The organism is Sphingomonas sp. (genome assembly GCF_045810705.1).
In the GTDB taxonomy this organism is placed as follows: Bacteria; Pseudomonadota; Alphaproteobacteria; order Sphingomonadales; family Sphingomonadaceae; genus Sphingomicrobium.
This window is the reverse complement of record NZ_JBJMVI010000019.1, coordinates 222,059-277,665: the sequence shown is the minus strand read 5'-3', so window position 1 is coordinate 277,665 and position 55,607 is coordinate 222,059. Positions and strand designations below refer to the sequence as shown.

Sequence of the window (55,607 nt, the reverse complement as noted above, 5' to 3'; positions counted from 1 at the left end):
TCGCCCACCGTCGTCGCGGCAGCGACGCGCAGGCGCCCCTCGCCGTCCTTGGTCGCGAACGGCGCCGCGACCGACTTTTCGATGTCCTTGACCGTGACCAGCCCGACCAGGTGATCGCCCTCGTCGACGACCAGGAGCTTCTCGATCCGCCGTTCATGCAGGATCCGGCGTGCAACCTCCTCGCTGGTTCCCAGCCCGACGGTGGCAAGGTTGTCCCGAGTCATAAGCTCGCTGACGGGCTGGCGCGGGTTCTCGGCGAACCGAACGTCGCGGTTGGTGAGGATGCCGCAAAGCTTGCCCGAACGGTCGACGATCGGAACGCCGCTGATGCGGTGCGACTTCATCAGCTCCAGGGCCTCCGCCAGCGTCTGGTCGGGGCGCATGGTGATCGGATTGACCACCATGCCGCTCTCGAAGCGCTTGACCTGCCGCACGGCCGCCGCCTGCTCCTCGACGCTAAGGTTGCGGTGGAGGACACCAATCCCCCCGAGCTGCGCCAGCGCGATCGCCATGTCCGCCTCGGTCACCGTGTCCATCGCCGAGGACAGGATCGGAATGTGCAGCGGGATTTCGCGGGTGAGAAAGGTGCGCGTGTCCGCCTGGCTTGGCAGCACAGTCGACTCAAGCGGCTGCAGCAGGACGTCGTCGAACGTCAGTCCGAGCGGGATGTCAGCGGCGTCGGTGAGGTGGGCCATATCGGCCCATGACAGGCGAGCGCCGATTCGCCAAGGGTACGCACTATTTGGGTGGGCGCTCCGTGCCTTCTTTGCCGGCGCCGAGCTTGACGTCCTTTTGCGTGGGCACCGTCTTGCGCGTGGCCTTCCGCTCGGCCGCCGTCTTGGGCCGTCCATCGATACGCATCTGTTCGAAATCGAGGATGAACGTGCCGAATTGCGATACGGCGTCCATGCCGATCTTCGCCGCATCCCGCGGGTCGGCAGCCAACCAAACGGCCTCAAGTCGAATGGGAACAGCGCCCAGCTGAAATGCGACGTCACGTAATTCGCGTCGCTTGAGCTCGACCACCCCGCCCGCGCCGCCGACGCGGCTAATCCGTTCTCTGGCCGATGTAATGATCTCGGGGTCGAGGAGCGCCGTTCCCGCAGTGCGCCAATCGGTCGTGTTGGCGCCGGTATCAAGAAAGGCGCCCATGACACCTCGGGGTGTTCGGACCGGAACTCCCACACCTTCCTCCTGCCAATAGATGTGCGGCGCAGCGCTGCGTGCACTCGGCGCGGCATCGCCCAATGCGAGAGCACGGCCTCCGTCCACCCAGGCCATGCGTCCGAACGCCACGAACAACTGCAACCCGAGAACGCCGTCGATCTGGTGGACGTTGCCAGGTCTCAACTGCGAGTCCGGAAGGATCAGGACCGGGACATTCTCAACGAACGCAGAGCCGATCTGCAGCCGATCGATCATCCCCACCTTGCCGGTGACGTCGGACGTCGTGGTCCCGACGCGAATTGCCTTTCCGACCGGCCGAGCGGCCATGCGCGCGGCAAGGCTCTGCGTGATCACAGTAATTTCGGCTCCCGAATCCACGAACCAGCTCGAGGTAATGCCGTTGACGATGACGTCGGCACTTTGCGATCCAAACGCGTTCCAGGTCAGCGGAACCCTTGCGGAGCCGATCGCACGAATCGGCGGCTCGTCGGCGAAGGCCGTCGCGATGCCTCCTTCATCGTCTCCACTTTTGGCCTTCTTAAGGCTCGACAATTCCGTGCAAACGCGCGCCCGAATCCTGTTCCAGGTGAGGAAGCCGTAATCTCGGCAAAGCTGCTCATAGCCCTGCGTACGCCGGTCGACCGCCAGGTCCGGATGCGTCGCGAGCCAATCCTCAAGGGCGCGATCGGCCCCTGGCTCGCCAAACGCCGCTGCCTGCAGGTGCTGGCTGAACTCATCGGTCGGCGTAGCATAAGGGTTCCAGCCAGCCGCCGCCGGCTGACTGCAAAGTGCCACCGCACACGCCAGACGATGCAATTGACTCATCGTTCGCCCTTATTCGCCCTCACCAATATCCGTTCCGCGGCTTCGATGTGCATGCGCTCGATCATCTCGTTGCCGTAGCGCTCGGCGCCGCCGTGGAAGGCCTCGACGAGCGCTTTGGCCCGTTCGACCTCGGAGGCACTCGGGGCAAAGGCGCGGTGGCAGGGCTCGATCTGGTTCGGGTGAATCAGACTCTTGCCGTCGAAGCCGAGCCGGCGCCCGTCCTCGGCCTCGGCAAGGAAACCGTCGGGATCGTCGAGCCCGTTGAACACGCCATCGAACGCGGCGACGCCGGCCGCGCGGGCGGCGAGAACGATCATCTGCAGCGAAGCTGAGATCGGCTCGCGCGTCGCGCCGAGCGGCAGGCGGAGATCTGCGCGCAGGTCGTTCGTTCCGGCGATCAGTCCGGCACAGGCCTGGGCGATGTCGGCAGCGGCGAGCACGCCCGCGGCGGTCTCGATCATCGCCAGCACCGGCTTTCCAACGGTCCGCGCGACGTCGCTCACGAGATGCGCCGAAATCGCGCGAGGTACCACGACCACATCGGCGCTGGACCCAGCCACGGCATCGAGATCGAGGGAATGCCACTCACTGCCTGCGCCGTTGATCCTGATGACCAGCGGCATCGGCCACGGGGTCTCAGCCGCCGCGACGGCGGCGTCACGCGCCTCGGCCTTGTCCTCGCGCTTCACCGCATCCTCGAGGTCGAGCACCACCAGGTCCGCCCCGGCCTCGCGCGCCTTGGCGATCGCCCGCGGGTTCGAGGCCGGCAGGAACAGGATCGAGCGCACCGCGAACAGGTCGACCGATCCGTCGCTTTTTGCTTCCGCTACGATCATGGCCGTCGCATCATGCCCCGAACAAGGGACATCGGGGAAGATATATGCTGACTTATTTCATGATCGCGGTCGCGGTGCTTGCGTTCCTGTTCGTCATGATGGGCGTCAAGATCGTCCGCCAAGGCTATCGCTATACGATCGAGCATTTCGGTCGCTTCGTTCGCGTGGCCGAACCGGGATTCAATTTCGTGATGCCGTTCGTCACGCGCGTCGGCCGCAAGATCAATATGATGGAGCAGGTCGTCGACATTCCAGGACAGGAGATCATCACCAAGGACAATGCGATGGTCGCCGTCGACGGCGTTGTCTTCTTCCAGGTGATCGACGCCGCCAAGGCCGCTTATGAAGTGAGCGACCTCTACAGCGCGCTCATGGCGCTCTCGACCACCAATTTGCGCACGGTGATGGGGTCGATGGACCTCGACGAGACTCTGTCCAAGCGCGACGAGATCAACGCTCGCCTGCTGGCCGTGGTCGACCACGCGACCGAGCCGTGGGGCGTGAAGATCACCCGCGTTGAGCTCAAGGACATTCGCCCGCCGCAGGACATCGTCAACGCCATGACCCGGCAGATGAAGGCCGAGCGCGAAAAGCGCGCGTCGATCCTCGAATCCGAAGGTATGCGACAGTCCGAGATTCTGCGCGCCGAGGGCGAAAAGCAGGCGCGAATCCTTCAGGCCGAGGGGCAGAAGGAGGCCGCGTTTCGCGACGCCGAAGCACGCGAACGCTCCGCCATGGCCGAAGCCAATGCGACCAAGTCGGTCAGCGACGCGATCGAGGGCGGCAGCAGCCAGGCGATCAATTACTTCATCGCCCAGAAATATGTCGAGGCGCTCGGCAAGTTCGCGACCTCGCCCAACGCCAAGACCATATTGTTCCCGGTCGAGGCGACGCAGTTGATGGGCACGCTCGGGGGGATTGGGGAACTCGCCCGGGACGCGTTCGGCGATGGCGCCGGCAGGACCGTGGCGACACCGCGCGTCCAGGCCGTGCCGACGGTCCCTGCCAGCAAGAAATGAACGGCATCGAACCTGCCTGGCTGTGGCTGATCGGCGGCGTGGTGCTGCTGATCGCCGAGGTCATCGCGCCCGGCTTCTTCCTGATGTTCATCGGCGGTGCGGCGATCGCCACCGGGTTGATCTCGGCGATTGTGCCCTTGGGGCTTCCGCTGCAGCTGGCGCTATTTGCGATTCTCGCCGTGGCCTCGGCCCGCATCGGTGGCCGGCGCGCTTACGCGCGCCGGTATGATTATAGCCCCGACCCTTATCTCAACGACCGCGCCGGACGGCTGCTCGGAAAAGTCGTCGTCGTGGTCGAGGCGGTCGATTCGGACGGCGGGCGGGTACGGGTCGGCGATAGCCAATGGTCCGCCCGTGGCGGACCTGCCGCAATCGGCGAGCGGGTACGGGTCGTCGATATCGAGGGCAATTGCCTGAAGGTCGAACCGGAGCACAAGCTGCCGCCGCCCTGAGACCTCAGCCCGCTCGCTCCCGCACCGCTTCGATCTGCGGGCGATCGAACGCATGATCGGCATAAGGGCCATTCGCGTCCACCCAATGCAGGAACAGGTGCGCGGACCAGCTGTTCGGGTTGGGCTCGAGCCGGCCGTGCCGGTAATTGACGCCGCGATACATCAACGCGTCCCCGGCACTCATCGGCAGCGCCGAATATTCCTCGTCGCCGAAGTCCTGGTCGATCGCTGCGAGCGGCTGATCGAGCCGGCGCTTCTCCATGCTCAACGCCCAGGGGATGTTGTCGCCGAGCTCGACGGTTAGCGACAGACTATGCTCGCATGCCGGGCGGTCGGAATGCACGCGGCATATGTCGCCCTGCTGGTAGATTCGGAAATAGGCGTAGGACGGCATCAACTCGCAGCCTGCAACCTGCGTCACGCGCGGCGTGAGCGCCCAGTGAAATGTCGCCATCGGCGGATATTCGAGGCTGTAGACCTCAATCGCTGGCTTGGTCAGCAGGTCGTTGCCACGGACGAAGGCGCGCGTTCCGGAAAGGTTGAGGTCCTGCTGAAGGCGGCTGCGGAACATGGCCAGGACCAGCGGCGGAAACAGACGCTTCAACAGGGCGTAGCCATTGCTGACGTAGGACTCACGTTCCTGCTCGACATCCTCCGACATTATCGCGTTCGGCTCCGCCATCCGTTCGTCAGACCTCCGTCCGTCGATTGGTAAGCGTGCAGCCAGCGCCAGGCAATTGACCTTCGCCGCATCGCGTGGAAGCGAGGAAGCACCACATGCACGGGAGCCTGAGCTTGCCGCAACCGATGTTCACCCGCCGCCAATCGCTCGGCGCTCTTACCGCCACCGCGGCGATCCCGCTGCTCGCCCGGGTCTCGCCCGCAATCGCCGCGCCGGCAAGCGAAGCGCAGGCCAAGGCGCTGCTCGACTCGATTGGCGAAAATCTCCTGCGCAATCAGCCGGCCGGCGCCACGTCGCTAGGTATCGATGTCGGAGCGCGCGCCGGCTATCGCTATCGCCTCGAGGACCGTTCCGCCGCCGGGCAGGCGCGCCTCGCGGCCACGGTGAGGAGCGACCTCGCCCGTGCGCAAGCGCTCGATACCAGCGCCCTCTCGTTCACAGCCAGGACCAGCGTCGAAGTGGTCAAGAGCGCCTATCGCACCGCGCTCGAGGGATTCGCGCAGCCCTATGGCGACGTTGCCGTCGGCGGCTGGCGCAACAGCCCGTACGTCGTGATCCAGAATGTCGGCGCGTATATCGACACGCCACAGTTCCTCGACACCGACCATCCGGTCGAGAACCGCTCCGACGCCGAGGCGTATCTCAGCCGATTGGCGCAATATCCCCGCCAGCTCGATGGCGAACTCGGACGGATGCGGGCCGCGCGCGCCAAGGGCCTCGTTCCTCCCAGCTTCCTCATCGACAAAGCGGTGAGCCAGCTCAGCATCGCGCTCAAGAACACGCAAGCCGGCGGCACGATCGTCAACTCGTTGGTCCGTCGCACCAAGAAAAAAGGCATCTCCGGTGACTGGGACGCCCGCGCCCGCAAGATCGCCGTCGGCGAGGTCGCGCCCGCGCTGCAGCGGCAGATCGCCGAACTCAAGGCCGAGCATGCCAAAGCGACCGACATCCCCGGCATGTGGTCGCGTCCCCACGGCGAGGAATATTATCGCTGGGCGCTGAAGGCTTCGACGACAACCAGCCTAAGGCCCGATGAGGTTCACGCGATGGGCCTGGAGCAGCTGGCCGAGCTCCAGGGCCGGATGGACCCCATCCTGAAGTCGCTCGGCTACACGAAAGGTACGGTCGGCGAGCGCATGCAGGCGCTCGCCAAGGACCCGAGGTACAAGTTTGCCGAAGGCGACAAAGGCCGCGAAGAGATCAAGGCCTATATCGGTGAGCGGATTGCGCTGGTGCGCGCACAGCTGCCGCGGGCGTTCAACACGCTCGTTCCCGGACACCTCGAAGTGAAACGCATGTCGCCCGAACAGGAGCCCGGTGCGCCGGCGGCTTATGGCGGCGCGGGTTCGATCGACGGCAAGATCCCGGGCAAGTTCTGGATCAACCTTCGCAGCACCGACCTGCACAGCAAGTACAGCCTGCCCGACCTTGCCGCGCACGAAGCCATCCCCGGGCACGTGTGGCAGGGCGAATATGCCAACAAGCTGCCGCTGATCCGCACCCTGCTCGCGTTCAACGCCTATTCGGAAGGCTGGGCGCTCTACGCCGAGCAGCTGGTCGACGAACTCGGAGTCTATGACGCCTTCCCGGCGGGCCGCCTGGGCTATTTGCAGTCGATCGCCTTCCGCTGTTGCCGCCTAGTGGTCGACACCGGACTGCACGCGAAGCGCTGGACCCGGCAGCAGGGCGTCGATTTCTTCGTCCAGCGCAACGGATCCAACCCGCTGGAAGTGGCGAGCGAGGTTGACCGCTATTGCAGCTGGCCGGGTCAGGCGTGCGGCTACAAGGTCGGTCATTCGACCATCAACCGACTGCGCGATCGTGCCAAGGCGGAGCTTGGGCCGAAGTATGACCTGCGTGCCTTCGACGATGCCGTGGTGCTGGGCGGGAACGTGCCGATGGACGTGCTGGCGATGAACGTCGGCGATTACATCGCGCGGACCAAGCGGGCTTAAGGCAGCGCCGCGAGGTCCGGCGGCACGAAACTGCGCCGCGCCTCGACCGACAGGAGCCGCTCGCGCGAGTAAAAGCGCAGCGGCCAGTCGCGGCGGCCCATCGGTGACAGCAACAGTTCGTTGACGAGCTCGTGCAGCGGCTCCCGCCTGTCCGCTTCGCCGAGGAAAAGGCGGACACCATGCAGGAACACGCGGGTGATCGTCTCGTGATACCCCTCGCTGTCGCTGTTCACCCCGCCGACGCTCTCGTTGTAATGGCGGATGAGGTCGGGCAGATCGCTGTCCACGTCGATGTCGGGCCGGCGGAGCAGCAACCAGGTGGTCGTCGCGAGATGGGCTTCGTGGGTCCATTCCTCCTTGGGCAGGGTGCGCGCAAGGAATCGCTCGCCGAGATGCTCGATTTCGGCGTCGCTGGAAAAAAGTCTAGGTCGGGTGTCGCTCATCGATCGGGTCCTGGATGCGGGCCCGATCAGCGACCGGGCGTTATGCGGTGGTGGCTTGGGCGGCGCTGGGTTGCGCTTGCGCTTGCGTGGCCTTGGGTGCCGCTTGCCGAACGCCCTCGTCGACCTGGTCCGCGAACTGCGCGAAATTCTCGACGAACAAGTCGACGAGCTTCGCCGCCATCCGGTCATAGTCCGCCGGACTGGCCCAGGTGCCGCGCGGGTCGAGGATCGAGGTGTCGACGCCTGGCACCGAGACCGGCACTTCGAAGCCGAAATTCGGATCCTTGCGGAACTCGACATTATTGAGGCTGCCGTCGAGCGCGGCGTTGAGCAAAGCGCGCGTTTCCTTGATCGGCATGCGCTTTCCGACACCGTACTTGCCGCCGGTCCAGCCGGTGTTGACCAGCCAGCAGTCGACCTCAGCCTCGGCAATCCGCTTCTTCAGGAGATTGCCGTAGATCGACGGGTGGCGCGGCATGAACGGCGCGCCGAAGCAGGTCGAGAAGGTCGCTTCGGGCTCGGTCACGCCGATCTCGGTGCCGGCGACCTTGGCGGTATAGCCCGACAGGAAATGGTACATCGCCTGGTCGGGAGTCAGCCTGGCGATCGGCGGCAGCACGCCGAACGCGTCGGCGGTCAGCATCACCACGTTCTTGGGCAGCGGACCCATGTTCGCTTCCGACGAATTCGGGATGAAGTCGATCGGATAGGCGCCACGGCTGTTCTCGGCGAGGCTCGCATCGTCGAGGTCGAGCTCGCGCGTTTCAATGTCGATCACGACATTCTCGAGCACCGTCCCGAAGCGTTTGGTCGTCGCGAAGATCTCGGGCTCGGCCTCGGCCGACAAGCGGATCATCTTGGCATAGCAGCCGCCTTCGAAATTGAAGACGGCAGTGTCCGACCAGCCATGCTCGTCGTCGCCGATCAGAGTCCGATTCGGGTCGGCCGAAAGCGTCGTCTTGCCGGTCCCCGACAAGCCGAAGAATATCGCCGTGTCGCCCTTGGGCCCGATGTTGGCCGAGCAGTGCATCGGCATGATGCCCTGCGGCGGCAGGATGAAATTGAGCAGGCCGAACACCGACTTCTTCATCTCGCCGGCATAAGACGTGCCGCCGATAAGGATCACCTTCTTCTCGAAATTGACCGCGATCACGGTCTCGCTGCGGCAGCCGTGACGCTCGGGGTCGGCGCGGAAGCTCGGCAGGTCGATGATCAGATATTCGGGGTCGAACCCGGGCAGCTCGTCCGCCTCCGGGCGCACGAGCAGCGTGCGGATGAACAGGTTGTGCCAAGCGAGCTCATTGACCACCCGCACCCGCACGCGATGCTCGGGCTGAGAACCGCCATAGAGGTCGGCCATGTACAGCTGGTCCTTGTCGGCGAGCGCGAGGAGGAAATCGTCGTACAGTCGGTCGAAGGCGGCCGGGTCCATCGGCTTGTTGGTCTTGCCCCACCAGACAGTGCTTTCGGTCGCCGAGTTCCTGACGATGAACTTGTCCTGCGCGCTGCGGCCCGTGTGACGGCCAGTGCGCACGACCAGCGGCCCGTCCTTGGCCAGCAGGCCCTCACCGCGGCGCACGGCATGTTCGACCAGCGGCGCGGTCCTGAGGTTCCAGAAGAGCTCGGCGGACGTGGCGATGCCCTGTGCGTCAAGGCCGCTGTGCGGCACCCGGTTACTCACTCGAAAACTTCCCTCTTTGAATGACCGAACGGCGGCGGCCGGGTCGGGCCTGCCGCCGTCAACATCTGTGTGCGGGGTGCCTATAACCCCGAAGAACTTGCCCGGTCAAAGCGGTGCACCCTTCCTTGTCTCACACCGGCACGCTGGCTAAGCGCTGGCTGCAGCCCGCCTGGGGCACCTGGAGCGAGCGGATGAGCCAAGTGATCGCGCTGGTCGACGACGACCGCAACATCCTCACCTCCGTGTCGATCGCGCTTCAGCAGGAAGGCTTCGTCACCCGCGTCTATGCCGACCCGCAGGTCGCGCTGAAGGCGCTCGCCGACAATCCGCCGGACCTCGGCGTGTTCGACATCAAGATGCCCGGCATGGACGGAATGGAGCTGCTCCGCCGCGTGCGCGGATTCAGCTCGATGCCCGTGATTTTCCTCACTTCCAAGGACGACGAAGTCGACGAGGCGCTGGGCCTCGCCATGGGCGCCGACGATTATATCGCCAAACCGTTTTCGCAACGGCTGCTGATCGCGCGGATCGGCGCGATCCTCAGGCGCCAGGAGCTCGAACGCGGGGAAGCCGCGGCTGACGAGAGCGAGCTCGAAACTCCGCGGCTCGAGCGGGGCCGGCTGGTCATGGACCCGGCAAGGCACAAGGTGCTGTGGGACGGACAGCTCGTCAGCCTGACGGTGACCGAGTTCCTGATCCTCGAAACCCTCGCCCAGCGCCCCGGGGTTGTAAAAACCCGCAACCAGTTGCTCGACATCGCCTATAACGATGACGTTTATGTCGACGACCGCACCATCGACAGCCACATCAAGCGCATCCGGCGCAAGTTCCGCGCCGTCGACCAGGGATTCGATTCCATCGAGACCCTCTATGGCGTCGGGTACCGTTTCGACGAGCAGTGAGGAGGCCGATCTCCGGCTGAAATGGTCGGGCCGGTTCAGCCTCAAGTACCGCATCCTCGCGCTCAACCTGCTGACGGTGCTGCTGGTGGCGCTCAGCACCATCTACCTCGACACGTTTCGCAACCGCTTGAGCGAAGAGCGGGTGCGCCAGACGCGGATAGAAGCGGCGGCCACGGCGAGCGCGCTCGGCGCGGCCGGCGCCGAGCGTCGCAACGCGATCCTCGCCGCTGTCTCGCGGTCGACGGCCAGCCGCTTTCGCCTCTATGCCAGCGACGGACGGCTGCTGGCCGACAGTTGGCGCCTGACCGGTCCGACCTACCGCCTCGCGGACCCTAACAAGCAGAACTGGACCTTCCACGTCGCGCGTGCCCTTGACCGCGGTTTCAACGTGGTCGTGGGCGCCCGCCGTCTTGATCCCTTCGTCGAGCCGTCGGATGACCGCCTCCAGTCGTGGCCGGAAGCCGTGACGGCACGAGAAACCGGGCACGCGGTGTCGAACATCCGCAATGCGCCGGACCTGACGCCGGTCATTTCGGCCGCGGTTCCGACCGCCGGCAACGTGCTGCTCGTGACGACCAATGACCCTGCGTTCACCCGGACCGTGCGCGACCAGCGAGGCTTCATCCTTGCGGCGATGGCGGTGCTGATCCTCATCTCGGTCCTGCTCTCCTCGTTCCTCGCCCGGACGATCGTCCGGCCGTTGCGCCGGCTCGCGCTTGCTGCCCACCGAGTCCGGCTTGGCCGTGCGCGCGAGGTCAACGTTCCGCGCCTGCCCTCGCGCACCGACGAAATCGGGATGCTCGCGCGCGCCGTCTCAGACATGAGCCAGTCGCTGCGTCAGCGAATCGATTCGATCGAAGCCTTCGCTGCCGATGTCAGCCACGAACTCAAGAACCCGCTCGCCTCCCTCCGTTCGGCGGTCGATGGATTCGAGCGGATCGAAGATCCCGAGCTTCGCGCGAAGCTGGCCGCGGTCATTCGCGACGACATCGCGAGAATGGACCGGCTGATTGGCGACATCAGCGAAGCCGCGCGGACCGATGCCGAGCTTGCCCGCGCCCACTTCCGCGCCGTCGACCTCGGCGCGCTGATCGAGCAGCTTGTCCACAGTTGGGAAGCGCGCCGCGAGACCGGCAATGCACGCATCGCCTTCGCCCGGCCGCGCAAGGACAGCGCGGTGGTCATGGGCAAGCCCGACCGGCTTGCCCGTGCGCTCAACGCGATCATCGATAACGCCGTGAGCTTTTCGCCGCCCGCGGGCCTGATCGAGATCGCCGTGGCTCGAGTCGGCGACGACGTGCTCATCCGGATCGACGACGAAGGCCCGGGGGTCCCCGCCCAGGCGCGAGAGGCGATTTTTAACCGCTTCCATTCAGTCCGTCCGGACACCGAGAATTTCGGACGCCACTCCGGCCTCGGCCTTGCCATCGCCCAGGCAATCGTGAATGGCCACGACGGGGAGATTGACGTGCAGGACCGCGACGACGCTCCATCGGGTGCGCGCTTCACCATCCGCCTTCCGGCAGCTGACCGCGAATGAACCAGATGACCCCCGAGCGCGGCCCGCGGCTTAGCGCCGAGACCCTCCACGCCAGCACCGTCGCGCTCGATGGACGCGCGGTGCTGATCAGCGGGCCGTCCGGTTCGGGCAAATCCGACCTCGCCCTGCGCCTGCTCGATCGCGGGTTCAGCCTGGTCAGTGACGATCAGACGATCGTGAAAAAGGACGGAAGCAGCCTCGTCGCGTCGGCGCCTCCAACCATCGCCGGCAAGCTTGAAGTCCGCGGAATCGGTATCGTCGAAGTTGAGCGGACGGAAAATATGCCGGTCGCGCTGATCGTCGAGCTGACCAGCGACATCGAGCGCTTGCCCGACGACAGCGGCGAGCGGCCGATCCTCGGAGTCAGGGTGCCGTTGATCACCATCGACGCCATGACGGCGTCGGCCCCGTCCAAAGTCGCGCTGGCCCTCGACCGAATGGGCCTTCGCTTCCGGTGAGCGGGAAGCGGCGCCTGCCGCGCCTGCTGCTCGTCACGGGCATGTCCGGGGCGGGCAAGTCGACCGTCCTCGATGCGCTCGAGGATATGGGCTGGGACACCGCTGACAATCTGCCCGCCGATTTGCTGAAGGATTTCGTCCATGGCGGCGCGCAGTGCCGGACCGCGAGCGTCGCCGTCGGCATGGACGTGCGCAGCCGTGGCTTCGATCCGGCAACGCTTGGCGACCTGATCCACTCGATCGAGGGCGTGGAGCCGGAGCTGGTGTACCTCGATTGTTCGGGCGCCGAGCTCATCCGACGGTTCGATGAGACCCGCCGCCTTCATCCCCTCGCCCCCGACCGACCGGCCGAGGATGGGATCGCGTCGGAACGCAAGCTGACATGGCCGCTGCGCGCTGCGGCCGACAGCGTGATCGACACGACCGACCTGTCGCCGGCCGAGCTGCGGGACGAGCTCAGGCTGCGCTTTGGCGGCGATGCCGACCAGCCGGTGCTGACCCTTGCATCCTTCGCCTTCGCCCGCGGCATTTCGCGGACCGCCGACCTGGTGTTCGACCTCCGCTTCATTCCCAACCCGCATTGGGTGGACGAGCTTCGGCCGCTGACCGGCATCGACCAGCCGGTGCGCGACTATCTAGCGAACGACCCGTCCTGGGGTGAGACGCTGGACCGCATCGAATCGCTTCTCATCGACTGGATTCCCCGCTACTGGGCCGCGGGCAAAAGTTACGTGACCGTTGCATTCGGATGTACAGGAGGGCGGCACCGCTCGGTCGCCGCGGCAGTCGAAATGGCGGAACGGTTGCGTGGTGCCGGATTTACCCCGAATGTGCGTCACCGTGATCTCGCCTCAACGCCGAGGGACACGATCGAGCGGCATCCCGGGCGCGCTCCGGAGATCGAGGACGAGTTGAATCGATGATTGGACTAGTGCTGGTGACCCACGGCCGGCTTGCGGCCGAGTTCGTCACCGCGATGGAACATGTAGTTGGCCCGCAGGAAGCGATCGAAGCGATCTGCATCGGGCCCGACGACGACATGGAACGGCGACGCAAGGACATTGCGAAGGCGATCGGCAAGGTCGACCAGGGCCAGGGCGTGATCATCCTCACCGATTTGTTCGGCGGGACGCCGTCGAACCTCGCCATCAGCCTGATGAAGACCGAGAATGTCGAGGTCATCGCCGGGGTCAACCTGCCGATGCTCATCCGCCTCGAGGGCGCGCGCAAGGTGATGCCGGTCCATGCCGCCGTGGCCGCGGCCCGCGAGGCCGGACGCAAATATATCTCCGTCGCTTCCGAGATCCTCGGGGAAGCGGCGGCTTGAGCGGCGCCGTCAGCCGCCAGGTCGCGATCACCAACCAACGCGGGCTCCATGCGCGGGCGAGCGCCAAGTTCGTCAACCTCGCCAGCCAGATCGACGCCAAGATCGAGGTCGAGAAGGACGGGCACCGGGTCTGCGGCACCTCGATCATGGGCCTGATGATGCTCGGCGCGGCAATGGGCGATACGATCGTCGTCCACGTCGAGGGGGATCATGCCGAAGCAGCCCTGGAACAGCTCGTTGCGCTGGTCGAGGACCGTTTCGGGGAAGAGTGATGCCCCGCCAAGTCAGCGCCTTTTCCAACCCCACGGTCAAGCTGCTGCGATCGCTGCGCGACAAGAAAGCGCGGCGCGCCGAGGGCCTGTTCCTCGCCGAGGGGCTGAGGATCCTGACCGAGGCGCGCGACAGCGGCCGGCTCCCGGAGATCATCGCCTTTTCCGCCGAGGGCGCCAGGCATCCCCTAGCCGCCGAAGTCATCGCCGCGACCGAGGCCGCGGGCGGCGACGCGATCGAGACCACCGCCGACATCCTCTCCAAGATGAGCGGCAAGGACAATCCGCAGATGGTGATCGGCGCCTATCGCCAGCCGGAGACCTCGCTCGGGCGCATCGATCGCTCCAAAGCGCCGCTGTGGATCGCCGTCCAGGCGCTGCGCGACCCCGGCAATCTCGGAACGATCCTCAGGACCGGCGACGCGGTCGGCGCCGGCGGCCTGATCCTGCTCGACGACTGCGCCGACCCCTATTCGGTCGAGGCGGTCCGCGCCTCGATGGGCGCGATCTTCACCCAGGACGTCGCGGCCGCGCCGTGGGCGGAATTCCTGAGCTGGCTGCGCGCCGGCGAAGGCCAGCTCGTCGGCACCAGCCTCAAGGCGAGCCAGGACTATCTCGAGGCCGAATACCAGCGTCCGTGCTTCCTGCTGATCGGCAATGAGCAGCAGGGACTGCCGGCCGACTACGAGGCCGAATGCGACCTGCTAGTAAAAATCCCGATGGCCGGGCGCGCCGACAGCCTCAACGCGGCGATGGCGGCCGCGGTCATGGCTTTCACCATCGAGGCCAGCTGGCGGTGACGGAACTAGCGGATGCCCCAGCGATGAAGAGGATCGCGGCCTTGCTCGTCCCCGCCTTGTTGAGCGGTTGCGCGCCGCTGCCGCCGCCCCCGCCCGCGCCCTATCATGCGGTCGGAACGGAGCCGTTCTGGAACCTGCTGATCGACGAGCTTGACCTCACCTTCACCCAGCCCGACGCGCAGCCCGTCCGCCAGCCGACGCCGAAGGTGATCATCGGCATCGCGGGGGAAATTTATCAAACGCCGCGAATCAATGTGAACATCGTCCACGGCCGGTGCAGCGACGGGATGAGCGACCGCGTCTACCCGGACAAGGTGCAGGTCAATGTTGACGGGCGGCAATTCAACGGCTGCGGCGGGCTGTAAAGGTCACAAAGTTCGCGCCCGACAGGGTTCAAAAAGGACGCCCTCACCTTCGAACGCATTGAAGAGGCTGTGACCTTTGCGAATCTCCCAATCTTCGCGAATGTTCGCAGTGACGAAGCCATTTTTGCGCGGTGTGCTTCAACTGATCAAAGAGCCGGCTGCGGTGACAGCAGCCGAAATCCTACATTGCAAGCGCTTAGGCTATTCGGCTGCGATCAGCGGCGGATCGTCGTTGGACGGCGTCGACGGTAGCTTGGTCAGCGGCCGCGGGGCGATTTCGACCATCGGCGGCGTATCCAGCGTCTTGGCGCTGCCTGCTCCGAGGGACTCGAAACGCTTGGCCTGGCTCAACACCTGGCTCTCGAAGCTGCCGACCATCTGGTTGTAGGCGCCATTCGCGGTCGCCAGGTTCTTGCCGACCCGCGTCATATGCTCATTCATCGTCGCAAGCCGCGAGTGCAACTCCTTGCCGAGATTGGCGATTTCCTGCGCCGCCTCGGCCAGTCTCTCCTGCCGCCAGATACTCGCCACGGTCTTCGCGATTGCGACCAGGTTGGTCGGCGTCGCAAGCAGCACGCGCCGTTCGAATGCCCAGTCCCACAGGGTCCGGTCCTGCTCCAGCGCGGCGGCGAGGAAATGCTCGCCGGGAATGTACATGATCACATAATCGGCGGCGTCTCCGAACTGCGCCCAATACGCCTTCGAGCCCAGCTGCTGCGCATGGTTCCGCATCGAGGCGACGTGCGCCTTGAAGCAGGCCTGCCGCTTCTCGTCGTCAACCTCGTCGCAGGCATCGAGATAGGCGTTCAACGAGCATTTCGCGTCGATCACCAGCTTGCGCCCGCCGGGCAGGCTGACGATTACGTCCGGGCGCAAGCGCCCGTCATCGGTGGCGACTGAAACCTCGGTCTGGAAATCGATATGTTCGCTGAGACCCGCCTGCTCGAGGACATTCTTCAGGCTCTGCTCGCCCCAGCGGCCGCGGGCCTTGGGCGAGGCGCGAAGGGCGTTGACGAGATGCCGCGTCTCGTCCCGCACCTGCCCCTGCCCCGTGCGCACCAGGTCCACCGCCTCGCGCAGGCCGGCATAATGGTCGACCCGCTCCTTCTCGATCGTCTGGAGCTTTTCCTGGTAAGTCTTCAGGAGCGTTTCGACCGGTGATACGGCCTGGGTGAACTTTTCCCCAGCCTGCTCGAGGAAGGTCTTCCGGGCGTCGCCGAGCAGCTTGTTGGCGATCTCGTGGAACTGGGCCGACAGGCTTTCCTTGGCGTCCTTCAGCGCCGCGATCTGCTGCTCGAACGATTTCTCGCGCTCCGCCTGCGTGGCCTTTAGCGCGCCAAGCTCGGCCACTGCGTCTCGGTTCGCGTCACGCTCCTTCACCACCTGGTCGAGCTGAAATCGGAGATTGTCGACGGTCTGTTTCGCGCCTGCGCCGTCTCGGCTGCCAAGCAGCCAGCCGATGAACGCGCCCAGCGCCAGCGCGGCAATAATGAATACAATGACGGTCGCGTCCATGACCGTGACTCCCCCGGAACATTATAGGAACTCTAGCCCCGCTGGAGCCGATGCTCAAGCTGGTTTAGAGGCGGTCCAAAGGAGAAAAACATGTCCATCCGCAAGATGCTCGCCCTGCACCCGAACGCTAGCGGCCACGTCAATCAGCCGCTCGGCGATGCAATCCACCATTTGATGTATTGCGCGAAGATGTGCCGCAGCTGCGCGGATGCTTCCGCGGCAGAAGATATGGACATGACGCAGTGCATCCGCCTGTGCCTCGACTGCGCCGACATTTGCGATGCGACCGCGAACACCGCGCTGCGCCAGACGGGTAATAATGCGCAGATCGTCAGGGAACTGCTCGAGCTCTGCGCCCGCATGTGCGACGAATGCGCCGCCGAATGCGAGAAGCACGACTACGAACATTGCAAGCTGAGCGCGCAGATGTGCCGGGAATGCGCCGCGGATTGCCGGGTGGCGGCGGAATCGCTCTAGAGGTCGTTCTTGCCGAAGCGCTCGACACCCTGATTGTGGCCGGGCGGATCGAGCACGCTGACATCAAGTTCAAGCGGGTCGCCAATCCACTGCGCGAGCGTCGTATGGTCTGCGAGGTCGTCGTCGGTCAGCGGGTGGACCAGAGCTCTCAAGCCTGACGCTTCGATGGCTGCCACGACCGCTGCGCGTGCGCTTTCCAGGAAATGGACTTCATACTGGGGAATCGGGTGCGGGCCGACGCCACGATCCGTCATTTGCCCGACGAAGAGCACGAGTGGCCGGCCGGCGACAAACTCCGCATGCAGCGCCTCGGCCGCAGGGCGATCCTCCGTGGAATAGTAGATATGCGCGTGAAAAGGCGCGCTTGCCCTCATCAGGCCGCCTTAAGTGCTTGTTCTTTCCGCCACTTGGCGAGCTTCTTGAGCACCATGTCGCGCTTGAGCTTGGACAGATGGTCGATGAACAGCACGCCATTCAGATGGTCCATCTCGTGCTGGAGGCAGACCGCGAGCAGGCCGTCGATCTCTTCCTCATAGCTCTTGCCTTGCGCGTCCTGCCAGCGGGCGCGGATCCGGTCGGGGCGCATGACCTCGGCATATTGCTCGGGCACCGATAGGCAGCCCTCGGTGTAGGGGACCTCGCTATCCGAGTGCCACAGGATCTCGGGGTTGATGAAGACCCTCGGATCGCGCACTGGCGGGCTCTCGGGATCCTCCGCGTCTTCGGGCTCCTGGAGGTCGATGACCAGCAGCCGGATGGGGACGCCGACCTGCACGGCGGCAAGACCGATGCCCGGCGCCTGGTACATCGTCTCGAACATGTCGGCGACGAGCGTCTTCAGCTCGCCGTCGAACGTCTCCACCGGCCTGGAAATCTGCCGAAGGATCGCGTCGGGCGTTTCATAGATGGGGCGAATGGCCATGGCCGCCAATATGGCGGAAATACGCCCTGTTTCAACCGGCTGGGGGCTCCCACAACTCGATCGGATTGCCCTCGGGATCGTGGATGCGGGCGAAGCGCCCGGTGCTCGGGTCATCCCATTCGGCCTTGGTGAGAATTTCGACGCCTGCGGCCCGCAGCTTGGCGATGAGGTCGTCGAGGCCATCGACGCGCAGGTTGAGCATCATCTGCCGTTCGGCCGGGAAATAATCGGTGTCGGCCGGAAAGGGCGAGAAGACCGTCGTCCCCGCCTGCTGCTCCCACATGCCATAGGCGCCGCAGCCGACGCCGAGCTGGTCGCAATACCATTGCCTGAGCGCCTCGGGATCGCGCGCCCGGAAGAACAATCCGCCTATTCCAGTGACCGGCATGATCTACCCCTCACGAAATTGGCCGCCTTGCACGCAAGGCCTGCGCCAGCGTCCCCTCGTCCAGATAGTCGAGCTCGCCCCCGACCGGAAGTCCATGCGCCAACTGACTGAGACGGATGGGAAATCCTTCGAGGCGCTCGGCCAGATAATGGGCCGTGGTCTGGCCCTCGAGCGTGGCGTTCATGGCCAGCACCACCTCGTCGATGCCGCCCCGGGAGACGCGGCCGACGAGCTGATCGATCGTCAGGTCTTCCGGGCGCACGCCGTCCAATGCCGAAAGACGCCCGCCGAGCACATGGTAGCGGCCGGGGAACAGCCGCGATCGGTCGAGCGCCCACAGGTCGGCGACCTCCTCGACCACGCACAGCATCTTGTCGTCACGGCGCGGGTCCTTGCAGATCGAGCACGGGTCGGACGTGTCGACATTGCCGCAGGTCGAGCAGGTCGAGAGCGTGTCGGCGACGTGCGTCAGGGCGGCGAGCAGCGGCTGGAGCGCGGTCTCGCGCTTTTTCATCAGGTGAAGCACCGCGCGCCGCGCCGAGCGCGGCCCCAACCCCGGCAGGCGGGCAAGCGCCTGGCTCAATGCCTCGATTTCCTGACTGGCCACGGCGGTGAGGTAGGCAATTCCGCCGCACTTCGCCATACGCCCGCACATGCGGATCATCTTCATGGGATCGCCGGCGTTCGCTGTGCCGAGCCTCAATGCGCTGGTCGAGGCCGGGCATGAGGTCGTCGCGGCCTATTGCCAGCCGCCGCGGCCGGCGGGCCGCGGCAAGACCGAGCGCAAGACGGCGGTGCACGAGCGGGCCGAGCAGCTGGGCATCGAGGTGCGCGCGCCGCGGACGCTGCGCGACGACGAAGAACAGGCGCGCTTCCGGGGGCTGGATGCCGATCTCGCCGTGGTCGCCGCTTATGGCCTGATCCTGCCCAAGCCGATCTTGGAGGCGCCGAAGGCCGGCTGCATCAACGTGCATGCCTCGCTCCTGCCGCGATGGCGCGGCGCCGCGCCGATCCAGCGCGCGATCCTCGGCGGCGACGAGATCAGCGGAGTGACGCTGATGCGGATGGACGAAGGGCTCGACACCGGCCCGATGCTGGCGCGGCAGACACTCGACATCCGTCATAAGAACGCGGGCCAAGTCAGCGAAGAATTGGCGAATCTCGGCGCAAGGATGCTGGTCGACTGGCTCGACAACCCAACCCCCGCCAAGCCGCAACCGATCGCCGGGGCAACGTACGCGTCCAAGATCGGCAAGGGGGAAGCGCGAATAGACTGGAGCAAGCCGGCGGAAGAGGTCGAGCGGCAGGTCCGAGCCTTCGATCCCGTGCCCGGCGCTTGGTTCGAAGTGGGTGGCGAGCGGATCAAGCTGCTGGAAGCGGCCGTCGGGAGCGACGCATCGGGCACGCCCGGGGAGGTGCTCGACGAGTGTCTCAGCGTCGCCTGCGGCCGGGGCTATATCCGTCCGCTCAAGGTCCAGCGTGCCGGACGCGGCGCGATGACGCCGGGCGAGCTGTTGCGCGGCTTCCCGATCCCCAAAGGCACCATCCTGCCGTGACCCGCTGGCGCCAATGACTCGCTGGAAACTCACGATCGAATATGACGGCGGGCCGTTCATGGGCTGGCAGCGGCAGGACCATGGGCCGTCGGTCCAGCAGACGCTCGAAGAGGCGATCCACCGAATGACTGGCGAGCTTGCGACCGTACATGGCGCTGGACGGACCGATGCGGGAGTGCATGCGCTGGCGATGTCCGCCCACGTCGACATCGCCAAGGTCCTGACCGAGCATCGCCTTCGCGAGGGGCTCAACGCGCTCGTCCGCCCCAACCCCATCTCGGTGCTGGAAGTCAAGACGGTCGCTGACCACTGGCACGCGCGCTTCTCATGCATCGGACGGCGCTATCTGTACCGCCTCCTTAACCGCCGCGCGCCGGCGGCGCTCGACGCGGGCAAGGTGTGGCATCTGGCCGCCCCGCTCGACATGGCGGCGATGGCTGAAGGCGCGGCGTTCCTCGTCGGACGTCATGACTTCACGACGTTCCGGTCGGCGCAATGCCAGTCCGATAGCCCGGTAAAGACCCTCGACCGGCTCGACGTCGCGAAGATCGGCGACGAGATTCACGTCACCGCCGCGGCGCGCAGCTTCCTCCACCACCAGGTGCGCTCAATGGTCGGGTGCCTAGCGATGGTCGGGCGCGGACAGTGGCGGGCGGAGCAGATGCGCGAGGCGCTCGAAGCGCGCGACCGGTCGGCGCTCGGCTTCAACGCCCCGCCGCACGGGCTGTACTTTGTCGAAGCGGTGTATCCCTAGACCAGCATCTCGCGCGCCAGCGGGCGGCTCTCCCACGCCTGCGGGCTGGCGCTGAGGCCATAGGCGCCGGCGCAAAAGACCGCGATGAGGTCGCCGACCTCGGCGCGCGGCAGCCCGACCTCGTCGCCGAGCACGTCGAACGGCGTGCATAGGCAGCCGGTGACGGTGACCTGCTCCTCCGGGGGATCGCCGAAGCGATGGGCGACCGCGAGCGGGAAGTTGGTCAGGCCGCGCTCGCCGAGGCTGCCGGTGGCGCCGATCAGGTGGTGGCCGCCGCCGTCGGTCGTCAAAAAGATCTGGCCGCAACTCTCGGTACGGTCGACCACGCGGGTCAGATAGACGCCGGATTCGCCGACCAGCCAGCGGCCAAGCTCGATCGTGAAGCGCGTCGTCGCCAGCAACGGCGGCGCATCGCACAGCGTCCGGTTGAGCGCGGCGGCGACGTGATCGATATGGAGCGGCACGTCCCCGGGCCGGCAGGCGATGTCGAAGCCGCTGCCAAGGTTGAGCTCGGGAAGCGGAGCGCCGATCGCGTCGGCGATCTCGCCGGCGTGCGCCACGGTCACGCGATGCACTTCCGCGAGCGCTTCGGCATCGAGGCACTGGGTCCCGCCGAACATGTGGAGGCCGCGCCAGTCGACTCCGGCCTCGATCAAGCCGTGGACCAGCATCGGCACCCGGTCGGCATCGACCCCGAACGGGCTCGGCCGGCTGCCGATGCTGACCCGTCCCTCTTCGATGGCGAACGGCGGAGTGACGCGGACCGAGATCTTCGGCTTGGACCCGACATTCTCACCGGCGCGGATGGTGCGTGCGGCTTCGCCGTCGCTTTCGACGCTGATCGTCGCGCCGGCCTTCACCGCCGCCTCCAGCTCCCAATCGAGCTTGCCGGGGCCGGCGAAGTTCATCGGGATGCCGGCAAGCTTGGCCGATTGAAGGCGCTTCAGCTCGCCCCCGGAGACAATCCGGAAGCCATCGATGTACCTGCCAAGAAACTCAAGCAACGGCTCGTAAGGGTTTGCAGTCACGGAATAATGTAGCGCAATACCATCGGGCATGGCGCCTTTGAAGCGGGCGATCTGGGCCCCGACGATATTGTTGTCGTAGACAAACAGCGGGGTCCCGCCTGCTTCGGCGACCAGTTCCTCGGCCGGAGAGCCGCCGATCAGCAGCTGGCCATCGTCGCGCGCCGAAAAATGCGGCGGGATCGGTCCGGTCGGTTTCAAATCGCCCCCTTCGCGTGCCGCTATTCGGCGGCGATCGCCTCATATTCCTGTGCCGCGAGATATTTCTCCGCATCGAGCGCGGCCATGCAGCCCGTTCCGGCGGCCGTGACCGCCTGGCGGTAGATCTTGTCCATGACGTCGCCCGAAGCAAACACGCCCGGCACACTGGTGCGCGTGGTTCCGGGTGCGACCTGGATATAGCCTTCCGCGTCGAGCTCGAGCTGGCCGGCGAACAATTCGGTCGCAGGCGTGTGGCCGATCGCGACGAAGGCACCTTCGACTTCGACCCGGCTGACCTCGCCGGTGCGTTTGTTGCGGATGTCCAGCCCGATCAGTGCCTCCGGATCGCCGCCGCCGACGAACTCGAGCACTTCGCTGTCCCAGACGACCTTTATGTTCGGGTTGGCGAACAGCCGGTCCTGGAGGATTTTCTCCGCCCGGAACGAATCGCGGCGGTGGATCAGCGTGACGTCGTGGCTATGGTTGGTGAGGTAGAGCGCCTCCTCGACCGCGGTGTTGCCGCCGCCGATCACGGCAACCTTCTTGCCGCGATAGAAGAAACCGTCGCAGGTTGCGCAGGCCGAGGCGCCCCTGCCCTTCATGTGCTCTTCCGAGTGGAGGTTCAGCCACTTGGCCTGGGCTCCGGTCGCGATCACCAGCGCGTCGGCGAAGTATTGCGCGCCGCTGTCGCCGGTCAGGCGGAACGGCCGCCGCGACAGGTCGACCGCGCTGACATGGTCCCACACGACCTTCGTCCCGACATGTTCGGCCTGGGCCTGCATCTCCTCCATCAGCCAGGGGCCCTGGATGACGTCACGGAAGCCGGGATAATTCTCGACGTCGGTGGTGGTCGTGAGCTGGCCGCCCGGGACGATGCCCTGGATGAGGACGGGGCCAAGCCCAGCACGCGCCGCGTAAATTGCGGCGGTATAACCGGCAGGCCCGGAGCCGAGCACGACTACGCGCGCCGAAATGCTGTTCGTCATGCGAGGCATGTAAGCGGGGTTCATGCGCCCCGCAACGCTTCGCGCATCGCTAGACGGTGCGGCGGCCCGCGACGAAATTCCAGATCAGGACGATGACGCCGATCACGAGGAGCAGGTGGATGAGGCTGCCGGCGACGTGGAAAGCGAAGAAGCCAAGCGCCCACAGGATCAGCAGAATGATGGCAATGGTCAGCAGCATGAACGTCCTCCGTCGATCAGATACGCAAGCGTAACCAACTGCGCACGAGCCTGTTCCAACGGCCGGGCGATCAGACCAGCCTGCTCAAGTTGACCGCTGCTTCGATGAAGCCCGCGAACAAAGGATGCGGGTCGAACGGGCGGCTCTTCAATTCCGGATGGAACTGGACGCCGACGAACCAGCGGTGGTCGGGGCGTTCGACGATTTCGGGCAAGCGTTTGTCGGGGCTCATGCCGGTGAACAGCAGTCCGTTGCCCTCGAGCGCGTCGCGATAGTGAACGTTCACCTCATAGCGGTGGCGGTGGCGCTCGCTGATCTCGGTCGTGCCGTACAGTGACGCGACCCGGCTATTGCCAGCGAGAACGGCCGGATAGGCACCCAGGCGCATGGTCCCCCCGAGGTCGCCGCCGGCGGCGCGCTGCTGAAGCCCCTCCTCGCTCATCCATTCGGTGATGAGGCCGACGACGGGCTCGCTAGTCTCGCCGAACTCGGTGGTCGACGCTTCCTCGATCCCTGCCTGGTTCCTTGCCGCTTCGATGCACGCCATCTGCATCCCGAGGCAGATTCCGAAAAAGGGAATGTCGCGCTCGCGCGCAAACTTGACGCTGGCGATCTTGCCTTCGCTGCCGCGCTCCCCGAACCCGCCGGGGACGAGGATTCCGTGCAGCGGTTCAAGCTCGGCGATCACGTCGGCGTCGGGATGCTCGAACAGCTCGGCGTCGAGCCACTGGATGTTGACCTTGGCGCGATTGGCGATGCCGCCATGGATCAGCGCCTCGCGCAGGCTCTTGTAGGCGTCGGGGAGGCCGACATATTTGCCGACGACGCCAATCGTCACTTCGCTGTCGTAGTGGTCGATCCGGTCCATGATCTCGCGCCAGCGGTCGAGATCGGGCCGCGGCGCGTCGGTGATCCCGAAGGCGTAGAGCACTTCGTCGTCGAGACCTGCCTCGTGATACTGGAGCGGCACGTCGTAGATGTTGCGCGCATCGAGCGCCGGGATCACCGCGGACTGACGGACGTTGCAGAAAGGCGATCTTCTCGCGCTCGGGCTCGGGCAGCGGCCGGTCGCAGCGGCACAGCAGCACTTCGGGCTGGACTCCGAGGCTCGAGAGCTCGCGAACACTTTGCTGGGTCGGCTTGGTCTTGAGCTCGCCAGCGGCGGCGATCCACGGGACGAGCGTGGTGTGGACGCTGACCGTCTGGTCGCGGCCGAGGTCGTTCCTCAGCTGGCGAATCGATTCGATGAACGGTAGGCTCTCGATGTCGCCGACGGTCCCGCCGATCTCGCAGATGACGAAGTCCAGCCCCTCGATGTCGGTGAGCGCGAACTCCTTGATCGCATTGGTGACGTGCGGGATCACCTGGACGGTCGCGCCGAGATAGTCGCCGCGCCGCTCCTTGGCGATGATGTCGCGGTAAATGCGTCCGGTCGTGACATTGTCCGACTGGCGCGAGCTGACCCCGGTGAAGCGCTCGTAATGGCCAAGGTCGAGGTCGGTCTCGGCCCCGTCGTCGGTCACATAGACTTCGCCGTGCTGGTAGGGCGACATCGTCCCCGGATCGACGTTGAGGTAGGGGTCGAACTTGCGGATGCGGACCTTGAAGCCGCGCGCCTGGAGGAGCGCCCCGAGGGACGCCGACAGCAGGCCTTTTCCAAGCGATGAGACCACGCCGCCGGTGACAAATATGAACCGCGCCATGGGAGTTGAGGCTTACGGGGCTTCACCCGACTTACGCAACCCGGCGAGTGAAAAAATCTCAGCCGCTTACTGGGCGAGCGGGACCGCGGGTGCCTGCTGGTTCTGGGTCGCGGGCGCGGGTTGCGCGGGAACGGGCTGCACGGGCTGCGTCTGCTGTTGCTGCGCCGGGGCGAGCTTGCCGGCGAGCGACGTGTCGATTTTCGCCGGTTCGCGGGTTGCGCCGACGATCGCGGCCATGACGATCGAGAGAATGATGAACAGCCCACCGAGCACCGCGGTCGCGCGGGTCAGGAAGTCCGCGGCGCCGCGCGCGGTCATGAAGCCCGACGAGCTGCCACCGACGCCGAGGCCGCCGCCTTCCGAGCGCTGCATCAGGATGACACCGATGAGCGTGACGGCGATCAGCGACTGTACGATCAGCAAGAAGGCGAACATGTCGGGCTTTCCAAAAGTGAGGTCGCCGCGACTTAGGCGATCGTGCCTTGGCCTTCAACCGCCGCAGCGGCGGCAACGATCGGAATGAAATCCGCGGCCTTGAGGCTCGCGCCGCCGACCAGCGCGCCGTCGACATCGGCAATCGCGAAAATCTCGCCCGCATTCGAAGGCTTGACCGAGCCGCCGTAGAGGATCCGGACGTGCGTTCCGTCAGCGCCGTAACGCGCCCGAAGCCTGGCGCGAATCGTCGCATGCATTTCGGCGATTTGAGGGCCGGTCGGGACTTTGCCGGTGCCGATGGCCCAGATCGGCTCGTACGCGACCGCCAGCTCGGCCTCGCCTTCCAGGCTGGGGGGAAGCGAGGCGTCGAGCTGCGCGGTCACGGTATCGACGGCAGCGCCGCGCTCGCGCACATCAAAACTCTCACCAATGCACAGGATCACGTCGAGGCCGACCGACAACGCCGCTTCGGCTTTCGCTCTGACTTCCTCGTTGCTCTCGCGCTGAGCGTCGCGGCGCTCGCTATGGCCGACGATCGTCAGGCTCGCCCCCGCATCGAGCAGCATCAGCGCCGAAGTGCAGCCGGTGTGCGCGCCTTGCTCGGCATCATGGACGTCCTGACCACCGATGGAAAAACCGGGGACGGCGCGGGCCGCGCGCTCGATCAGGATCGCCGGCACGCACAACGCCACATCGACATTCGGATAGTCTCGCGCGGCCGTCGCAATCGCCTCGATCTCGGACAAGTCAGCCGACAAACCGTGCATTTTCCAATTGCCGGCAACGAGCTTCTTCAGCGCCATCATCCCCCCGTTCGGCGGGTCCTAGCGCCGCGGGTTGATGCGCGCCACCCCGCCCCCTAAAGCGGCGATCGCCCTCTCAATCATATCGGAATACGATGCTCACTTTCTTCCGCCGCGCCGCCAAGTCCAGGATCGGCACATGGATCATGGTCCTTGTCGTTGTCGCGATCATGGGCGGCTTCGCCCTTGCGGATATTTCAAATTTCGGCAGCGGCACTCTCGGCTTCGGCATGAGCACCGGCACCCTCGCCAAGGTCGGCGACCAGACCGTCACCGAGCGCGAGATGAGCGACGCCTTGCAGCGCCGCCTTCAGCAGGCCCGGCAGGAGCACCCGGATGCCGATTATGCGAGCATCATGCCGGACTTCGAACCGATCCTCGACGACCTCATCGATCAGCGGACGCTGATCGCATTCGCGGACAAATACGGCTTCCCCTTGTCCAAGCGGCTGATCGACGCCGAGATTGCGCAAATCCCCAGCACCAAGGGCCTGAACGGCCAGTTCAGCGAGCAGGCCTATCGCGCGTTCCTCGCGCAGCAGCGCCTGACCGACCCGCAAGTTCGTGAGATTCTGGCCGGCGGGCTGCTTCAGCGCCTGCTACTGACGCCAATAGCGGCCGCGGGCCGTGTGCCGGTCGGAATCGCGAAGCCCTATGCCTCGATGCTGCTCGAGGCGCGCGAGGGGGAGGCCGCAGTGGTGCCCGCCGACGCGTTCAAGGCGGGACTGCAGCCAAATGATGCGCAGCTCCAGCAATTCTACGCCGCAAACCGCGCCCGCTACATGATCCCCGAGCAGCGCGTCCTTCGGATCGCGCGCATCGGTCCCGAGCAGGCCGGTGTCGCCGCGTCCGACCAGGAAATCGCCGCTTATTACAACGCCAACAAGGCCACCTATGCGCCGAGCGACACGCGGTCGTTGAGCCAGGTCGTCGTTCCCGACCAACCGACCGCCAACGCCATCGCGCAGCGGGCGAAATCGGGCGCGAACCTCGCCGCCGCCGCCGCGCCCGCAGGCGCAAACGCCGCAGTGACGACGCTCGCCGACCAGAGCCGCCAAGCTTATGCGGGAGTCGCCGGCGACCAGGCCGCCGCCGCCGTCTTCGCCGCGCCCGCGGGCGCTATCGTGGGTCCCGTCCACTCCGACTTCGGGTGGGTGATCGTGAAGGTCGACTCGGTGAAGGCAGGGGGCGGGAAGACGCTCGATCAGGCGAAAAGCGAAATTTCGGCTAAGCTCACGCAGGAAAAGCGCAAGGGCGCGATCGAGGGGCTGGTCGACAAGGTCCAGAACGCGCTCGACGGCGGGAGCAACTTCAGCGAAGCGGTCGCCGCGGCCAAGCTGCCGGTGACATCGACCCCGCTGATCACTGCGAACGGCAACTCGCGCGCCGATCCTTCCTTCAAGATCGCGCCGGAACTCTCGCCGGTGCTGCAGAGCGGCTTCCAGATGGCCCAGAGCGACGAGCCGGAAGTCGTCACGCTGCCGAACGATGCGGGTTATGCGGTCGTGTCGCCCGCCGAGGTGGTCCCGGCCGCGCCGGCGCCGTTCGCGAGCATCCGCGCCCAGCTCGCGGCCGACTGGATTACGGATCAGGCGCTTCAGCGCGCGCGCGCCGCAGCGGCCCAGATCGCGGCCAAGGCCTCGGCGGGGATGTCGGTCGCCGAGGCGATGAAGAGCGTCGGCGTGGCACTACCGGCGGCGCGGCCCGTCGCCGCCCGCCGGATCCAGATTGCCATGGCGCAAGGCCCCGTTTCGCCGGCGTTGCGGATGCTGTTCACGCTGGGCGCGGGCAAGAGCCAGATGGGGGCGGCCCCGCAGGGCGCCGGCTTCTTCGTCGTCAAGGTCGACAAGATCACGCCCGGCAATGCGCTTTCCGCGCCGGGGCTCATCAGCCAGATCCAGGGCGAACTCGGACGGGCGGCGTCGCAGGATTATGCGGCAGAGTTCCTCGCCGCCGTGAAGCGTCGGCTCAACGTGAAGCGCAACGACAGTGCGATCGAGGCTTTCCGCACGCGCTTGCTGACGACGGGCGGTTGATTGCGGTGCGCGCTTGACGTGCGCATGTTTGTTGCCTAAAAGTTCCCCGTTCGTTCTTTCATGGGGGAGTTACGGCCGATGCTCACCGCCAAGCAGCGCGAATTGCTGCTCTTCATCGACGATCGCCTGAACGACAGCGGGATCAGCCCGAGCTTCGATGAAATGCGCGAGGCGCTCGAGCTCAAGTCTAAGTCGGGCGTCCACCGTTTGATCTCCGCTTTGGAGGAGCGCGGCTTCATCCGCCGGCTGCCCAACCGGGCGAGGGCGCTGGAGGTGCTGAAGCTACCCGAAACGCGCCCGGCGGCGACGGTGACGGCGATCCGTCCCGTCGCTGCGACGCCGGCCAACGACACGCTCGAAATCCCGCTGCACGGCCGGATTGCGGCGGGAACGCCGATCGAGGCGCTGCAGGGGACCGAGAGCTTCGCGGTCCCGGCGGCTTTGCTTGGCCCGGGGGAGCATTATGCGCTCGAGGTTTCGGGCGATTCGATGGTCGAGGAAGGGATTCTCGACGGCGACTTCGCGCTCATCCGCAAGGCCGACACGGCGCGGGACGGTGAAATCGTGGTGGCCTTGATCGACAATGAGGAAGCGACGCTCAAGACCTTCCGCCACGAAGGCAGCATGATCCGCCTCGACCCGGCGAACCGTAATTACGAGACGCAGCGCTACGATCCGCGGCGGGTGCAGATCCAGGGGCGGCTCGCCGGCCTGATCCGCCGCTACTGACGTGGCGCGGATCGATTATGTCGAATTGCCGAGCGCGACCGCGCATGAGCTGACGCGCGCCTTCTATTCACGAGCGTTTGGCTGGGCGTTCACGGACTATGGCCCGACCTATGCGGCGACGACCAACGGCACAACCGACCTTGGCCTGCAGGGTGATCCGGCGGATGCCCTGTCGGCGCCCCTGCCGGTGATTCGCGTCGACGACCTCGAGGCCGCGTTCGACGCGGTCACCAAGGCCGGCGGTGTTATTGCCAAGCCGATCTTCAGCTTCCCCGGCGGCCGGCGCTTTCATTTCATCGATCCCTCGGGAAGCGAGCTCGCCGTGTGGAGCGAGGCGTAGCCGCTGCCTGCGCCCAGGGATGCGCGCCGACTCGGTCGGCGACGCTGTCGGTCCAGGGCCGCGCACCAAGGTAGATCGCCAGCCCGCCGGTGCGCGCCAAAGCTTCGGCATCGAGCTTTAGCCAGCGCGGCTCGCAGGCGCGCGGCAGCCGGCGGTCCGAGACGACAATGTCGGCCTGGGAGCAAGCCTTGGTGATGCTCTGCCAATCGATCCGGTAGGCCGAGCGCGTAGCGAGCAGCCGCCATTCGGCATTGCGCTTGCGCAGCGCCGCGACGCAGGCGTCCCGCGAGCAGTCGCTGGCCGGTTGGCCGTCGAGCAGATCGGGGTCGCTGTCGTAGCCCGACGCTTCCGCCAGCAGGCTTCGGACATAATCCCCGGCCCGGTCGCGCAGGATGTACGGCGTGCCGTGCTCGACCACCGCGAGATGGCGGCCGTCGCCGGTGATGAGCAGGTCGGGTGCCGGGGCGAGCGCGGCCCCGATCGCACCGAGCACGACCGGAATCATGCCGAGCAGCCGAACCCGAGTCGTCCACAGGCACAGCCAGATGCCGCCCACGACCATCGCCGCGAACGCCCAGGTCGGCATCGACGACAGAAGCGCCACCGCCCCGCGCGCCGATGCGACTTTATGGGCAAGCGTCAACAGAGCGTCGATCGAGGCGCCGCACAACCACCAGAAGGGCGCGGCAATACCCAGCGGGTCGAGCGCGAGCGCAGCCGCCTCCAGCGGCATGATCACGAACGTGGTGAGCGGGATAGCGACGATGTTCGCGCCGACACCGTACAAGCCGGAGCGGTGGAAGTGATAGAGGGCCAGCGGCATCAGGGCGATCTCGACCGCGAGCCCCGTCGCCACGATTCCGAGCAACGCTCGTCCCGTCCTGGCGATGATGCCTTCATCGCGGCGCTGGAGCAGCTCGCGCGCCCAGCTGGTCGAGTGAAGCGCGACGATCGAAGTCACCGCGGCAAAGCTCATCTGGAAGCTGGGTCCGGCCAGCGCCTCGGGACGAAAAACGAGCACCACGAGGGCGCCGGTGGCGATCAGGCGGATGCTGATCGCGTCGCGCCCGAGCGCGATGCCGGTGAGGATCAGCAGCGCCGCGACGCAGCTCCTGACCGTCGGCACCTGCGCGCCGGTCAGCAAAGTGTAACCGATCCCGGCGGCGGCAGCGACGGCAGCCGCGACCAGCACCAGGTTCAATCGCAGCGCCAGCGTTTCGCTGAGCGCCAGCAATTTCAGCGTCAGGAACATCGCGAAGGCGACGACCGCCGCGATGTGCAGCCCGCTGACCGACAAGAGGTGCGTGAGGCCGCTGCGGCGCATGGCGTCGGCATCGCCCTGGCCGACGGCATTCTGATCCCCGGTGACGAGCGCGATCGCGATCCCGGCGGAGCTTTCCGGCAACCGCGCGCTGATCTCTCGCCTCAGCCTTTCGCGCACGCCGTCCAGTCCTCGCGGCGCAGCGGATCGCACGACCGTCACCTCGCCGAGACTCTTTCCAACAGCGCCGATGCCGTTGAACCAGGCGTCGCGGGCAAAGTCGTAAGTACCCGGGAGCGCCATCGGCGGCGGCGGCGCCAGCCGCGCACGAACCCGAATCTGAGCTCCCGGCGCGATCCCGCCCGGAAACTTGTCTTCGTCGATCGAGATGCGCACGTTCGGCGGCAAGTGCGCATCGCCGGGCTTCAGCAGCAGCCGGACCGTGTCGCGCGCCGCGAGATGCTCGACCGACTCCACGGTCGCCGCGACGCCCGTCACCACCGGCCGGTCGAGCCGTGGCTGCGCGACCCAGCCGGCGCGCGCCCACACCAGGCTGCATCCCAAGGTCGCGGCGAGCGCGAACCAGCCGAGGGCGCGGCCCGCTCTCCCTGGCGCCAATGCAAATCCAAGCACGGAGGAACCAGCGGCGAGGAACAGGAAAGCATTCCAGGCAACCGGCGAGCCGAGCGCGAACCAGGCGGCAATGCCGGCGCCGAAGCCGATCACGAACCACGGCGGAAGCTGGGCGCGCTCCGCCTCGAGGAGCTTTTCCACCTCCTCGTACGCCGCGGAAAACCGCGCCTTCCAATAGCCCCGAGCACGCTGTGGAAGAGGCGCTTCCCCTATGTTAGGGGCGCTCGTCCATTGCATTGCAGCAAAGAGAGAAGAGGAAAGCGCGCTTGAGCGCAAGCACTACGTCGCGACCCGTGGTTACGCGTTTCGCGCCCTCCCCCACAGGTTACCTTCACATCGGAGGCGCGCGCACCGCATTGTTCAACTGGCTTTACGCCCGCCACCGGGGCGGCAAGTTCCTGCTGCGCATCGAAGACACGGACCGGGCGCGCTCGACCAAGGAAGCGATCGACGCGATCATCGACGGAATGAAGTGGCTCGGCCTCGATTGGGACGGCCACGAATATTACCAGTCGCAATTCTGGGCGCGGCACGCCGAAATCGCCCACCGGCTGGTGGATCGCGGCGCTGCCTACCGATGCTACATGACCCAGGAGGAGCTGGCCGAGGCGCGCGAGAAAGCGAAGCTCGAGCGCCGCCCGTTCCGGATCGAGAGTCCCTGGCGCGAAGTCACCGAGGAGCAAGGCGACACGCCCTTCGTTATCCGCCTGAGGGCCCCGCGTGAGGGCGAGACGGTGATCGACGATGAGGTTCAGGGCCGCGTGACCGTCCAGAACGTCGAGATCGACGATTTCGTCCTCCTGCGCTCCGACGGAACGCCGACGTACATGCTCGCGGTGGTGGTCGACGATCACGACATGGGCGTGACCCACGTGATCCGCGGCGACGACCATCTCAACAATGCGTTCCGCCAGCTGGCGATCATCCGCGCGATGGGCTGGCCCGAGCCGACCTACGCGCATGTGCCGCTAATCCACGGACCCGACGGCGCCAAGCTCAGCAAGCGTCACGGCGCGATGGGTGTCGACGCCTATCGCGACGAGCTTGGGCTTCTGCCCGAGGCGGTGGTCAATTACCTGCTGCGGCTCGGCTGGGGCCATGGCGACGACGAGATCATCAGCCGCGACCAAGCGATCGAGTGGTTCGACCTGCCGCAGGTCGGGAAGTCGCCCTCGCGCTTCGACTTCAAGAAGCTCGAGAATCTCAACGGGCATTACATCCGCGAGGCAGACGACGAGCGCCTCGCCGAGCTTGTCGCGCCCAAGCTGGGCATCGAGGACCCGCAGCAACGGCAGCTGCTCCTCCGAGCCATGCCGGAGCTCAAGGCGCGGGCGCATACGCTCAACGAGCTCGCCGAGGGCGCGCGCTTCCTCTTCGCCAGGCGGCCCGTGGAAATCGACGAGAGCGCCGCCGCTTTGCTCAGCCCGGAGGCCCGCGAAATGCTGCATCGCACGCACGACCGCCTCGGCGCTCTTGCGGAGTGGGATGCCGCGTCGGTAGAGGCGGCCATCCGCGAGGTCGCGGAGGGCACAGGCGTGAAGCTCGGCAAGCTAGCCCAGCCGCTCCGCGCTGCCCTCACAGGGCGCACGACGTCTCCCGGGATATTTGACGTGCTGGCGCTGTTGGGCCGCGACGAGAGCCTCGCCCGCATCGCCGACCAGATGGAGCGACAAGGATGACCGACAAGACAGCGACCCTGGGAGTGGAGGGAACCAACCACCAGTTCATGCTGCTCGACGGCACGGTCGGTCCGGAGGTGATCGATATCCGCAAGCTCTATGGCGAGACCGGCATGTTCACCTACGACCCGGGGTTCACGTCGACCGCCAGCTGCGAAAGCGCGATTACCTATATCGACGGCGAGAAGGGCATCCTCCTTCACCGCGGTTATCCCATCGACCAGCTTGCCGAGCGATCGACCTTCATGGAGGTGTGCTACCTGCTGCTCCACGGCGAGCTTCCCAAGAAGGGCGAGCTCGACGAGTTCGCCTACACGATCAGCCGTCACACGATGGTGCACGAGCAGCTCGCGACCTTTTACCGCGGTTTTCGGCGAGACGCCCACCCGATGGCGATCATGTGCGGTGTCGTCGGCGCGCTCTCGTCCTTCTATCACGACAGCACGGACATTACCGATCCCGAGCAGCGGATGATCGCTTCGCACCGGCTGATTGCGAAGATGCCGACGATCGCGGCGATGGCCTTCAAATACAGCCTCGGCCAGCCGTTCATGTATCCCCAGAATAGCCTCAGCTACACCGGCAACTTCCTGCGCATGACGTTCGGCGTGCCGGCCGAACCCTATGAGGTCAATCCGGTCATCGAGCGGGCGATGCGGCGCATCTTCATTCTCCACGCGGACCACGAGCAAAACGCTTCGACCTCGACGGTGCGGCTGGCCGGCTCCTCGGGCGCGAACCCGTTTGCGTGCATCGCCGCGGGCATCGCCTGCCTGTGGGGACCGGCGCACGGCGGCGCCAACGAGGCGGCGCTCAACATGCTGCGCGAGATCGGGAATGTGAAGCGCATCCCCGAATATATCGCGCGGGCCAAGGACAAGAACGATCCCTTCCGGCTGATGGGCTTCGGCCACCGCGTTTACAAGAACTTCGACCCGCGGGCGAAGGTGATGAAGGCCACCGCCGACGAGGTGCTGAAGGAACTCAACATCTCGGATCCGGTGCTCGACGTCGCCAAGGAACTCGAACACATCGCGCTTAACGACGACTATTTCATCGAAAAGAAGCTTTACCCCAACGTCGACTTCTATTCGGGCGTGATCCTGAACGCGATCGGCTTCCCGACCGACATGTTCACCGCATTGTTCGCGGTCGCGCGCACGGTTGGTTGGGTCGCGCAGTGGAACGAGATGATCGCCGATCCCGAGCAGAAGATCGGCCGTCCGCGGCAGCTCTATGTCGGCGCGACCCAGCGGGACTATTTGCCGGTCGAGAAGCGCTAGGCGGCCGGCAACCTCAGCGTGAAGCGCGCGCCCTCGCCGGGCGCGCTGTCGAGCGTGACGTCGCCGCCCATCGAGCGGGCCAGCCGCCGCGAGATGGCGAGGCCGAGCCCGGTACCCGCCCCCCTCGATTGAGCACGCTCGAAGCGCTCGAAGATGCGCTGCTGGTCTTCCGCGGCCACTCCCGGCCCTTCGTCGCACACCGACACCGAGGCCGTGCCCCCAATCCGTCCAAGGATCAGGCGGATGGTCCCACCGGGCGGCGAGTGCCGAATGGCATTCCCCATCAGGTTGACGAGGATCTGGATCACGGCCCGCTCTTCGCCGCGCGCTGCGAGCTGGCCGCTGGCCTCCGACTTGATCGTGACGCGCTGCGCCTCCGCCGACGAATCGAGCATCACAACCGCCTCGGCGACAAGCGCCGTGAGGTCGATCGACCGCTGCGCCTGGACCGGCTCCTCGCTCATCGAGGTCAGGACCGACAGCAAGTGGCGCGCCGCGGCCGCGATATCGTTGCCGTAGCTCGCATAATCGCTGCGAAGCGGCCCATCCGCGCGCTCCACGATGCGCTCCGCGCTCTCGATGATCCGGTCGAGGGGTGAGCGCAGCACCTCATCGAGCGCATGGTCGAACGCGGCCGCGCGAGACCGAACCGGTGCGGGTGCGACGCCGCTAGATTGCACCGAACCGCGGAAACCGGCGAAGCTGTTGTCGGCACCCGTCACGACCTCGCCGCTGAGGATCACTTCGCGGTCCTCGTCAGTGCGGCTGCGCGCATGCTGGCCGGAGAAGCCGCGCCGCGCGGCGAGCGCGCTGATCAGTGGCATTTCGCCGTTTTCGTCTTCTTCCAGCCGAACCACGCGGGTCAGCGGCTGGCCCGCGACGCTATCGGCGTCGACGCCGAGCAGCTCGGCGAGGTCGGGCGAGAGGGAGATGATGCGCAGTTCCTCGTCGGCAGCCCATTCATTGCGCGCGCCGCCCGTTTCCGTCTCCACGCCGCCGCCTAGAATCGCTGCGAGACGAGGGCCGGCCGCGGCGCGGACCGTCCACCCCTCGATCGAAAGCGCGACTTCCTCGCCTTCGGGGGTGGCATTCACCCATAGCTCGATGTCGTGGTCGGTCGACGCCGCCAATGCCGGACGCGACACCGCGGTACGAAGCTTGCGTGCCAACTCGGCGACGGCAGCGATTTGCGGAAGCGCAAGCGGCTGGCCAAGGGAAGATCCGGCTTCGCGCTGAAGCGACTCGAGCTCGGGGTCGGCCGAAATGAGCCGGCCGGCGCGGTCGAGACGACCGGCCACCGGCCGAGGTTCGGAGGGGGCGCTAGCCACGGCCTTGGCCCAGCCGGCCGAGGGCGGTGCGATAGCCGGCGGCGGTTACCAGCCAGCTGCGGGCCGCCTCGACCTCACCGTCGGTCATCCGGTCGAACAGCCCGATCGCTTCACCCGCATCGGCAATTCCAAGCAGGTCGCCGATTCCGCCGAGCAAGCCAGCACTGAGCTGCCGCGACGCGCCGGCAACACGCAACAGGGCCATGACATGCGCGGCATCGCCCGACAGCAATTCATCCATCGCGGAATCGCTGGCTATTCCACCGCGCCGCGCCAACACTCCGGCGACGAATGCGACTTCGCCCTCATGGGCAGCGGCGAGAACCAGCTCATCAGTAAGGCTGTCGCCTTCGTCGAGGAAATGAACAAGCGCCGCCGTCAGCGATTCAACGCTGCGTTCCGGGTCGTGGCCGTCGAGCACCGAGTCGGATGCCGCGGTCAGTTCCTGGTCGGCCGCGGGAACTCCGCGACCCGTCGCAAGCTCACGCCGCATACCCGCTGCAACGGCATGAACGAGGTGTTCCGCGCTGCTGTCGGGCAGGTCGTCAAAGGCAATGAGGCACTGACCGAACCGGTCGCGCCGGCGGCCGCGGCCGAGGATCAGCGCCATCGCGGCAGCGGCAACCGCGCCATAGTCGTGGCTGACCAGCCCCTGGAGCACCCGAGCTTCACGGCGCCCGCTGCGCGCGCGGGCGGCGGTCGCGATCCGTTCCTCGTCCGCCCGGCGCAGCAGCAAGGCCATCAGGCCTGGCTCGTCGAGCAAGCCGGCGGCGCTCAACGCGGTGACCAACGTCGCATCGCCCTCATCATTGGCGGCGATCCGCCCGCTCGGAAGCGCTGCGCGGACGGCATCGGCGACGTCGCTGACGAGGCAATTCAGCATCGCCGTCATCAGCGCCCGCTCCTGCTCCGTCAGGCGCTCGGCGGGATGGAGGAAGAAATCGCGGCGTACGGTCGCCAGCCGGCCGCGGCCCGCGGGGCGCGCGGGGCCGTTCCCGTCCGCTGCAGGGGCAGCAATGGGCCACTCTTCAGGCATCATCGTGCCCTGTGTAGCCGATTTCGGTTAACTTCGCGTCAACTGGATGGGCGGTGCCGGACGCGTTGGATGATGAAGAATGAGACGGCCGCATAAGCGAGCGCAGCGAGCAAATAGGCCGTCCACGCGCCGCCGACCGCAAACGGAATCGCGAGGAAAATCGCGTTGCGGCGCGAGAACAACCACAATTCCCCGCCAGGCGGGATGCCGCCTTTCTCAATGCGCGCGGCTTCGGCAAAGGCGCAGCCCGCGGCGGCGGTGACCAAGGCTCCCCATCCGGTGCCGTGGCGCATCTCCCAAAGGCCGATCGCGAGCGATGCGAGGCCCGCCGCAGGCCACAGCGCCAGACGCGTGAGCATCTTTGCCGGAAGCGGCTTGAGGCGCAGCGTCGCCAGACGGCCGGCAATCAGGTCGAGCGGCGCTGATAGCAGGAGCAGCACCAGCCCGGCGCCGAGCCATCCGCGGGTGAAGCAGATTGCGCCGCCTAGCGTGAGTGCAACCGCCGCCCACACCAGCCACATCGGCCGCAGCGGCGTTTGCATCAGCCGCTCGGTCGCGAAATCCTCGATCGGTGCAAGGACATAGCGGCTGGCCCAATCATCGCGCGCACCGCGCGAGGCCTGGAGAAGCCGGTGCTGGAAGTCCGCGAGCTGGTCCGCGCGTTCGACCAGCAGCGGCTCGCCGCCGGCTTCGCCCGCCGGAATTCGCAGCGCACCCTCCTGAATCGTGCGGCGAAGCAAGGTGGACTGCAGGTCCCAGTCGCCGAGTATTGCCGCAGTCGATCCGAGGAGGTGCGCGTCGACCACGGCGACGCCCGCCCAGCGCGACCCGGCGTCGATGCGCTCATAGGCCTGATGCTCCTCATCGTCGGCCACCGTGGCGACGGAGGGTTCGGGGTGGTCGGCCATGCGCATCACCAGCTCGATCGGAGCCGCGATCCCGTCGCCAATCAGCAAGATTGTCGAGCCCGCCTCGAACCGGCTCACTGCCTCATTGAGCTCGCTGACTGGAAACACGCCGATGGCATCGAGCCGCAGCCGCTCGAATGCGTCTTGTAGTGCCTGCGGCACGCGCTCGACCACCACGACAATCGGCGCAGCGCCCGCGGCTGCCGCGCAGCGCACCTGATATTCGAGCAGGGTCCGGCCGGCGAGCGGGAGCAAGGCGCGCAAGGCGCCGCTATCGTCCTCGTGATAGGCTCCGATCAGCGCCCCGATCGCCATGATCCCCGACTTCTCCCCGGCTTCCGAACCACGCCCCTTCTCTAACCGCTTTCGTGTGCGGTCAAAGATGGTAAACTGCCACGCAACATGACACCGATCCCACAGCGCGCCGATCCTCTACCCCCGGCAAGTGACGCGGTAGAGCCCCTCGAGCTGACGACCGTCGCCGGCGGCGACTTGTCCGAACCGGTCTTCGACCAGGGCCAGTGGCTCCAGCAGACTGCCGAGGAACGCGGCACCGGCGGACGCCAGGTGCTTGCGACCGCGCTCACGCTGCTTGCCGCGCTGTGGCTGGCGTTCACCGCCTGGTCGGCCGGTCGGATGCTTTCCGGGCAATCGCTGACCTCGCCGCAGATCGCGCAATGGGTCGCCGTTGCCGCCGGGCCGCTAGCGCTGATGGGCCTCGCCTGGCTGATGTTCGGGCGCACACGGCGCAAGGAAGCCGAGCGCTTTACCCGTTCCGTCATTGCCATGCGCAGCGAAACGCGCTCGCTCGAAGCGCTGCTCGAAGTGCTGTCGCAACGCATCCAGGACAGCCGCACCGAACTGACCATGATCGCGCAGCACCTGATGCAGCTCGGCGACGAGACCACCGGCAAGCTCGGCGGGATCACCCGCGAGTTCGACAGCAGCAGCGAGAAGCTGATGCGCCACGGCGAGGCGCTCGACCGCGCCGCCGGCAGCGCGCGGATCGACATTGCCGTGCTGCTTGAAGACCTCCCGCAGGCGGAGCAGACGGCGCGCGCGGTGGCTGACCAGCTGCGCCTCACCGGCAGCGAATCGGCCGAAAAGGCGGCCGTGCTGGGCCGCCAGGTGAGCGACCTCGCCGAGCGCACCCGGAGCGCCGACCAGCTGGTGGCGGAAGCGACCGACCGGCTGGCCGCCCGCGCCGCGGAGATCGAGACGGCGAGCGTGAGCGCCGCGGCCCGCGTCGGCGAGGCCGAAGCTGCTTATTCGGGTACGCTCGACGCGCTGCTCGAGCGAACCGTCGAAAGCCTCGATCAGATCCGCACCGGCATCGACGTCCAGGGCGCCGCCGTCGCCGCGCTCGTCGCCCAGGCTTCCGCCGGAATCGGCAAAGCGGGCGCCGATGCTGCAGAATCGCTTGCCGCGAATATCGATCATGCCAGCAGCTCGCTCGAATCGCTGTCGGGCCGCGTCGCCGAACAGGATCGCGCGTCGCAGCAGATGATCGCCGAGATCGAGCGCGGGCTCGCGCTGATCGACCAGCGCTTCACCGAGCTTGCCGCCAACGGCGACCAGCGCGCCAACAGCTTCCTCGAATCGCTCACCCGCGCGCGTACCGAGCTCGATTCGCTCGCCGCGCAGGCGAGCAGCCAGGATGGCGCGATCGGCTCGCTCGCCGAACGCACGTCGGCGCTGCGCGACAGCATCGAGCGGCTCAACATCGAAATCCGCGAGGGCGTGGGGACCGCGATCGGCGAAGCACAGGGCGGTGCCGACCGCCTCGTCGAGGCTGCGGCGGCGGCGCGGCCTGAAATCGGCTGGCTGCGGGATGCAACGATCGAGGCCGGCGAGCGGCTGACCGCGACCGGCGCCGAGATCGCCCAGCAGCACGACCGATTCACCGGGCTTCTCGCCAGCCTCGACGGCGGAGTCGAGGATGCGCAATCGAAGCTCTCCGAGCTTGCCTCGACCCTGGTCAAGGTGGAGCGCGAGGCCGCGACTCTCACTGCGGAGACCGGCCCGGCGCTGGTCGCGTCGCTCGTCCAGGTCAAGGAAGCGGCGGCGCATGCCGCGGAACGCGCGCGCGAAGCCATCGAAGCGGCAATCCCCGAGGCCGCCAGCAAGTTGTCGGAAGAGGCCCGCACCGCTCTCGAACGCGTCATCCGTGAGAGCATCGAGGAGCGCCTTCAGGACATGGAGAATGTCGCGGCTCGCGCGGTCGACTCCGCCCGCGAAGCGTCCGACCGTCTCACCCAGCAGATGTTCACGCTCGGCCAGACCGCTTCGGCGCTCGAGGCGCATATCGAGCAGACCAGCAAGGAGCAGCGCGAGAAGGACAGCGAAGTCTTCGCTAAGCGCGTCGCGCTATTGATCGACTCGATGCATTCGGCGGCGATCGACGTCGGCAAGATCCTGTCCGACGAGATCGACGACAAGGCGTGGGGCGCATACCTCAAAGGCAATCGCGGGGTGTTCACCAGCCGTGCCGTGCGCCTGATCGGGGGCAGCGAGAGCCGCGCGATCCGTGCCCATTACGAGACCGACTCCGAGTTCCAGCGCTCGGTCAACCGCTACGTCCACGATTTCGAATCGATGCTGCGCCGCGTGCTGGCCGAGCGCGACGGCGGCATTTTCGCGGTGACACTCATGTCGTCGGACATGGGCAAGCTCTACGCCGCCCTTGCGCAGGCGATCGACAAAAAGCGTTAGGGACGATGGTAGAAGTCGAGGTCGTCCGGCGTGATCCAGCCGTACGTCCAGTTCGCATAATAGAGCGCGAACAATAGCGCCCCGACGAGTGCCGCGCGGAGCAGGTGGCGCCTGACGTCGAAGCTGTGCGGGGCGCTGTCCGCCTGCCCCGGCACCTTGCGTGCGCCCGCTTCCTCGTCGGTCCTGACGCCGAACGGAAGGAGCAGGAACGCGCTGAAGGCGAAGAACAGGAAATAGATCGCGACGATCGACGACAGCGCCATCACGCGACCTGAAGCAGCATGACCTCGACCAGCGGCTTCTTGCCGGTCCACAAGGTGGCGCAGCGACGCACCGCGAGCCGCACCGCTTCGCGCACCTTTTCCTCGTCGCCGCCAGGACTGTACGCGCGCCGCGCGGCGTCCGTCGCGTCGGAGATGAAGTCGTCGCGGTCCTCCTCAACGGGCACTCCGAACGGCCTGACGAGCGGCGCGCCGGCAAGCTTGCCGTCCTCGCCGACCGGCACTGCGACGGTGATCAGCCCACCATAGCCCATTCGCCGCCGCTCGGTGACCGTTGCGCCGTCCGCCGGAAGGATCACATCGCCGTCGAGGACCAGCCGGCCGACCCGGACCTCATCGAGCTTCTTCGGGTCGCCGGGGGCGAGGCGAATCACGTCGCCGTTTTCCTGCACTACGGCGTGTCGAACCCCATGGCTGAGCGCGAGGCGCGCATGCTCGGCAAGATGCCGCGCTTCCCCGTGCACCGGCACGACGATTGCCGGCCGCACCCAGTTGTACATTTCAATTAGCTCCGGCCGGCCGGGATGCCCAGAGACGTGAACGTGCGCCTGGCGCTCGGTGATGATCCGGACGCCGAGCTCGGACAACTGGTTCATGATCCGCCCGATCGCGACCTCGTTGCCGGGGATGATGCGCGACGAGAAGATGACCGTGTCGCCGTCAACCAGCTTGAGGTCGTGATTGCCCGACGCGACGCGGCCGAGCGCCGCGCGCGGCTCGCCCTGCCCGCCGGTGGCGATGACCAGCACTTCGCGGCGTGGCAGGCGCATCGCCTGGTCGAAGTCGATCGGTGCGGGGAAGTCCTTGAGATATCCGGTCGCCTGGGCAACGCGCAGGATCCGCTCGAGCGAACGGCCGGCGATGCATACCTGACGGCCGGTTTCGCGGGCAACGCGGCCGATGGTCTGCAGGCGGGCGGCGTTTGAGGCGAAGGTCGTCACGAGCACGCGGCCTTTGGCTTCGAGCACCTGCGTCAGCAGCCCTTCGTGAACGCTTTCTTCCGAACCCGACGGCTTGTCCTGAAAGACATTGGTCGAATCGCACACCAGCGCCAGCACGCCGCGGTCGCCGATGCCAATCAACGCCTCCGTGCTTGGTGCCTCTCCGATCACCGGCGTCTCATCGATCTTCCAGTCGCCGGTGTGGAAGATGTTGCCGAACGGAGTTTCGATGAGGACGCCATTGCCCTCGGGGATCGAGTGCGACAGCGCGACGAAGCTGACCCGGAACGGCCCGAGCTCGATGCTTCCGCCGCGCTCGACCACGTTGAGCTTGACCTGCCCGATGAGCCCCTCCTCCTCGAGCTTGCCGGCGATGAGGCCGGCGGTGAAGGGGGTCGCGAACAGCGGCGCCTTCAGCTCCTCGGCGAGATACGGCAGCGCGCCGATATGGTCCTCATGGCCATGGGTGAGCACGATGCCGGCGAGCCGCTCCTGCTGATTCTCGATGAACTCGAGGTCGGGAAGGATCAAATCGATGCCGGGATAGCTGGTGTCGGCAAAGGTCAGGCCGAGATCGACCATGATCCACTGGCCGCGGCAACCGTAGAGATTGACGTTCATGCCGATCTCGCCCGAACCGCCAAGTGCGACGAACAGCAGTTCCTCGCCCGGAATCATCGGAGACGCATCATCGTGGAGCGCGCGTGGTCATGTCGTACAGCAGGCTCAAACCCTGGATCGTAAGATCGGGTTCAATCGCGTCGAAGACATCGGTGTGCTTGTCGAACAGGGTGGCGAGGCCGCCGGTCGCGACAACCGTCAGGGAGCGGCCGAGCTCGCGCTCGATCCGCTCGGCGAGCCCTTCGATCATCGCGACGTAGCCCCAGTAAATGCCGATGATCATCTGGCTTTCGGTCGTGCGGCCGATCACGCTGTTGCTCTCCGGCGCCTCGATCGCGATGCGCGGCAGCTTGGCGGCGGCGCTGACCAAGGCATCGAGCGACAGGTTGATGCCGGGAGCGATAATCCCGCCGGTATAGGCGCCGGAAGAACTGACCACGTCGAAAGTGGTCGCCGTGCCGAAGTCGATGATCATCAGGTCGCCGGGATATTTGGCGTGCGCGGCGATCGCGTTGAGCGCGCGGTCGGCGCCGACGTTCTGGGGCTCGTCGACGTCGAGCTGGAGCGGCCATTGCGCCGCGCCCTGCCCCGCGATCACCGGCGTTTTGTGAAAATATTTCTCGGACAGCACTTCAAGATTGTGAAGCGCGCGCGGAACCACGGTGCCGATGATGACGGCTTCGACGTCGCCGCGGCCGAAGCCTTCGAGCTCGAGCAGCTGGTGAAGCCAGACGCTATATTGGTCGGCGGTGCGGCGCGGATCGGTGGCGATGCGCCAGCGCGCCTTGATCTCACCCTTGTCGACGAGGGCGAAGACCAGGTTGGTGTTCCCGACGTCGACAGCAAGCAGCATGCCGCGCCCTTAGGGCAAGTCGCGGCAGCGGCAAAGCCGTCACGCCGGAGTTGCGACCGGCTCGACGATTTGCACGGGCTCCGGCGATTGTGCCGATAGATAGGCATGGATCGCGGCGACGACCTGGGCGCCGTCGCCGACGGCGGCCGCCACGCGCTTGACGGAACAGGACCTTACGTCGCCGACCGCGAAGACACCGCGCCTGCTGGTTTCGAGCGGATAGCGGTCGCTGCCCGCATCCTCACCGGTGAGCAGAAAGCCGCGGCCGTCGCGTTGCAGGCCCGAGCTGGCCAGCCAGCCCGTATTGGGGTCGGCGCCGATGAACGAGAACAGGAAGCGCGCCGGCCGGCGTGTCTCCGTGCCGGAGGATCGGTCGCGCCAGGTCACGGCTTCGAGGACACCGCCTTCGCCTTCGAGCGCCGCGATTTCGGCACCGACGATGACGTCGATATTGTCCTGCGCGGCGATCCGCTCGACCAGATATTGGGACATGGTGGCGCTCAATGGGCGGCGCGCGATGACCGTGACACTGCGCGACCGCCCGGCAAGGAAGACCGTCGCCTGCCCCGCCGAATTGCCGCCGCCGACCAGCACCACGTCTTCATCGGCGGCAAGATCCCCCTCCAGCGGCGAGGCCCAGTAATGGACCGACGAGCCTTCGAACTCCTCAAGCCGTTCGACGCCGAGCCGGCGGTATTGGGCACCGGTCGCGATCACCACTGCGCGCGCCTGGACTCGTTCGCCGGTGGTCAGATCGAGCCGGCACGGATCGTTTCCGCATTCGAGCTTCACCGCCTCGTCGGGAATCGCGATCTCGACCCCGAACTTCTGCGCCTGGCTGAATGCCCGGCCCATCAACGCCATCCCCGAGATGCCGGTCGGGAAGCCAAGGTAGTTTTCGATCCGCGCCGAAGCGCCTGCCTGGCCGCCGAACGAGCGGCAGTCGATCGCCAGCACCGACAGCCCTTCCGACGCGGCATAGACCGAGGTTGCAAGTCCGGCGGGGCCGGCGCCGACCACCACCACGTCGTAGAGTCGGGCGCTGTCGATCGGTCCGACCAGGCCGACGCAGCGGGCGAGCTGGTCTTCGCTCGGGTTCCTCAACAGCTGGCCGCCCGGGCAGAGCACGATCGGCAGCTCCTCCGGCTCAACCTTGAAGCGCTCGACCAAGGTTCGCGCGCAGCTGTCGCTTGCCGGGTCCATGCTCTTGTAGGGATGGCCGTTGCGGCGAAGGAAGTTGGTCAGGCGGAGGACGTCGGGGTCGGATTCCTCGCCGACCACGACGGGTCCCGCGCCGGTTTCGATGAGGCCGACGCGGCGAAGGATCAATGCGCGCATGAGGCGCTCGCCAAGGTCGGCTTCGGCAACGAGCAGCGCGCGCAGGCGGTCGGGCGGAATGGCGACCGCCTCGACATCGGTCAGCGCCCGCTCGTCGACCAGGTAAGGACGGCCCGACAGCTGGGCGAGCTCGCCCATGAAATTGCCGCGCTCGTGGGTCACGATGTGGCTGCGGTCACCGCCGTTCGGCTGAGTCACTTCGACCTTGCCGGACAGGATCAACATCAATCCAGGCCCCGCCTCTCCGATCCGGGCGAGCATGTCGCCCCGACGATATGAGCGCCGCTCGCCGAAACGCGCGAGCCGGTCGATCTCGGCGTCGCTGAAGCGCAGGAACATCTGGTCCCCGCGGGTCGCGTAGGTGTCCCCACGATCGTCGCTCATCGCGTGGCCGCCGGCGGGGGCTCGGCGATGAAGGCCTGGATCGCCGCCATCGTGGCTTCGGGTTGTTCTTCCATTAGCCAGTGGCCCGAATCGCGGATGCTCAGGGCGCGCACGTTATTGGCAGCAAATCCGATCTCGTTGGCAAACCCGATGCCAAAGCTCTTTTCGCCACCAATTGCGAGGACGGGCATGGTGAGCTTGCCTTCCGCGAGGAACTTCTGGTTGTCGACGGCATCCTGGCGGAAAGCGGCGAACTGGGCGAATGCGTCATGGATCGCGTTCGGGCGTGAATAAAGCGCCGCGTAATGCGCTCGGGTTTGCTCGCCGATGTGGGCGGGGTCGGCCGATAGCTCATTGTAGAACCGGTCAAGGTAGAGGCGCTCGCGGCCGGCGATGAGCCGCTCCTCATCCGGGCCGTAGAAATCGAAATGCCACGTCCGGTGATCCAGGAGCGTGTCGTTCCAGTGTCCGATCCCCGGCAGCGGCGCGTCCATCACAACCCACCGCGTGACGCGGTCGCGATTCTCGGCCGCAAAGGCATAGCCGACCATGTTGCCGATATCGTGCGTGACGAGCGCGACGGGACCGTCGATCTTCAGGCGTTGCAGAACCGCGGCGATGTCCTGGCCCTCTGACTTCTTGTCATATCCGGTCTCTGGGTGAGACGAGAGCCCCATGCCGCGTAGGTCCGGCACGATCACCGTGTGGTTTGCTACCAGCCGGGCAGCGAGCGGCGCCCACATGTCGCCCGAGTCGCCGAAGCCGTGCAGCAAAAGGACCGCGGGTCCACTTCCGCCGACGCGGACGTGAATGGTGGCGCCGGGGACGGCGACGTCGGACACGTGGAATGCTGGCGGGAACGGAGTGACCGCGGCGTTCGCTGCCGCCGCGGTGAGTGCCGCAACAAGGCCCAACGCCGATGAACGCAACCAATCAATCATGAAAATCGTGCCCCCTCACAAAATTCGAGATGCGCCGGGCCGCACGGCGCGGCCCGGCGATCCGCCGATCACTCGACCGGAAGCGCCTCGGCGACCAGCGCGGGAGCTTCGTCGGCCGCTACGCCGACCTTCTCGCCGCGTATGAACGACAGGATGTCGTGGTTGATCTCATCCGGGTGCGTGGTCGGGCAGCCGTGCGGGAAGCTCGAATAGGTCTTGAGCTCGCCCTGCTTGAGCAGCTTGACCGCAAGCGGCGCGCTGTCGGCATAAGGAACGATCTGATCGTCCTCGCTGTGGATGACGAGCACCGGCACATCGATCTGCTTGAGATCCTCGGTCAAATCGGTTTCCGAGAAGACCTTGATGCAATCATATTGGGCTTTGATCCCGCCCATCGTGCCCTGCCGCCACCAATTGCGGATCACGCCCTCGATCGGAAGCACGCCGGTTCGGTTGAAACCGTAGAACGGCCCCGCAGCGATATCGAGATAGATTTGCGCGCGATTTGCCGCGACGCCGGCGCGATAGGCGTCGAACGCCTCGATGGGCGTCCCGCCGGGGTTGGATTCGCTTTTGACCATCACCGGCGTAATCGCCGAGATGAGGACGGCCCTGGCGACGCGTCCCGGTTCGGCCCGAGCGACGTAGCGGGCCACTTCCCCGCCGCCGGTCGAATGGCCGACGTGAATCGCGTTGCGCAAGTCGAGCGCGGCGACGAGCGCCTTCACGTCCTCGACATAGGTGTCCATGTCATTGCCGGTGTCGGTCTGGGTCGACCGGCCGTGGCCGCGGCGATCGTGAGCGACCACACGATAACCCTGGCCAAGGAAGAACATCAGCTGGTTGTCCCAGTCGTCCGCGCTCAAAGGCCAACCGTGGTGAAAGACGATGGGTTGCGCGGTTTTCGGACCCCAGTCCTTGTAGAAAATGTTGGTGCCGTCCGGAGTAGTGATGGTGGGCATGGTGATGCCTCTCCCGCATGAAGGCCGGCCGGCGGGACCGGTGCCGAAATCGCAACGGGCCGAAGGAGCGAGCTGAATACAGGCCGGCCGAACGCACGGGTATCGCGACGATGCGGCCCCGTAACAGCTTACCGATCGGGCTGGATAGAGCGCGACTCGGGCGGAAATTCCCATCAGTGTGATCGACTGTATGGTTCGACCGGCCGTCTGGGCCTCAGGGTTCGACCGAAACGTCGCCGGCGCGGACGATTTCGACCGCGCCATCGGGAAGACGGAGCCGAAGCGCGCCATCGGCCTCCAGCCCGTCGAAATTGCCTGAAATGGTTGCGTCACTGCTGGCGTGGACCGTCAGCCGGCTGCCGACCGGATGCGCGCGCGCCAGCCAGGCCTGAGCGAGCATCGCCGGTGGATTCTCCCGCCACAGCCCGAGCAGCCGCGCGAAGCTCCCGGCAAGCAAGGGCGCGAAGGCTTCGGGCAGGATCGTTCCCCCGAGCGACGCGCCGCGGCGGTCGCCGAGCTCGGGCGCCGTGGCGAGGTTGACCCCGAACCCGACGGCGACCCGGCCGCCGCTGCGTTCGAGCAGGGTCCCGGCGAGCTTGCTGCCGCCAAGCATCAGGTCGTTGGGCCATTTGAGCATCAGCGGCTGCGCTGGCACGGCGGTGTCGACCGCCTCGACCAGCGCGAGGCCCGCCGCAAGCGATAGAGTCTGCGCCGCCGGATCGTTCGAACGGAGCTGGACGAGCGTGCTGCCGGTGAAATTGCCCGGCGCCGAAACCCAGCTGCGGCCCTGCCGGCCCCTGCCCGCATCCTGGTGCAGCGCGACCAGCCAATCGCCTTCGACCGCGCTCTTGTCGGCAATGAGGTCCGCGTTGGTCGAGCCGGTACGCTCGACGATCCGGATGCGGCTCAGAACAGGCTTCCCGCGGCGCGGTCGGTCAATGCCGTCAGCGGACCGATGAGCAAATAGCCGAGCGGCGACACGAACAAGGCGGCGAGCAGGATCAGCAGGCCCTGCACCGGCTCGCGCACACGGCCGTAAGGCGCGGCCGGCTCGTCCATGTACATCACCTTGACGATCTTCAGATAATAATAGGCGCCGATCACCGTCCCGAGGATGCCGGCCACGGCAAGCGCGACATAGCCGCTGCCGATCGCCGCCTGGAACACCATCAGCTTGGGCCAGAAGCCGAACAACGGCGGGATGCCGGCAAGGCTGAACATGAAGAAGGCCAGCGCGGCGGCGAACGCGGGCCGGGTCTGGGCGAGGCCGGACAGGCTGGCGATGCTCTCGACCGGCTGTCCCGCTTCGTCACGCATCCACAGCACGCAAAGGAAGGCGCCTAGGGTCATCACCACATATACGGCCATGTAGAACAGCACGGACGAAGCGCCGCGCGGGCCAGCGGCGGCGAGGCCGATCAACGCGAAGCCGACATTGTTGATCGACGAATAGGCCAGCAGCCGCTTGATGTTGGTCTGCCCGTAGGCGGCGACGGCGCCGAGGAAGATCGACGCCAGCGCGGCGAAGATCACGATCTGTCGCCAGGCGTCGGTCGCCGGCCCGAGGCCCTCGATGCACAAGCGGGTTGCAAGGAGCACGGCGGCGACCTTGGGTGCGCTGCCGAAGAACAAAGTGACCGGCGTCGGCGCGCCCTCATAAACGTCCGGGGTCCACATGTGGAATGGCACCGCGCGGGCCTTGAAGGCGAGGCCGGCGAGCACGAACACGAGGCCGAACAGCAGACCCAGCGACGGCGCACCGCGGCCGAACGCGGCGGCGAGCCCGTTGAAGCTCATTGTCCCGGTGAAGCCGTAGAGCAGCGAAATGCCGTAGAGCAGGATGCCGCTGGCGAGAGCGCCGAGGACGAAATATTTGAGGCCCGCCTCGGCCGAGCGTTCGTCGGTCCGGCGGTAGGAAGCGAGCACGTAAGCGGCGAGGCTCTGCAGCTCCAGGCCGACGTAGAGGCTGACCAGGCTGCTGGCCGAGACCATCACCCCCATGCCGACCGCGCTGAACAGGATCAGGACCGCATATTCGGACGCATGCTCGGTACCGCGCTCGAACCAGCCGTGGGCGGCGATGATGGCGACAGCCGACGCCGGATAGATGATCGCGCGGCCGAAGCTCGCGAACAGGTCCTCGGTGACAAGACCGTCGAACACCGGCCCTACGTGCGAGGGCGCGCCAACGAGCGCCGCGGTCGCAGCAATAAGCAGCGCAACGGCCAGCCAGCTCACGAGCGCCGATCCGCGGCGGCCGGTGAAGGCCGCAACCATCATCAGGATGGTCGCTCCGATCGACAGGATCAGCTCGGGCAGGAGTGCGGCGAACCGGCCCATCAGCGCATCCCTCCGAGTTCGAGGGTCGGCTTGGGTTTGCCGGGTGCCGGCTGCGAATCGCCGGCGGGCGCGACGCGCTCCATCCGGACCAGCAGCCGCCCGACGTCGCCTCGCATCGGCCGTAGGAAGCTTTCCGGATAAATGCCCATCCAGAAGACCGCCAGCGCGATCGGGGCGAGCAGCCACCATTCGCGGACGTTGAGGTCGGGCATCGCCGCCGCATCGGCGTGGCGACCCGTGCCGAAGCAGATGCGCCAATAGAGCCACAGCATATAGGCGGCGCCGAGGACGATCCCGGTCGTGGCGACGATCGCCGCCCAGGTCGACGCGCGGTACGTGCCGACCGAGCTCAGGAACTCGCCCGGGAAATTGCTCAGGCCGGGCAGGCCGACGCTCGCCATGGTGAAGACCATGAACAGCAGTGCGTAGCCGGGCATATTGTCGGAAAGGCCGCCGTAGCGGTCGATCTCGCGCGTGTGCAGCCGGTCGTAGACGACGCCGACGCACAGGAAGAGCGCTCCGGACACGAGGCCGTGGCCGAGCATCACCAGCATCGCGCCCTCGATCCCCTGCCGGTTCATCGCGAACAGGCCGAAGGTGACGAACGCCATGTGCGCGACCGACGAATAAGCGACCAGCTTCTTCATGTCGCGCTGCACCAGGGCGACGAGGCTGGTGTAGACGACGGCGATTCCGGAGAGCACGAAGATCAGCGGGACGAACTGCGCCGAACCGTCGGGGAACATCGGCAGCGAGAAACGGATGAAGCCGTAGCCGCCGAGCTTCAGAAGCACGCCGGCGAGGATTACCGAGCCGGCGGTCGGCGCCTGGACGTGCGCGTCGGGCAGCCAGGTATGGACCGGCCACATCGGCAGCTTGACCGCGAAGCTGGCGAGGAAGGCGAGGAACAGGAAGGTCTGCGCGCCCTTCGGGAAATCATAAGCCATCAGCGCCGGGATCGAGGTCGTGTGCGCGGTGCCGGCCATGTACAGCATCGCGATCAGCATCAGCACCGAGCCGGCGAGCGTGTAGAGAAAGAATTTGTAGCTCGCCTTGATCCGCTCGGCGCCGCCCCAGATGCCGATGATGAAGTACATCGGGATCAGGCCGCCCTCGAAGAAGATGTAGAACAGGAACAGGTCCTGCGCGGCGAAGGAGCCCATGATGAGCGCCTCCATCAGCAGGAAATACGCCATATACTCGGGCACGCGCTTCTCGATCGCGCGCCAGCTCGCGCCGATGCAGATCGGCATCAGGAAAGCGGTCAGGACGATCAGCAGCAGCGCGATGCCGTCGATGCCGAGGGCCCAGCTGACGCCGCGGCCCATGTCGATTTTCTCGACGAACTGCCATTGCGGTCCGTCGGGATTAAACCGCGCCCACAGATAGAGGCTCAAGCCGAAGTCGAGCAGGGTCGCGATCAAGGCCATCCAGCGCGCACCGTTCGCGCTCAGGAACAGGCAAATCACGCCGGCGATCAGCGGAAGCGCGATCAGGATGCTGAGCAACGGCGCCTGGCTCACCGCGCCCACCACAGCGCCCAGCTCGCAGCGCCGATCAGGCCGAGCAGCATCACCAAAGCATAGGAATAGAGATATCCCGACTGCAGCCGCGCCGTGACCCGATTGCCGGCGGCGATGGCGACCGCGGCGCCGTGCGGGCCGAAGCGGTCGATCGTGCCTTCGTCACCGCCGTGCCACAGCAGCCGGCCGAGCCACAGAATCGGGCGAACGAACAGGAAATCGTACAGCTCGTCGAAATACCATTTGTTGGCGACGAACCGATAGACCTTGGGGAAGGTGGCGACGAGGCGGTCCGCGTCCCCCGGCCGCCGGACATAATTGTTCCACGCGATCCACAGGCCGATCAGCATGACGATGGTCGGAGTGAGCTTGACCCATAGCGCCGAATGCTCGGCGGCCTCGGCAAGCTCCCTGCTGAAGGCGACCGTGCCGCGCCAGAAACCGGGCGCGCGCGCCGGGTCAATGAAAATGCCGTGCCAGACCTGGCCGGCCACTGCGGCGCCGAGCGCGAGCAGGCAGATCGGCACGAGGATCGTCAGCGGGCTCTCGTGCGGATGATAGCCGCCGCTTCCGGCCGGCACATGCTGCGGGTCATGGGCGCTGTCGCCATGTTCCTGGTCCGGGCTGTCGGGATCGCCGTGGAGCGCATGCCGGATATGTTCCGACGCCGCCCAGCGCGGCTCGCCGAAGAAGGTCAGGAAGATGAGGCGCCACGAATAGAAGCTGGTGAGCAGCGCGGCGAGCGCGCCGGTCCAGAAAGCGATCGTTCCCGATACCGATCCGCTCGCCCAGGCGCTCTCGAGGATCGCATCCTTCGACCAGAAGCCGGCGAAGCCGAGACCGCCGCCGGCATCGACGCCGACGCCCGTAATCGCCAGCGTGCCGATGACCATCACCCAGAAGGTGACCGGGATTTCCTTACGCAGAGCGCCATAGTAACGCATGTCCTGCTCGTGGTGCATCGCGTGGATGACCGAGCCGGCGGCGAGGAACAGCAAGGCCTTAAAGAAGGCGTGTGTGAACAAATGGAACATCGCCGCGCCGTAAGCGCCGACCCCGGCGGCGAAGAACATGTAGCCCAATTGCGAGCAGGTCGAATATGCGATCACGCGCTTGATGTCGTTCTGCGCGCAGCCGACCGTTGCCGCGAAGATGCAGGTCGCGGCACCGACCCAGGTGACGACGTGCATCGCGGTCGCCGAGGTCTCGAACATCGGCGACAGGCGGCAGACCATGAACACGCCCGCGGTCACCATGGTCGCCGCGTGGATCAGGGCGCTGACGGGGGTCGGGCCCTCCATCGCGTCGGGCAGCCAGGTGTGGAGCGGAAGCTGCGCCGACTTGCCCATCGCGCCGACGAACAGCAGCAGGCACAGCAGGGTCATGGTATCGACGCGCAATCCTGCGAAACCGATGGTCGAACCGGCCATACCTGGGCTCGCCGCAAGGATCGTCGGGATTGAGACCGTGCCGAACACCAGGAAGGTGCCGAAAATGCCGAGCGAAAAACCGAAGTCGCCGATGCGGTTGACGACGAACGCCTTGAGCGCCGCCGCATTGGCGCTGGGCTTGTGGTACCAGAAGCCGATCAGCAAATAGGAAGCGAGGCCGACCCCTTCCCAGCCGAAGAACATCTGCACCAGGTTGTCGGCGGTCACCAGCATCAGCATCGCGAAGCTGAACAGCGACAGATAAGCGAAGAAGCGCGGCTGGCCCGGGTCCTCCTCCATGTAGCCCCAGCTGTAGAGGTGGACGAGGCTCGAGACCGTGGTGACGACGACCAGCATCACCGCGGTCAGGCTGTCGACGCGCAGCGCCCAGTCGACGGTAAGCGTCCCGGACTGGATCCAGGTCATCACCGGCACGATGACCGGGCCGGCGCTTCCGCCGATGTAGTGGAAGAAGATCGGCCAGCTGAGAAACGCGCCGATGAACAAGGCGCCGGTGGTCACGGCCTTCGCGGTCGTGTTGCCGATCCAGCGGCCGCCGAGGCCGGCGACGATCGCGGCGATCAGCGGCAGAAAGACGATGAACAGGACGGGGCTCATCAGCCGTGCATCCGGTTCACGTCGTCGACCGCGATCGAGCCGCGGCGGCGGAAGAAGATGACGAGGATCGCAAGGCCGATCGCGGCCTCGGCCGCGGCGACGGTCAACACGAACATCGCCAGCACCTGGCCGGTGAGATCGCCGAGATAGGCCGAGAAGGCGACGAGGTTGATGTTGACCGCGAGCAGGATCAACTCGATCGCCATCAGCATGAGGATGACGTTGCGGCGGTTGAGGAAGATGCCGAGCACGCCGATCGTGAACAGGATCGCGGCGACGACGATGTAATGGCCCAACCCGATCACAGCTTCATCCCTTCGCCGACGCCCGGGTCCGACAGCCGCACGGCATCCTCCGGCCGCCGCGCGATCTGCTTCCAAACCTTCTGCGGGCGCGTGTCGCGGCGGCTGCGGTGGGTGAGGACGATGGCGCCGATCATCGCCACCAGCAGGATCAGGCCGGCGAGCTCGAAGGCGAACAGATAGCGGCTGTAGAGAAGCTGCCCGATCGCGACGATATTCGGTTGCATGGCCGCGGCGATCTGGTGGTTGGCGAACGCCGGACCGGCCTGCCGCGCGAATAAAGCAACGACGATCTCGGCGAGCAGCACGAACGCGATAATGATCCCGAACGGCAGGTTGGCCGTGAAGCCCCGGCGGAGCGAGGCGAAGTCGATGTCGAGCATCATGACCACGAACAGGAACAGCACCGCGACCGCGCCGACGTAGACGATCACCACCAGCATCGCGATGAACTCGGCGCCGACCAGCAGCATCAGGCCTGCCGCATTGAAAAAGGACAGGATCAGCCACAGCACGCTGTGGACCGGGTTGCGCGCGAAGATCACCGCCAGCGCACTGGCGATGGTGAGCGTCGCGAACAGGTAAAAGGCGATGGTGGCGATCAAGGTGCGGCGCGCCTACCGGTAGGGTGCATCGGCGGCAAGGTTGGCGGCGATCGCTTGCTCCCACTTGTCGCCGTTCTCGAGCAGCTTCACCTTGTCGTAGAGCAATTCCTCGCGCGTCTCTGTCGCGAACTCGAGGTTCGGCCCCTCGACGATGGCATCGACCGGGCAAGCCTCGGCGCACAGACCGCAATAGATGCATTTGACCATGTCGATGTCGTAGCGCGTGGTGCGGCGGCTGCCGTCCTCGCGCGGCTCAGCCTCGATGGTGATCGCGAGCGCCGGGCAGATCGCCTCGCACAATTTGCACGCGATGCAGCGCTCCTCGCCGTTCGGATAGCGGCGCAGCGCATGCTCGCCGCGGAAACGGGGCGAGGTCGGGTTCTTCTCGTACGGGTAGTTGATCGTCGCCTTGGGCTTGAAGAAATACCGCAGTGTCAGCGCGTGGGCGCGGACGAACTCCCACAGCGTAAAGGCCTTGATGGTCCGGCTGATCATGCCGCAGGCCCTCCATAACGCGTGAGCATCAGCCATCCGCTGACGAGGACGACGAACAACAGCGACAGCGGCAGGAAGATCTTCCACCCGAGCCGCATCAGCTGGTCGTAGCGGTAGCGCGGCACCGTCGCCTTCACCCAGCCGAAGCAGAAGAAGAAAAAGCCCATCTTGATGAACAGCCAGACGATGCCCGGCACATAATAGAGCGGCGCCCAGTCGACCGGCGGCAGCCAGCCGCCCCAGAAGATGATCGCGTTGAGGGCGCACATCAAAAGGACGTTGGCATATTCGCCGAGCCAGAAGAGCGCGAAGCTCATCGACGAATATTCGGTCTGGTGCCCGGCGACGAGCTCGCTCTCCGCTTCGACCAGGTCAAACGGAGTGCGGAAGGTCTCGGCCATCGAGCTGATGAAGAAGACTACCCACATCGGGAACAGCAGCAGGTTGAAGGCGAACGCGTTGACGATGCCCAGGCCGAAACCCTTCTGCGCAAGCACGATGCCGCTGAGGTTGAAGGTTCCGGCGTAGAGCACGACGGTGATCAGCACGAAGCCGATCGACACTTCGTAGCTGACCATCTGCGCCGCCGCGCGGAGCGCCGAGAAGAAGGGATATTTGGAGTTGGACGCCCAGCCGGCGACGATCACGCCGTAAACGCCCAATGAGCTTGCCGCGAGGACGTAGAGCAGCCCGACGTTGACGTCGGCCAGCACCACGCCGGGCGCGAACGGCACTACCGCCCAGACGATCAGCGCCACGGTGAAGGTCACGATCGGCGCGATCAGGAACAGGCCCTGGTTCGCGCTGGTCGGGATGATGGTTTCCTTGAGGAACACCTTCAATCCGTCAGCGAAGCTCTGCAGCACGCCCCACGGCCCGACCACGTTGGGACCGCGACGAAGCGCGATCGCCGCCCAGATCTTCCGCTCGGCATAAATGACCATCGCCACCGCGAGCATCAGCGGCAGCGCGATGACCAGAATGCCGATGATCGTGGCGATGAACCACGACCAGCCATAGGTCATGCCCCAGTGCTGGAAGGTTGCGGTCACTCCGCCGCCTCCTTGAACTGGACGCCCTGCACCAGCTCTTCCGAGCAGCGCTGCATCGTCGGACTGTTGCGGCAGATCGCGTTGGTCAGGAAGAAGTCGCCGATCGGATAGCGGATCGGGCCCGCCGCCTTGGCCGGGAGCGAAGGCGGTGCCCACGGCAGGTCGACGAGCCCGTCACGGCCAAGCTGCGGAAAGTCCTTGATCATGCGGGCGCGCAGCTGGTCGAAGCGGTCGAACGGTAGGGTTTTGCCGGCGAGCTCGCTAACCGCCCGCAGGATCGTCCAGTCCTCGCGCGCCTCGCCGGGCGGAAAGGCCGCTTTCTCGCCGCGTTGCACGCGGCCTTCGGTGTTGACATAGGTGCCATGCTTCTCGGCGTAGGTTGCGCCGGGCAGAACCAGGTCGGCCTGCTTCGCGCCCGCGTCGCCGTGGTGGCCGATGTAAACCTTGAACGCGCCCTTGAACCGGTCGGCCGCGACCTCGTCCGCGCCTAGCAGCACCACCACCTCGGGAGCCGTAACTTCGATGTCGGCGATGCCGCCCGGCTGCGCGTAGCCAAGGATAAGCCCGGCCATGCGCGAGGCGGAGAAGTGCAGGACGTTGTAGCCGTTCCAGCCATCTTTGATCAGGCCGAGGGTATCGACCAGCGCGAGGCTCGCGCCCTGCGCACCCGCGGCCAACGCACCACCGCCGACGATCACCGCCGGACGCTCGGCGCCAGCAAACGCCTCCTTGACCGCCTTGGGCAGCTTGCCGAGCAGCTTCACATCGTCGCCGAGCCACTCGACCCTCATCCCGAGGTCGATCTCGGGGCCGACCGCGAACACCTTCCCGCCCTTGCGCGCGATCTTGCGCACGCGGGTGGCGATCAGCGGCGCTTCCCAGCGGATGTTCGAGCCGACCAGCAGGACGACGTCAGCCGTCTCGACGCCGGCGATGGTCGAGTTGAACGCCACCGCGGCCAGGCTTCCGGTGTCGTAGGCGAGCCCGGTCTGCCGCCCCTCGAGCAGGGTCGATCCCTGCCCTTCGAGCAGCTTCTTCGCCGCGTACATGGTCTCGGCGTCGAGCAGGTCGCCGGCGATTGCCGCGACCTTGGCGCCGGCATTCTTCAATCGTTCGGCAAAAAGGCCGAGCGCTTCCTGCCAGCTCGCCTCGCGCAGCTTGCCCCCGTCGCGCACCCACGGCCGGTCGAGCCGGTTGCGGACTAGCGCGTCGACGTGGTGGCGCGTCTTGTCGCTGATCCACTCCTCGTTCACGTCCTCGTTGATGCGCGGAAGGATGCGCATCACCTGGC

Annotated in this window: 55 protein-coding genes and 1 pseudogene (2 of these 56 running past the window's edge); 20 read left to right on the top strand and 36 right to left on the bottom strand. The window is 66.3% G+C overall.

Annotation, left to right across the window (positions count from 1 at the left end):
• The 3 genes in view from guaB to ACJ8FR_RS10925 are tightly spaced (at most 43 nt apart) and all read right to left on the bottom strand, a layout consistent with a single transcriptional unit that may run on beyond the window.
• Positions 1-695: the 5' end (the start) of an IMP dehydrogenase gene (guaB, locus tag ACJ8FR_RS10935; protein ID WP_407828653.1), read on the bottom strand. 778 nt of this gene lie to the left of the window's left edge; the window shows 695 of its 1,473 coding nt (coding positions 1-695); its start codon is at positions 693-695; its stop codon lies off the left edge, out of view.
• 43 nt (positions 696-738) lie between these two features.
• A complete protein-coding gene (locus ACJ8FR_RS10930; RefSeq protein WP_407828652.1) occupies positions 739-1,962 on the bottom strand; it encodes an aspartyl protease family protein in 1,224 nt (407 codons plus the stop codon).
• Between the two features lie 26 nt (positions 1,963-1,988).
• On the bottom strand, positions 1,989-2,828 hold the full coding sequence (locus tag ACJ8FR_RS10925) for an HpcH/HpaI aldolase/citrate lyase family protein (RefSeq protein ID WP_407828651.1): 840 nt from the start codon (positions 2,826-2,828) through the stop codon (positions 1,989-1,991).
• A gap of 44 nt (positions 2,829-2,872) precedes the next feature.
• On the opposite strand from ACJ8FR_RS10925, the gene ACJ8FR_RS10920 reads away from it, so the two are divergent.
• Complete coding sequence (locus tag ACJ8FR_RS10920) at positions 2,873-3,847, top strand: SPFH domain-containing protein (protein WP_407828650.1); 975 nt, start codon at positions 2,873-2,875, stop codon at positions 3,845-3,847.
• Positions 3,844-4,299: an NfeD family protein gene (locus tag ACJ8FR_RS10915; RefSeq protein ID WP_407828649.1), complete on the top strand. Its 456-nt coding sequence runs from the start codon at positions 3,844-3,846 to the stop codon at positions 4,297-4,299. The genes ACJ8FR_RS10920 and ACJ8FR_RS10915 overlap by 4 nt, the downstream gene beginning before the upstream one ends.
• 4 nt (positions 4,300-4,303) lie before the next feature.
• Here the strand turns inward: ACJ8FR_RS10915 and ACJ8FR_RS10910 are convergent, their stop codons facing one another.
• Positions 4,304-4,981, bottom strand: coding sequence for a hypothetical protein (locus ACJ8FR_RS10910; RefSeq protein WP_407828648.1), 678 nt, complete (start codon positions 4,979-4,981; stop codon positions 4,304-4,306).
• Positions 4,982-5,076: 95 nt separating this feature from the next.
• Between ACJ8FR_RS10910 and ACJ8FR_RS10905 the strand changes: the two genes are divergently transcribed.
• Positions 5,077-6,936: a DUF885 domain-containing protein gene (locus ACJ8FR_RS10905; RefSeq protein WP_407828647.1), complete on the top strand. Its 1,860-nt coding sequence runs from the start codon at positions 5,077-5,079 to the stop codon at positions 6,934-6,936.
• Here ACJ8FR_RS10905 and ACJ8FR_RS10900 read toward each other — a convergent pair.
• Positions 6,933-7,379, bottom strand: coding sequence for a hypothetical protein (locus ACJ8FR_RS10900; protein WP_407828646.1), 447 nt, complete (start codon positions 7,377-7,379; stop codon positions 6,933-6,935). The two genes, ACJ8FR_RS10905 and ACJ8FR_RS10900, sit on opposite strands and share 4 nt — an antisense overlap.
• Before the next feature lie 40 nt (positions 7,380-7,419).
• Positions 7,420-9,060, bottom strand: coding sequence for a phosphoenolpyruvate carboxykinase (locus ACJ8FR_RS10895; RefSeq protein ID WP_407828645.1), 1,641 nt, complete (start codon positions 9,058-9,060; stop codon positions 7,420-7,422).
• Positions 9,061-9,251: 191 nt separating this feature from the next.
• On the opposite strand from ACJ8FR_RS10895, the gene ACJ8FR_RS10890 reads away from it, so the two are divergent.
• Genes ACJ8FR_RS10890 through ACJ8FR_RS10855 form a run of 8 tightly spaced genes read left to right on the top strand, consistent with a single transcriptional unit; the run spans position 9,252 to position 14,721 of the window.
• Positions 9,252-9,962 carry a response regulator transcription factor gene (locus ACJ8FR_RS10890; RefSeq protein WP_407828644.1) on the top strand — a complete coding sequence of 237 codons (711 nt, stop codon included), beginning with the start codon at positions 9,252-9,254 and terminating at the stop codon, positions 9,960-9,962.
• Positions 9,931-11,502: a stimulus-sensing domain-containing protein gene (locus tag ACJ8FR_RS10885; RefSeq protein ID WP_407828643.1), complete on the top strand. Its 1,572-nt coding sequence runs from the start codon at positions 9,931-9,933 to the stop codon at positions 11,500-11,502. The genes ACJ8FR_RS10890 and ACJ8FR_RS10885 overlap by 32 nt, the downstream gene beginning before the upstream one ends.
• Positions 11,499-11,960 carry an HPr kinase/phosphorylase gene (locus ACJ8FR_RS10880; RefSeq protein ID WP_407828642.1) on the top strand — a complete coding sequence of 154 codons (462 nt, stop codon included), beginning with the start codon at positions 11,499-11,501 and terminating at the stop codon, positions 11,958-11,960. Before ACJ8FR_RS10885 ends, ACJ8FR_RS10880 begins: the two co-directional genes overlap by 4 nt.
• Positions 11,957-12,883: an RNase adapter RapZ gene (gene rapZ / locus ACJ8FR_RS10875; protein WP_407828641.1), complete on the top strand. Its 927-nt coding sequence runs from the start codon at positions 11,957-11,959 to the stop codon at positions 12,881-12,883. Before ACJ8FR_RS10880 ends, rapZ begins: the two co-directional genes overlap by 4 nt.
• The gene (locus tag ACJ8FR_RS10870) at positions 12,880-13,287 is read left to right on the top strand and encodes a PTS sugar transporter subunit IIA (protein ID WP_407828640.1); all 408 of its coding nucleotides are present in this window, start codon (positions 12,880-12,882) and stop codon (positions 13,285-13,287) included. The genes rapZ and ACJ8FR_RS10870 overlap by 4 nt, the downstream gene beginning before the upstream one ends.
• The gene (locus ACJ8FR_RS10865) at positions 13,284-13,559 is read left to right on the top strand and encodes an HPr family phosphocarrier protein (protein ID WP_407828639.1); all 276 of its coding nucleotides are present in this window, start codon (positions 13,284-13,286) and stop codon (positions 13,557-13,559) included. Before ACJ8FR_RS10870 ends, ACJ8FR_RS10865 begins: the two co-directional genes overlap by 4 nt.
• Positions 13,559-14,356: a TrmH family RNA methyltransferase gene (locus tag ACJ8FR_RS10860; RefSeq protein WP_407828638.1), complete on the top strand. Its 798-nt coding sequence runs from the start codon at positions 13,559-13,561 to the stop codon at positions 14,354-14,356. The genes ACJ8FR_RS10865 and ACJ8FR_RS10860 overlap by 1 nt, the downstream gene beginning before the upstream one ends.
• A gap of 23 nt (positions 14,357-14,379) precedes the next feature.
• Complete coding sequence (locus ACJ8FR_RS10855) at positions 14,380-14,721, top strand: COG3650 family protein (protein ID WP_407828637.1); 342 nt, start codon at positions 14,380-14,382, stop codon at positions 14,719-14,721.
• 201 nt (positions 14,722-14,922) lie between these two features.
• Here the strand turns inward: ACJ8FR_RS10855 and ACJ8FR_RS10850 are convergent, their stop codons facing one another.
• Positions 14,923-16,236 carry a DNA recombination protein RmuC gene (locus ACJ8FR_RS10850; RefSeq protein WP_407828636.1) on the bottom strand — a complete coding sequence of 438 codons (1,314 nt, stop codon included), beginning with the start codon at positions 16,234-16,236 and terminating at the stop codon, positions 14,923-14,925.
• 90 nt (positions 16,237-16,326) lie between these two features.
• Here ACJ8FR_RS10850 and ACJ8FR_RS10845 point away from each other — a divergent pair, with 90 nt between their 5' ends.
• Complete coding sequence (locus ACJ8FR_RS10845) at positions 16,327-16,713, top strand: four-helix bundle copper-binding protein (protein WP_407828635.1); 387 nt, start codon at positions 16,327-16,329, stop codon at positions 16,711-16,713.
• On the opposite strand, the gene ACJ8FR_RS10840 is transcribed toward ACJ8FR_RS10845, so the two are convergent.
• The 4 genes from ACJ8FR_RS10840 to recR are packed head-to-tail and all read right to left on the bottom strand — an operon-like array spanning position 16,710 to position 18,630.
• Positions 16,710-17,087 carry a DOPA 4,5-dioxygenase family protein gene (locus ACJ8FR_RS10840; protein ID WP_407828634.1) on the bottom strand — a complete coding sequence of 126 codons (378 nt, stop codon included), beginning with the start codon at positions 17,085-17,087 and terminating at the stop codon, positions 16,710-16,712. The two genes, ACJ8FR_RS10845 and ACJ8FR_RS10840, sit on opposite strands and share 4 nt — an antisense overlap.
• Positions 17,087-17,635: a peptide deformylase gene (gene def, locus ACJ8FR_RS10835; protein WP_407828633.1), complete on the bottom strand. Its 549-nt coding sequence runs from the start codon at positions 17,633-17,635 to the stop codon at positions 17,087-17,089. Before def ends, ACJ8FR_RS10840 begins: the two co-directional genes overlap by 1 nt.
• A 31-nt stretch (positions 17,636-17,666) precedes the next feature.
• Complete coding sequence (locus ACJ8FR_RS10830) at positions 17,667-18,023, bottom strand: VOC family protein (RefSeq protein WP_407828632.1); 357 nt, start codon at positions 18,021-18,023, stop codon at positions 17,667-17,669.
• A 10-nt stretch (positions 18,024-18,033) separates the two neighbouring features.
• The gene (gene recR / locus ACJ8FR_RS10825; RefSeq protein ID WP_407828842.1) at positions 18,034-18,630 is read right to left on the bottom strand and encodes a recombination mediator RecR; all 597 of its coding nucleotides are present in this window, start codon (positions 18,628-18,630) and stop codon (positions 18,034-18,036) included.
• A 46-nt stretch (positions 18,631-18,676) separates the two neighbouring features.
• On the opposite strand from recR, the gene fmt reads away from it, so the two are divergent.
• Both fmt and truA read left to right on the top strand, forming a co-directional pair.
• Positions 18,677-19,579 carry a methionyl-tRNA formyltransferase gene (gene fmt, locus ACJ8FR_RS10820; RefSeq protein ID WP_407828631.1) on the top strand — a complete coding sequence of 301 codons (903 nt, stop codon included), beginning with the start codon at positions 18,677-18,679 and terminating at the stop codon, positions 19,577-19,579.
• A gap of 13 nt (positions 19,580-19,592) precedes the next feature.
• A complete protein-coding gene (truA, locus tag ACJ8FR_RS10815; RefSeq protein ID WP_407828630.1) occupies positions 19,593-20,333 on the top strand; it encodes a tRNA pseudouridine(38-40) synthase TruA in 741 nt (246 codons plus the stop codon).
• On the opposite strand, the gene ACJ8FR_RS10810 is transcribed toward truA, so the two are convergent.
• From ACJ8FR_RS10810 to tpiA, 6 genes and pseudogenes are all read right to left on the bottom strand, one after another.
• Positions 20,330-21,559, bottom strand: coding sequence for a pyridoxal-dependent decarboxylase, exosortase A system-associated (locus ACJ8FR_RS10810; protein ID WP_407828629.1), 1,230 nt, complete (start codon positions 21,557-21,559; stop codon positions 20,330-20,332). The genes truA and ACJ8FR_RS10810 overlap by 4 nt on opposite strands.
• Before the next feature lie 20 nt (positions 21,560-21,579).
• Complete coding sequence (gene trxB / locus ACJ8FR_RS10805) at positions 21,580-22,545, bottom strand: thioredoxin-disulfide reductase (protein WP_407828628.1); 966 nt, start codon at positions 22,543-22,545, stop codon at positions 21,580-21,582.
• Between the two features lie 49 nt (positions 22,546-22,594).
• Positions 22,595-22,744, bottom strand: a complete 150-nt coding sequence (locus ACJ8FR_RS10800) for a lmo0937 family membrane protein (RefSeq protein WP_407828627.1) — start codon at positions 22,742-22,744, stop codon at positions 22,595-22,597.
• Between the two features lie 70 nt (positions 22,745-22,814).
• Positions 22,815-24,447: pseudogene (locus ACJ8FR_RS10795) on the bottom strand (CTP synthase).
• A gap of 66 nt (positions 24,448-24,513) precedes the next feature.
• Positions 24,514-24,882, bottom strand: coding sequence for a preprotein translocase subunit SecG (gene secG, locus ACJ8FR_RS10790; protein WP_407828626.1), 369 nt, complete (start codon positions 24,880-24,882; stop codon positions 24,514-24,516).
• Between the two features lie 32 nt (positions 24,883-24,914).
• Positions 24,915-25,685, bottom strand: a complete 771-nt coding sequence (gene tpiA / locus ACJ8FR_RS10785; protein WP_407828625.1) for a triose-phosphate isomerase — start codon at positions 25,683-25,685, stop codon at positions 24,915-24,917.
• Positions 25,686-25,780: 95 nt separating this feature from the next.
• Between tpiA and ACJ8FR_RS10780 the strand changes: the two genes are divergently transcribed.
• The 3 genes from ACJ8FR_RS10780 (at position 25,781) to ACJ8FR_RS10770 (ending at position 28,790) form a co-directional block, all read left to right on the top strand.
• Entirely contained in the window at positions 25,781-27,721 is a 1,941-nt protein-coding gene (locus ACJ8FR_RS10780) for a peptidyl-prolyl cis-trans isomerase (protein WP_407828624.1), read from the top strand.
• Between the two features lie 78 nt (positions 27,722-27,799).
• Complete coding sequence (lexA, locus tag ACJ8FR_RS10775; RefSeq protein WP_407828623.1) at positions 27,800-28,450, top strand: transcriptional repressor LexA; 651 nt, start codon at positions 27,800-27,802, stop codon at positions 28,448-28,450.
• 1 nt (position 28,451) lies between these two features.
• Complete coding sequence (locus ACJ8FR_RS10770; RefSeq protein ID WP_407828622.1) at positions 28,452-28,790, top strand: VOC family protein; 339 nt, start codon at positions 28,452-28,454, stop codon at positions 28,788-28,790.
• Here the strand turns inward: ACJ8FR_RS10770 and ACJ8FR_RS10765 are convergent.
• Complete coding sequence (locus tag ACJ8FR_RS10765) at positions 28,744-30,825, bottom strand: ComEC/Rec2 family competence protein (protein ID WP_407828621.1); 2,082 nt, start codon at positions 30,823-30,825, stop codon at positions 28,744-28,746. The genes ACJ8FR_RS10770 and ACJ8FR_RS10765 overlap by 47 nt on opposite strands.
• Positions 30,826-30,950: 125 nt before the next feature.
• Here ACJ8FR_RS10765 and gltX point away from each other — a divergent pair, with 125 nt between their 5' ends.
• On the top strand, positions 30,951-32,363 hold the full coding sequence (gene gltX, locus ACJ8FR_RS10760) for a glutamate--tRNA ligase (RefSeq protein ID WP_407828620.1): 1,413 nt from the start codon (positions 30,951-30,953) through the stop codon (positions 32,361-32,363).
• Positions 32,360-33,646 (top strand): citrate synthase, encoded by a 1,287-nt coding sequence (locus tag ACJ8FR_RS10755; RefSeq protein ID WP_407828619.1) that lies wholly within the window; start codon positions 32,360-32,362, stop codon positions 33,644-33,646. The genes gltX and ACJ8FR_RS10755 overlap by 4 nt, the downstream gene beginning before the upstream one ends.
• Here the strand turns inward: ACJ8FR_RS10755 and ACJ8FR_RS10750 are convergent.
• Genes ACJ8FR_RS10750 through ACJ8FR_RS10740 form a run of 3 tightly spaced genes read right to left on the bottom strand, consistent with a single transcriptional unit; the run spans position 33,643 to position 37,233 of the window.
• A complete protein-coding gene (locus tag ACJ8FR_RS10750) occupies positions 33,643-34,944 on the bottom strand; it encodes a sensor histidine kinase (protein ID WP_407828618.1) in 1,302 nt (433 codons plus the stop codon). The two genes, ACJ8FR_RS10755 and ACJ8FR_RS10750, sit on opposite strands and share 4 nt — an antisense overlap.
• Positions 34,945-34,966: 22 nt before the next feature.
• A complete protein-coding gene (locus ACJ8FR_RS10745) occupies positions 34,967-36,010 on the bottom strand; it encodes a DUF2336 domain-containing protein (RefSeq protein ID WP_407828617.1) in 1,044 nt (347 codons plus the stop codon).
• 38 nt (positions 36,011-36,048) lie between these two features.
• On the bottom strand, positions 36,049-37,233 hold the full coding sequence (locus ACJ8FR_RS10740; RefSeq protein WP_407828616.1) for an NTP transferase domain-containing protein: 1,185 nt from the start codon (positions 37,231-37,233) through the stop codon (positions 36,049-36,051).
• 87 nt (positions 37,234-37,320) lie between these two features.
• Between ACJ8FR_RS10740 and ACJ8FR_RS10735 the strand changes: the two genes are divergently transcribed.
• The gene (locus ACJ8FR_RS10735; RefSeq protein ID WP_407828615.1) at positions 37,321-39,630 is read left to right on the top strand and encodes a hypothetical protein; all 2,310 of its coding nucleotides are present in this window, start codon (positions 37,321-37,323) and stop codon (positions 39,628-39,630) included.
• Here ACJ8FR_RS10735 and ACJ8FR_RS10730 read toward each other — a convergent pair.
• From ACJ8FR_RS10730 to nuoG, 15 genes are all read right to left on the bottom strand, one after another.
• The gene (locus tag ACJ8FR_RS10730; RefSeq protein ID WP_407828614.1) at positions 39,627-39,893 is read right to left on the bottom strand and encodes a DUF1467 family protein; all 267 of its coding nucleotides are present in this window, start codon (positions 39,891-39,893) and stop codon (positions 39,627-39,629) included. The genes ACJ8FR_RS10735 and ACJ8FR_RS10730 overlap by 4 nt on opposite strands.
• A complete protein-coding gene (locus ACJ8FR_RS10725; protein ID WP_407828613.1) occupies positions 39,893-41,530 on the bottom strand; it encodes a ribonuclease J in 1,638 nt (545 codons plus the stop codon). Before ACJ8FR_RS10725 ends, ACJ8FR_RS10730 begins: the two co-directional genes overlap by 1 nt.
• Before the next feature lie 10 nt (positions 41,531-41,540).
• Positions 41,541-42,326, bottom strand: coding sequence for a type III pantothenate kinase (locus ACJ8FR_RS10720; RefSeq protein ID WP_407828612.1), 786 nt, complete (start codon positions 42,324-42,326; stop codon positions 41,541-41,543).
• 39 nt (positions 42,327-42,365) lie between these two features.
• Positions 42,366-44,048, bottom strand: a complete 1,683-nt coding sequence (locus ACJ8FR_RS10715; protein WP_407828611.1) for an FAD-dependent oxidoreductase — start codon at positions 44,046-44,048, stop codon at positions 42,366-42,368.
• Positions 44,045-44,989 carry an alpha/beta fold hydrolase gene (locus tag ACJ8FR_RS10710; protein WP_407828610.1) on the bottom strand — a complete coding sequence of 315 codons (945 nt, stop codon included), beginning with the start codon at positions 44,987-44,989 and terminating at the stop codon, positions 44,045-44,047. Before ACJ8FR_RS10710 ends, ACJ8FR_RS10715 begins: the two co-directional genes overlap by 4 nt.
• Positions 44,990-45,057: 68 nt before the next feature.
• Positions 45,058-45,951 carry an alpha/beta fold hydrolase gene (locus ACJ8FR_RS10705; RefSeq protein WP_407828609.1) on the bottom strand — a complete coding sequence of 298 codons (894 nt, stop codon included), beginning with the start codon at positions 45,949-45,951 and terminating at the stop codon, positions 45,058-45,060.
• Positions 45,952-46,165: 214 nt separating this feature from the next.
• Positions 46,166-46,846, bottom strand: coding sequence for a biotin--[acetyl-CoA-carboxylase] ligase (locus ACJ8FR_RS10700; RefSeq protein ID WP_407828841.1), 681 nt, complete (start codon positions 46,844-46,846; stop codon positions 46,166-46,168).
• Positions 46,847-46,857: 11 nt separating this feature from the next.
• Positions 46,858-48,291: an NADH-quinone oxidoreductase subunit NuoN gene (gene nuoN / locus ACJ8FR_RS10695; protein WP_407828608.1), complete on the bottom strand. Its 1,434-nt coding sequence runs from the start codon at positions 48,289-48,291 to the stop codon at positions 46,858-46,860.
• On the bottom strand, positions 48,291-49,814 hold the full coding sequence (locus tag ACJ8FR_RS10690; protein WP_407828607.1) for an NADH-quinone oxidoreductase subunit M: 1,524 nt from the start codon (positions 49,812-49,814) through the stop codon (positions 48,291-48,293). The genes nuoN and ACJ8FR_RS10690 overlap by 1 nt, the downstream gene beginning before the upstream one ends.
• Positions 49,811-51,862: an NADH-quinone oxidoreductase subunit L gene (nuoL, locus tag ACJ8FR_RS10685; protein WP_407828606.1), complete on the bottom strand. Its 2,052-nt coding sequence runs from the start codon at positions 51,860-51,862 to the stop codon at positions 49,811-49,813. Before nuoL ends, ACJ8FR_RS10690 begins: the two co-directional genes overlap by 4 nt.
• Positions 51,862-52,167, bottom strand: coding sequence for an NADH-quinone oxidoreductase subunit NuoK (nuoK, locus tag ACJ8FR_RS10680; protein ID WP_407828605.1), 306 nt, complete (start codon positions 52,165-52,167; stop codon positions 51,862-51,864). The genes nuoL and nuoK overlap by 1 nt, the downstream gene beginning before the upstream one ends.
• Positions 52,164-52,769, bottom strand: coding sequence for an NADH-quinone oxidoreductase subunit J (locus ACJ8FR_RS10675; RefSeq protein ID WP_407828604.1), 606 nt, complete (start codon positions 52,767-52,769; stop codon positions 52,164-52,166). The genes nuoK and ACJ8FR_RS10675 overlap by 4 nt, the downstream gene beginning before the upstream one ends.
• A 12-nt stretch (positions 52,770-52,781) precedes the next feature.
• Positions 52,782-53,264, bottom strand: coding sequence for an NADH-quinone oxidoreductase subunit NuoI (gene nuoI / locus ACJ8FR_RS10670; protein WP_407828603.1), 483 nt, complete (start codon positions 53,262-53,264; stop codon positions 52,782-52,784).
• Positions 53,261-54,316 carry an NADH-quinone oxidoreductase subunit NuoH gene (gene nuoH / locus ACJ8FR_RS10665; protein ID WP_407828602.1) on the bottom strand — a complete coding sequence of 352 codons (1,056 nt, stop codon included), beginning with the start codon at positions 54,314-54,316 and terminating at the stop codon, positions 53,261-53,263. The genes nuoI and nuoH overlap by 4 nt, the downstream gene beginning before the upstream one ends.
• A protein-coding gene (gene nuoG, locus ACJ8FR_RS10660; protein ID WP_407828601.1) for an NADH-quinone oxidoreductase subunit NuoG crosses the window boundary here: on the bottom strand, positions 54,313-55,607 show its 3' portion. The gene runs 715 nt beyond the window's last position; 1,295 of the gene's 2,010 nt are visible here — the last part of the coding sequence; its start codon lies off the right edge, out of view; its stop codon occupies positions 54,313-54,315. Before nuoG ends, nuoH begins: the two co-directional genes overlap by 4 nt.

What these genes read in the sequence shown, in the direction of transcription:
- ACJ8FR_RS10840 (WP_407828634.1), bottom strand. Translation starts at nt 17,087, where the DNA reads ATGAGGGCAAGCGCGCCTTTTCACGCGCATATCTACTATTCCACGGAG.
- secG (WP_407828626.1), bottom strand. Translation starts at nt 24,882, where the DNA reads ATGTTCGCCTTCTTGCTGATCGTACAGTCGCTGATCGCCGTCACGCTC.
- lexA (WP_407828623.1), top strand. Translation starts at nt 27,800, where the DNA reads ATGCTCACCGCCAAGCAGCGCGAATTGCTGCTCTTCATCGACGATCGC.
- truA (WP_407828630.1), top strand. Translation starts at nt 19,593, where the DNA reads ATGACTCGCTGGAAACTCACGATCGAATATGACGGCGGGCCGTTCATG.
- ACJ8FR_RS10860 (WP_407828638.1), top strand. Translation starts at nt 13,559, where the DNA reads ATGCCCCGCCAAGTCAGCGCCTTTTCCAACCCCACGGTCAAGCTGCTG.
- ACJ8FR_RS10740 (WP_407828616.1), bottom strand. Translation starts at nt 37,233, where the DNA reads ATGGCGATCGGGGCGCTGATCGGAGCCTATCACGAGGACGATAGCGGC.
- ACJ8FR_RS10910 (WP_407828648.1), bottom strand. Translation starts at nt 4,981, where the DNA reads ATGGCGGAGCCGAACGCGATAATGTCGGAGGATGTCGAGCAGGAACGT.
- ACJ8FR_RS10850 (WP_407828636.1), bottom strand. Translation starts at nt 16,236, where the DNA reads ATGGACGCGACCGTCATTGTATTCATTATTGCCGCGCTGGCGCTGGGC.
- ACJ8FR_RS10725 (WP_407828613.1), bottom strand. Translation starts at nt 41,530, where the DNA reads ATGATTCCGGGCGAGGAACTGCTGTTCGTCGCACTTGGCGGTTCGGGC.
- ACJ8FR_RS10880 (WP_407828642.1), top strand. Translation starts at nt 11,499, where the DNA reads ATGAACCAGATGACCCCCGAGCGCGGCCCGCGGCTTAGCGCCGAGACC.
- ACJ8FR_RS10890 (WP_407828644.1), top strand. Translation starts at nt 9,252, where the DNA reads ATGAGCCAAGTGATCGCGCTGGTCGACGACGACCGCAACATCCTCACC.
- tpiA (WP_407828625.1), bottom strand. Translation starts at nt 25,685, where the DNA reads ATGGCGCTGAAGAAGCTCGTTGCCGGCAATTGGAAAATGCACGGTTTG.
- ACJ8FR_RS10885 (WP_407828643.1), top strand. Translation starts at nt 9,931, where the DNA reads ATGGCGTCGGGTACCGTTTCGACGAGCAGTGAGGAGGCCGATCTCCGG.
- ACJ8FR_RS10705 (WP_407828609.1), bottom strand. Translation starts at nt 45,951, where the DNA reads ATGCCCACCATCACTACTCCGGACGGCACCAACATTTTCTACAAGGAC.
- ACJ8FR_RS10710 (WP_407828610.1), bottom strand. Translation starts at nt 44,989, where the DNA reads ATGATTGATTGGTTGCGTTCATCGGCGTTGGGCCTTGTTGCGGCACTC.
- ACJ8FR_RS10735 (WP_407828615.1), top strand. Translation starts at nt 37,321, where the DNA reads ATGACACCGATCCCACAGCGCGCCGATCCTCTACCCCCGGCAAGTGAC.
- def (WP_407828633.1), bottom strand. Translation starts at nt 17,635, where the DNA reads ATGGCCATTCGCCCCATCTATGAAACGCCCGACGCGATCCTTCGGCAG.
- nuoN (WP_407828608.1), bottom strand. Translation starts at nt 48,291, where the DNA reads ATGGGCCGGTTCGCCGCACTCCTGCCCGAGCTGATCCTGTCGATCGGA.
- ACJ8FR_RS10870 (WP_407828640.1), top strand. Translation starts at nt 12,880, where the DNA reads ATGATTGGACTAGTGCTGGTGACCCACGGCCGGCTTGCGGCCGAGTTC.
- ACJ8FR_RS10920 (WP_407828650.1), top strand. Translation starts at nt 2,873, where the DNA reads ATGCTGACTTATTTCATGATCGCGGTCGCGGTGCTTGCGTTCCTGTTC.
- ACJ8FR_RS10720 (WP_407828612.1), bottom strand. Translation starts at nt 42,326, where the DNA reads ATGCTGCTTGCTGTCGACGTCGGGAACACCAACCTGGTCTTCGCCCTC.
- ACJ8FR_RS10800 (WP_407828627.1), bottom strand. Translation starts at nt 22,744, where the DNA reads ATGCTGCTGACCATTGCCATCATTCTGCTGATCCTGTGGGCGCTTGGC.
- ACJ8FR_RS10745 (WP_407828617.1), bottom strand. Translation starts at nt 36,010, where the DNA reads ATGCCTGAAGAGTGGCCCATTGCTGCCCCTGCAGCGGACGGGAACGGC.
- ACJ8FR_RS10915 (WP_407828649.1), top strand. Translation starts at nt 3,844, where the DNA reads ATGAACGGCATCGAACCTGCCTGGCTGTGGCTGATCGGCGGCGTGGTG.
- trxB (WP_407828628.1), bottom strand. Translation starts at nt 22,545, where the DNA reads ATGACGAACAGCATTTCGGCGCGCGTAGTCGTGCTCGGCTCCGGGCCT.
- ACJ8FR_RS10845 (WP_407828635.1), top strand. Translation starts at nt 16,327, where the DNA reads ATGTCCATCCGCAAGATGCTCGCCCTGCACCCGAACGCTAGCGGCCAC.
- nuoL (WP_407828606.1), bottom strand. Translation starts at nt 51,862, where the DNA reads ATGAGCCCCGTCCTGTTCATCGTCTTTCTGCCGCTGATCGCCGCGATC.
- ACJ8FR_RS10715 (WP_407828611.1), bottom strand. Translation starts at nt 44,048, where the DNA reads ATGAGCGACGATCGTGGGGACACCTACGCGACCCGCGGGGACCAGATG.
- fmt (WP_407828631.1), top strand. Translation starts at nt 18,677, where the DNA reads ATGCGGATCATCTTCATGGGATCGCCGGCGTTCGCTGTGCCGAGCCTC.
- ACJ8FR_RS10925 (WP_407828651.1), bottom strand. Translation starts at nt 2,828, where the DNA reads ATGATCGTAGCGGAAGCAAAAAGCGACGGATCGGTCGACCTGTTCGCG.
- ACJ8FR_RS10830 (WP_407828632.1), bottom strand. Translation starts at nt 18,023, where the DNA reads ATGCCGGTCACTGGAATAGGCGGATTGTTCTTCCGGGCGCGCGATCCC.
- ACJ8FR_RS10855 (WP_407828637.1), top strand. Translation starts at nt 14,380, where the DNA reads ATGAAGAGGATCGCGGCCTTGCTCGTCCCCGCCTTGTTGAGCGGTTGC.
- ACJ8FR_RS10900 (WP_407828646.1), bottom strand. Translation starts at nt 7,379, where the DNA reads ATGAGCGACACCCGACCTAGACTTTTTTCCAGCGACGCCGAAATCGAG.
- ACJ8FR_RS10730 (WP_407828614.1), bottom strand. Translation starts at nt 39,893, where the DNA reads ATGGCGCTGTCGTCGATCGTCGCGATCTATTTCCTGTTCTTCGCCTTC.
- nuoI (WP_407828603.1), bottom strand. Translation starts at nt 53,264, where the DNA reads ATGATCAGCCGGACCATCAAGGCCTTTACGCTGTGGGAGTTCGTCCGC.
- ACJ8FR_RS10780 (WP_407828624.1), top strand. Translation starts at nt 25,781, where the DNA reads ATGCTCACTTTCTTCCGCCGCGCCGCCAAGTCCAGGATCGGCACATGG.
- ACJ8FR_RS10755 (WP_407828619.1), top strand. Translation starts at nt 32,360, where the DNA reads ATGACCGACAAGACAGCGACCCTGGGAGTGGAGGGAACCAACCACCAG.
- ACJ8FR_RS10905 (WP_407828647.1), top strand. Translation starts at nt 5,077, where the DNA reads ATGCACGGGAGCCTGAGCTTGCCGCAACCGATGTTCACCCGCCGCCAA.